Consider the following 52448-nt stretch of genomic DNA (forward strand, 5'->3'; position numbering starts at 1 on the left):
AAAGCCCATGCTACAAGGGTAAGGGGGAACACATATCTTGTAGGCGGGTGCTTTAGCTCCGCGCAATTAGATTAACCTGAATGAAATGAATCTATGGGCTAAAGCCTATGCTGCAAGGGGAGGGGGGAACATATATCTTGTAGGCGGGTGCTTTAGCCCCGCAAACGACTCCCATTGGCTTTTTCATGACGCACTTCGTTGATAATAAATAACAACTCTGCGGCTGCTTGAGCATCTGATAAGGCTCTGTGATGTCGAGTCATATCAATACCAAAATGCCGGGTTAAGTTGGCTAATGAATAAGACGGAAGGCCTGGAACCGCTTTGCGCATTTCTCTTACCGTACATAACTTGGGCATGCGAAAACTTTGTTCAAGACGTTCAAATTCGGCGCGGATAAAACCATAATCAAAATTGACATTGTGAGCGACAAAAACACAATCAGATAAGTAACTTCGTAAGTTTTCAGCGATTTCCACAAATAAGGGAGCATCACTCACCATTTCATCATCAATACCCGTTAATTGTGTGATTTTTTGCGGAATGTGCCGTTGAGGATTGATTAGCGTTTGCCACGTATCGATCACTTTCCCGTTTACAACCTTGGCGATACCTATTTCGGTTATACGATGTTGATTTGCACGACCGCCCGTGGTTTCGATATCGACGACTGCATAGGGTTGTAAGGGATCTAAAAACCATTCAACTTGAGTGACTGCGACCTTAAAGCCTGATTTTCTTAGTAGCTTTATGGTTAACAATTGGTTTTTACGCAATTGGTCTCCAGGGGCTTTTATTTCTTCAAATCTCAGTCCGGTGTTATCGACTACCATGATATCCGGATAACCGTCAGCGTAGTTTTTAAAGTCCTTTGCCATCATTCTCAAATGCTCTTTGAGACCTTCAATGTCAACATGATCAAAAAATACCGCTAAAACTTCGAGTAAGGATTTGTGCCAACGAAAAATTCCATTGGGGCGACCGTACTTTTCAAGCATAACTTTAGATACTTGTTTGAATGTGATTTGCGCACTGGTCATTCGGTATAGGCGAGTTTCAATATCTTGTTCGTACAGATTATAAAAGTTGTTTTGATTGATAGCCTGGGGTTTGTAATCGAATTCAGTGACTAACGCATTGCTATCCATTTCAAAAAGTTCATGCCAAAAAACTAAACCGAACAATGCTCGCCACAATCGGTTTTCAGTGCGAAAGGCCTGTTTTTTTTGTTTCTGATAAAACAATTTTACGCCATGTTCCACCGAATCCATGTACATTTCATCAATAAGTACTGTTGTTGATTGTTCTCGTAACATGTCGGTGAGCGTACTGGTGCGTTTTTGCTGAAATTTACGGGCCAAAAAGTCTTCGGCAAACGATAATAGTACTTCAGAATCTGGTTCCTCAATAATCATTTCTAAACGGTTTTTCACCCACTCTTTTTCACCTAACTTGTACTTTTCACGGATCACTTTTTCTTGTGCTAAAGGCTCCGAAGATGCGGCTAATAATTTTATGCCAAGAGACTGGTCGTGGGGGAGTATGGCTTTGCCTAATCTTAATAGAAAACGGTCACAATGTTCATTGGCTAAGGTACCTTGTGGAGTTGGAAATGATGGGAACTGTTGGGCAAGTGCAATTTGTTGCTCTGGTAATAAAGACATGACTTCACGCCGTTGATGAGCATAAAAAAACGCACTCTTAGCTTCGTCAATGAAATCGAATCGCGCATTGTCAGTACTGACCCCTCGTTGAGTTGGCATAATCCCCAGATCACGCATTGAAAACTTGGATAAGTTACTGTTCAGATCACCAAAAAATAAGAATAAAAAATAGTTTATGTGCTGATCTTGCCCTCGGTGCAACACAACAGTGGGATCTAGAAAGGCGCAGAAGTCTTCAAATTGACAAAACTCATTCACTAATTGTAAATAATCAGCTTTACTTTGGGAGCTTTTAAAACTGACATTCGCATTACGCAGCACCTGGGCCAATTCTGGTTTGGTTAGATTATGAGTTAATTCAGCAAGATGCTCTTTTTTTACTTCAGTGTAAAAGCCTTCTGTTATAAGCCTCTCTAGATGCAATTGGTGATCGTTAATCTCATCATAAAACAATGAGTTACGTCTGATTATTGGAGATTTTCTATTTAATCCACGGACATACAAACATTGTGCATCTTCACAAAGAGTATGAAATTTACCGATAAAAGCACTATCTTCAATAGAGAGTAAATGTGCACAGGGTCCGGAAACAAACGCGAGAAATTCATGAAAATGAGTTAAATAGTATTTACTGGGGAGTTCTTTCATCAATAGATTAAAAATTTTGCTGGGACACAAAGCCAGTGTATTTTAAAAACTACTGTATATCCAGTCAGTATTGGTTTGTTTTTCAAACTTTTTCGACGCCTTTTACGTAAACAAATTAATCTTTTACAACTCAAGGAGTAGCCATGAGCCTCACAGTAGCAAGTAAATTTGAGTGTCCATATTGTATGACTTACAACGATCTGGAGATAGATGAAGCCAACGACATCAATCAGCAGCAAATAGTAGATTGCCAAATATGTTGCCAACCCATTGAATTACAAGTAATTGATAATGGTTTCGGCATTGAGGTGATTGCAAAGCGGGATGACGAGTAAAGAGCAAGCGGGATGACGAGTAAAGAGCAAGCGGGATGACGAGTAAAGAGCAAGCGGGATGACGAGTAGAGAGCAAGCGGAATGGCGAGTAAAGAGTAAACCCGATCAAGAGTGAAGAGCGCAGGAGGCAAGAAAAAGAAGTCAGGATAATCAACGAGTAGCCTGAACAGCAGAGAACTTCCATGTCGAGCAATCTGCTGCCAACACACAAATGTACAAAGAGTGAGCAGATTACTTGACACTTAGCTGTAGAAGGATGCGTCCTTTATCGCGATATTATTCTTGTCCAAAGGCTTTTTCTGGTATACTCCGCGAAATTTTGAACCCTTAACTTCTTGGTACAATACATGACTGTTATGCGACAGCCTGTTCAGCGAATGAAAGCTGAAAGAGGGCTATTTTCCTATCCTAAATATTGGGCTGAATGTTTTGGCCCCGCTCCATTTTTGCCAATGTCTCGAAAGGAAATGGATCAGTTAGGCTGGGATAGCTGTGACATTATTATTGTGACCGGAGATGCTTACGTAGATCATCCTAGTTTTGGAATGGCTGTAATCGGTCGTGTACTCGAAGCTCAGGGCTTTAGAGTTGGAATTATTTCGCAACCAGACTGGACCAGCAAAAAAGATTTTATGCAGTTAGGTGAACCCAATTTATTTTTTGGGGTAACCGCTGGCAATATGGATTCTATGATCAACCGCTATACAGCGGATCGAAAATTACGCCACGATGACGCTTATACCCCCAATAATGAAGGTGGAAAGCGCCCTGACCGAGCCGTTACCGTTTATACTCAACGCTGTAAAGAAGCCTACAAAAAACCAGTCATCATTGGTGGTATTGAAGCCAGTTTAAGACGAATTGCCCACTACGATTATTGGTCAGACAAAGTAAAACGCTCTGTTTTATTTGACTCAAAAGCAGATATGTTGATGTTTGGTAACGCAGAACGTCCGTTACTGGAAATCGCCCATCGATTCGCCGCAGGTGAGACTATTGTTGACATGCAAGATGTCCGTGGTACTGCAGTAATTCGCAAAGAGCCATTACCTGAATGGCAAGGTGTGGATTCTACACACGTTGATGTAATTGGAAAAATTGATCCTATTCCCAGCCCCTATGAATACATTGAAGATAAGTGTGCGGTAGCTGAAGATGAACAAAACAAAGTTATCGATGACGCGCAAAAAGCGAAACCGGTCGTAGTTCAGCCATTTACTTCTAAATCTCAGCGCAGAAAGCCTTGGGAGAAGACGTACGTCATGCTACCTCCCTATGATGTGGTACGTGCAGAGAAAACACATTACGCCCATACATCACGGATCTTGCATCAAGAAACCAATCCAGGTTGTGCTCGTGCACTGGCCCAGCGCCACGGTGATCGCATTATTTGGATTAACCCGCCTGCTTTTCCATTGGAAACTGAAGAGATGGATGCGGTGTTTGATTTACCCTATGCTCGCGTACCTCATCCTAGTTATGGGAAAGCTAAAATTCCTGCTTACGATATGATTAAAACGTCGGTGAATATCATGCGGGGTTGTTTTGGTGGTTGCACTTTCTGTTCGATTACAGAGCATGAAGGCCGGGTTATTCAAAGTCGCTCAGAAGAGTCAATTATCCGTGAAATTGAACAAATTCGCGACAAAGTTCCCGGTTTTACCGGCGTGATCTCTGATCTAGGCGGTCCTACTGCGAATATGTATAAATTGCGATGTAAGAGCGCAAAGGCGGAACAAACATGTCGCCGTCTTTCATGCGTCTGGCCGGATATTTGTGGACATTTGGACACCGATCAAACACCTACCGTTGAGCTTTACAAAAAAGCTCGTAAAGTGGAAGGTGTTAAGAAGGTATTGATTGCTTCAGGTGTGCGATATGACTTGGCCATTGAAGATCCTAATTATGTTCGTGAATTAGTCACCCATCATGTGGGCGGCTACTTAAAAATCGCTCCAGAACATACTGAAAAAGCACCACTTGATAAGATGATGAAACCCGGCATGGGCACTTATGAACGTTTTAAAGAAATGTTCGATAAGTACACCAAAGAAGCGGGCAAAATTCAGTATCTTATTCCGTATTTTATTTCTGCTCACCCGGGCACGGAAGATATGGATATGGTGAGTTTGGCCATGTGGCTCAAAGAGCACAACTTTAAGTTGGATCAGGTGCAAAATTTCTATCCATCACCGATGGCCAACGCGACTACCATGTATCACACGGGTAAAAATCCGATTCATAAAGTCAATCACAAAAGTGAACAAGTTACAGTGCCCAAAGGTGAGATACACCGCCGCCTGCATCGTGCTTTTTTACGTTATCACGATCCAGCAAACTGGCCAGTAATCCGCAAAGCATTGAAAGAAATGGGTAAAGCGCATTTGATTGGCAACGGACCCAAGCACCTAGTGCCTCTAGAAAGCAAAGAGGAACTAAGTGGTAAGGCGCACAATGCATATGCAAAACGGTCTCGAAACAAGGCTTATGCCAAAGGCAAAGGAAATGCCAAAGCTCAGCAAGGATTGACGCGATTCAGTGATAACCAGCCCCACAACAAGGCGGCAGGCAAGTCCAACAAAAAACGTTAATTTAGTCCCCAACGCGGTGCTAAAGCACCCGCCTACAGGGTGTAGCACGGGATTTATCCCGTGGCTGTTTGATACATCGAGGCTAACGCGGGGCTAACTCATCCACCTACAAGATGTAGCACGGGATTTATCCCGTGGCTGTTTGATACATCGAAACTAACGCGGGGCTAACTCATCCACCTACAAGATGTAGCACGGGATTTATCCCGTGGCTGTTTGATACATCGAAACTAAACCGGGGCTAAAGCACCCACCTACAAGATGTAGCACGGGATTTATCCCGTGGCTGTTTGATACATCGAAACTAACGCGAGGCTAACTCATCCACCTACAAGATGTAGCACGGGATTTATCCCGTGGCTGTTTGATACATCGAAGCTAACGCGGTGCTAAAGCACCCACCTACAAGATGTAGCACGGGATTTATCCCGTGGCTGTTTGATACATCGATACTAACGCGGTGCTAAAGCATCCGCCTACAAGATGTAGCACGGGATTTATCCCGTGGCTGTTTGATACATCGAAACTAACGCGGGGCTAACTCATCCACCTACAAGATGTAGCACGGGATTTATCCCGTGGCTGTTTGATACATCGAGACTAACGCGGTGTTAACGCATCGCCAACAAGGTGTAGCACGGGATTTTTCCCGAGGCTAAGCCACAACTACACACGTTCATTGTTATCTAATGCCTTAAAAAATATATCGCTGTCTTGGCGAATATGTCTTAATTTGTCATCTTTCATCTTATTTAGCGTGGCGTATGGCATGCCTAACCTTGGGTTTGTGGCGAGCTTTTCTCGATTGCGATCTAAAAAGTCCCAATAAAGATAATTGAATGGGCAGGCCTGGGCACCAGTTTTCAGTTTGACGTTGTAATGGCAATGTTGGCAGTAATTCGACATTTTATTGATATAACTTCCGCTTGCAGCATAGGGTTTACTCGCGAGTAGTCCACCATCAGCATATAAAATCATGCCGCTAACATTGGGCATTTCCACCCATTCATAGGCATCGGCATACACAATCAAATACCACTCATTGACATCATCAGGGTGCACCCCAGCCAATAACAAAAAGTTACCCAATACCATTAAACGTTGAATATGATGGGCATAGGCGTTGTCTCGTGTTTCGCTGATGCATTGCTGCAAACAATTCATATCGGTTTCTGCATTCCAGAAAAAATCTGGTAATTTTCGCTGTGCATGCAACGCATTTTGCTTTTTGTAATCGGGCATTTTTAGCCAATAAATACCTCTGACATATTCTCGCCAGCCAATAACCTGACGAATAAAACCTTCGACGGAATTAAGCGGGGCTTCGCCATTACGATATGCATTCTCAGCAAGCTCAACGACCTCTTTGGGCAGCAGTAATCCACAGTTCAAATAAAAGCTGATATGGGAATGAAAAAGCCAAGGTTTACCTTGCACCATGGCATCTTGATATTGGCCAAAGTTTAGTAACCTTTGGCTGACAAAATCTTTCAACACCACTAAGGCTTGCTGACGTGTGGTGGCAAAGTGAAAATTGTCCAAATTGCCAAAATGCTCAGCAAATTCAGACTCAACCAGTTTCAATACATCTTGAGTGATGTGATCGGGGTCAAACTGAGTGTGCGCAGGAACCTCGACATCTTTATCCATAGCATTGCGGTTAGCGCTGTCATAATTCCATTTACCCCCGCTGGGTTGATCAGCTTCCATCAAGGTCATACTCGACTGACGGATTTGTCGATAAAAAAACTCCATTCGCAGTTGTTTTTTATCTTTTGCCCAATCAGCAAAATCATCTATATGACTTAAAAAGCGGTCATCGTTCAAGATCTCCACGGGAATACCTAGCTTTTGTTGCCAACTTTGAAAATCTTTAAGTACACGGTACTCGCCGGGAAATGTCAGCGCGACTTTATCTATCTCTAGGTTTTGACAGGTCCGCTCCACTTCCTTAAAAAGGCTGCCTTGGTTATCAACATCTTCATATTTTATATAACGGACTTGATACCCTGAGTCCGTTAATTCTTTGGCAAAGTGACGCATGGCAGAAAATAAAAATGCGATTTTCTTTTTGTGATGTTTTACATAGCTGGCTTCTGTTTTTACTTCCGCCATCAAAATTAAATCACTGTTTTTGTCACAATCTCGCAGGCTTGCTACCGACATACTTAGCTGATCGGCGAGAATTAATCTTAAGGTGTTTGCCATGGCTTTCATTTCATCCTGTCATTTAGGCGTTTTTAACCGCTTCATAGGCATCTAAAGCTTGTTGGCGCGACTCTTTTAAATCCACCAATGGGTGAGGGTATTCATCACCAAGACGGATTCCTGCTGTTGCTAAGACTTCTTTAGGTGCGTCCCATGGTTTATGGATGTACTTGTTGGGAAGGTGTTTTAACTCAGGGCAGTAATGACGTACGTATTCACCTTCACTATCAAATTTTTCACCTTGCGTAACAGGATTGAAAATCCTAAAAAAGGGCGATGCATCGGCACCTGAGCCAGCTATCCATTGCCAGCTCGCACTATTGGCGGCCAAATCCGCATCCAATAAACAATCCCAAAACCAGCTCTCGCCATGATGCCAATGGGTGCGAAGGTTTTTCACCAGATATGAGCCAACGATCATGCGCACACGGTTGTGCATGTAACCGGTCTGCCACAGTTCACGCATTCCCGCATCAACAATGGGCACGCCTGTCTGACCTTGTTGCCACGCTTGCAAGTCATTATTGCGACCACGCCACTGATATTGATTGAATTTGGCATTGTAATTTTCACTGGGTAAGGTCGGAAAGTGATATAACAAGTAATAACTAAATTCACGCCAGCCAATTTCACTTAAAAAACAATCCATGTGCGGGTCTTCCATGCTGCCGTTAAATTTATGTAAGGTGGCATACCATATTTGGTTTGGAGATATCTCTCCAAAATGTAAATGCGGTGAAAGATGAGATGTGCCATTAAGGCTGGGTACGTCACGGGCTTGTTTGTAATCATTTATTGGCTCATTTAAAAACTCACTCAGTGAAACACCGGCTCCCTCTTCGCCTGGCTGCCACTGCTGTTGCATCTGTTTGTACCAGCTAATTTCCGGCAACAACTCAAGGCTATCTATTCCTTGATCCAGCTTATTTTGATAAATAAAATTAGCTTGTTTTGGGGCAGCCTCAACGGAACGAGGAGAAGGCGCTTTTAAACATCCTTTGCGGTAAAAAGGAGTGAACACTTTATAAGGCGAACCACTCTGGTTCATGATCGTCCAGGGTTCCCATAATAAAGAGCCATTAAAACTATTTACCTGCACGCCATCTTCTTGCAACTGCTGTTTTACTGCTTTATCGCGATGTATCTGCCAGGGTTCATAGCAGCGATTCCAGACAACTTGAGTCGCCCCAGTTTGTTGAATAATCTTTTGTAATACATCAATGGGATTGCCGCTAGCGATATGCAGCTTACCGTCTAGTGATTTGTTCAAGCTGTGTAGCGAGTGATGCAGCCACCATTTACTGGCTGCGCCTGGTGTGAAACTTTCGGCGTTGCAATTATCATAAATATAAACGGGGATAACATCGCCGTTGTTACAAGCCTCGCGCAGTGCAGGGTTATCCCGCAGGCGAAGGTCTTGTCGAAACCACATGAGGCTAACTGGATTACTCAAAGCCAAAGTCCTTATTTATTATATTAAATCTAAAGTGATTAATACCCAATTTAAGCAAATATGGATCTCATCAATTACGCATATTAATTTGTACAACTGTTGCTATTCCATTAACGTATTCATAATTGTGAAATAGATTGTTTGAGTCAATAAATGAACCAATTTTCCAAAGAATATCTCGTGGTTGCGCAAAACGCGTCTGGGCGGAATATGAACGTGCCTTTGTATCGTTTTAAAGGCAGTAAACCAGGTCCCAAGGTGTACCTACAAAGCTCGATTCATGGCGCTGAGGTGCAGGGCAATGTTGTGATTTATCACTTAATTCAATTGCTTAAAAATCTGGATATATGTGGTGAGATTACCTTAGTACCAAATTGTAATCCGGTGGGCACCAACATCAAAGCTGGTGAGTATACCTTGGGCCGATTTGATCCCATCAATGGCACCAATTGGAATCGGGGTTATTATTATGATCAAAACTTGGTGACTGAATTTGTAGATACGGTAGCCAATGATGAACCGCTGCAATCGATTAAATCCCGTTTTCGTCAGGCTATCAAACAGAAAATTGATGATGAGTTAACGGATACTTGGGGATTAGGGCTTGCGCAACAGCTTAACTTAAAATTACAACAATTAGCTTTTGATGCCGATATTGTGATTGATTTGCACAATGGGCCTGTCTCTACAAGGCATATCTATGTGCCTGAATATGCAAAAGCGTCAGCGTCTTTGTTTAATATTCCTCATGTTATTTTGATTCCCAATAAATTTGCTGGTGCTTTAGATGAAGCGACGTTTTGCCATTGGTGGAGTTTACAAGACTTATTAACTGAAAAAAGAGCTAATCCAATCCAGTTCGAAGTTGAAGCCTTTACCTTAGAGATGGGTTCTCAAGAAGTGATTAGTTTCGATGAAGGATTGTACGATGCACAAAGTATTCTGTCTTACTTGAATGCCAAAGGCTGTCTAGTGGATGCCCAATACACCCCAAAAGACATGCAGCGAGTGGCAGTAACACTAAACAATTACAAAATCCTTTATACCCACCAAGGTGGAATAGTCGATTATTTAGCAAAACCCGGTATGGAAATCAAAAAGGGTGAGCCCCTAGCTAAGGTACTTAATGTCGATGAACTAGAAAATGAACGGGGTACAGAAACGATTTGTGCACCATGTGACTTAATTCCGATTTTGCATTTTCCATCCGCTTCGGTGTTGAGCGGTACACAATTGTATAAATGTTTCACCAATTATTTCCAGTTAACCTAAGGTCTAATTAGACCCATTAAAATGCTGGATATCGAGTATGTTTATGGCATACTCAAACGAAGGCGAGTCTGTGCTCAGTTTGTTATGCCGTTAGTACAAGGAAGTTCATGTCGACAAATTATAATAATAATGAGAGTGTGTATAACGCTCCGGCTGCCGATTTGGGTGACTTAGAGCAGCATGATTTAATCGACAAAAACGCCTTTTTTGTGGTTTCCCGCACTAAATTAATTATCTTATCTTTTTGTACACTTAATCTTTATCTCATTTATTGGTTTTACCGTAATTGGAAATTGCAAAAAGACAATGCCGATTTTGATTGCACACCTATTGTCAGGGCTATTTTTAACATATTCTTTACCCATTCGTTGTTTGCGCAAGTTAACGATGCCTTGCAGTCTAAAGGTATTGCGTGCAGGGCATCAGGCTTAATGGCAACTTTTTATGTAATCACCATTGTAGTTTCTGCTTTAACTAATCGCTGGGAACCGAGCGTTGATCAACTCGCCTTATATGTAGTATTTTTTCTGGCAACGATCGCGCTGATATTGTTACCTATTTGGTACGTCCAAGATCGTATAAATCAGGTTTGTGATGATCCCCAAGGCGCACAGAACGCTGCACTGACGTTAACCAATTGGATATTTATCTTACTCGGCTTAATTTATTGGGGTTTTGTATTTATGGGTATATTTATATCTTTTATTGGGTAGTAAACAAGAGTTATACGGTTGAAAATAGATAATCAAATAAATTTAGAAACCCCAGAAGGCATTGATATCCAGCTCACGCCAGCAGGTATTGGCGTGCGCACTTTATCCTTTATTTATGATTTACTTATCCGTTTAGTCATTATGCTCGCAGCTGGTATAGCTTTGTCTTTTGCGGGTAATATGGGAATAGGGTTAATGCTCATAGCGGCTTTTTTGGTGGAATGGTTTTACCCAGTGATATTTGAAATAACAAAAGGTCAAACACCAGGTAAAAAATCCTTTGGCTTAACCGTCGTTTATGACAATGGTTTGCCAGTTACCCTTGCCGGTTCATTAATTCGAAACTTATTTAGAGCGGTTGATTTTTTGCCTTCGTTTTATCTGCTAGGGGGAATTTGCCTACTACTTTCTAAGCACAATAAACGGGTAGGGGATTATATTGGCGGCACTATGGTGGTGTATAACGAAGCACCACTTAGAATGAGTTATTTTAACTTTGAAAAGCAAAAAAATGTAGAGCTACAGCTAGATCCAGAAATGCAGAAATCGATTATAGCGTTTGCTGAGCGCAGTAAAACCTTAAGTGCTCAGCGGCAGCAAGAATTAGCCAATATTTTATCACCCATTCTCAATGTGCAAGGTCCTGAAGCCGTTAGCCAACTTAAGTCTATTGCGGCTAATTTGGTGGGTAAAGCATGAAGCAGCATGATTTTATACAATCACGTCAAAAACAGTGGTCAGATTTTGCTGAAGCGATAAAAGATCCCAATAAATTGCATGAATACGATATTGATCTTCCCCATGCATTTCGGCAGTTAACTCATGACTTGGCTGTGGCAAAAAGTCGCCTTTACAGCCCCGCATTAATTTCCCGCTTAAACGATCTTTTACTGCAGGGACAGCAGTGTTTATACAAACCGAGTAACCGGATTTGGGCGCCGTTTTGGCAGTTTGTTAAGTACGATTTTCCAGCTCAGTTATTGCTTATTCGCCGCTATGTGATTTGGGCGCATATATTATTTTATGGTTTAGCCATAATTACCTTTTCGGTCACTATGATAGAACCAGAATTTGTGCGAAATGTAATGCCCAATTCGCAAGTTACCCAATTAGAACAAATGTACGATCCGGCATCCCGCATCGATGAAACCACCGGAAACTATCGAAACGAAAGAGATTCTGATAGCGATTTTCTAATGTTTGGATTCTATATAAAAAATAATATATCCATTGCATTTCAGTGTTTTGTGGGAGGTTTTTTATTGGGGTTTGGAACACTCTATTACTTACTGTTTAACGCTATATTTTTTGGTGCGGTGAGTGCTCATATCGTGAATGTCGGATTTTCTAGTACATTTTTTTCTTTTGTTATTACCCATGGTTCATTTGAATTAACGGCCATTGTGTTGTCTGCGGCTGCTGGGGGCGTAGTAGGAATGCATATTATTCGACCGGGGCAATTGTCACGCACGGCGGCTTTGAAACAGGCCGGTAAAATTACATTTCCGATTATTTTTGGCGCATTTTTAATGTTGGTGGTTGCTGCGTTCATTGAAGCTTTTTGGTCGAGTAGCACACTACTTCCCAATGCAGTGAAATATGCAGTGGGCAGCGCCTGTTGGCTGTGGATTTTGCTCTACATTTTTCCTAGAAACCCTCGTTCTGGCGAGAAATCGTCGTGAATATTGATAACCTAACGTTGGAAATTCGTCCTCGTAATAGTTGGCGGTCCTTTGATTTAGGTTGCCGCATGGCCTTGCGTTGGTATCGATCATTAATCAGTTTTTGGCTGGTGGTTACCTTACCCATATTTGTATTGGCCTGTGCCATTGATATTGTTTGGGGTGTAGTCGCTTTTTGGTGGTTGAAGCCTCTGTATGAAAGAGGTTTGCTGCATATCTTGAGTCGTCAGGTGTTTGGCGAGACGGTCACCGCTAAAGATGCGATTAGAGCTTGGCCTCGATTATTGAAAAAACAATGGTTTGCTAGTATTACCTGGCGTCGGTTATCACCTACTCGCGGGTTTGATTTAGCCATTCAACAATTAGAAGGTCTAGATGGTGTTGCTCGCAGCAAGCGTTTATCTATCTTGCATCGAACGATTGATGATAATACCGCTTGGTGGACATTTATCTGTCTCGGCTGGGAGCTGATCATTATCTTTGGTTTAGTGGCCCTTATTAGTTATGTGGTGCCGGCGGGAGTGGAGTTTGATTATTGGCTGGTGATCACGAGCGATAATTGGGGTACCGAACTGACATTTAACCTATTTACTTACCTCGCTTATTTACTTATTGCGCCTATTTATATTGCAGGTAGTTTCGCAGCCTATCTAAACCGGCGAGTTATCTTAGAAGCGTGGGACATAGAAATTGGCTTCAAACGAGCCATTAATAAAGTTACCAAACCAGCATTAGGGGCGGTGGCAAGTTGCATTTTAGCAGTGATGTTATGTTTTTCACCGGTATCTGAAAGTTGGGCAGAAGATAGCTCAGCAAAAATTGAATTACCGCAGTTTGAAGATAATCAATATTCAGAGCTTAAAGATACAGATCCCGCAAACCAACAAAATATTGAGTTTGAAAGTGAAGCAAAGATTCAAGCAATACTTGATGTGCCGCCTTTCAATGGTCAGCAAACTGAAACTGATTATCGCTGGGTGGGCTGGGGGTCAGACGACGAAGCTGAAAGTGACAGTGAGAAAACAAGCTCTGATTTACCGTCTTGGTTAGTCAATGGCTTGATGTTTTTTGCAAATTTTTCTGAAGTACTAATGTGGCTGGCGTTTGGCGTTACCTTGTTATTGTTGGTTTATCTGTCAAAAGACAATATTAAAGGTTTTTTTAATCAATCGCCTAAGCAACCCGCAACAGATGAATTAGAAATGCCTTTGTTTAGTCAGGCTTATCAAGGCGATGCCATGCCTGATGATGTCGTGTCAGAAATAGATTTACTGTTCGACGCTAAAGCCTATCGCAAATTGATGTCATTAATGTTGATAACCAGCTTACTGGAAATCAGTAAAGAGCAGGCTCTACCTTTGACCAAATCAATGACCGAACGGGAATGCCTTGAAGTGATTAAAACCTCGGTTGTCGGTGAACGAAGTGAGTTTATGCAACGCCTAGTCGACACTTGGGTGCACTTAGCCTGGGCACATAAATGGCCAGAAAAAACAACTATGCAACTGTTATGTGAACAGTGGAAAACCCTGTTTGCAGATGCAGAGGTTGGAAGATGAGAAACGCAACATGAGTACCTCAAATTTACAGCCTGTGGAAGCAAAGCAAACCTGGACAGTACGGGTATTAATGGCGCTGATAATATTGGTTGCTGGCGTGTTTTTGTATAATGGATTTGAGTCTTATGAAAAAGTAACCGACATAGGTTTTAATGACGAAGCCCGCGAACAACCGTTTTTAGCGGCTAAATTGTTCCTTGAGGCGGAAGGTACTGAAGTACAATTACTGGAAGATTACCGTTTGTTGTATGCCAACAATGAATCTGCCATTTTTCCCACCACAGACGACACCATCGTTTTATCCGAAGGCGAAATTGCGTTATCTAAGGCTATAGCGAAGCAACTGATTGACTGGGTAAAATCTGGTGGTCACCTGATTATGGCCCTTAATGCTAGCCAAGACGCAGATGTTTTTCGCGCCAATGCACTTATTCAAGAATTAAACCTCGCTGTTAATTGGTTGCCAGAAGACACCGAGAACGTGTTTACTCCAACTGAAATAATCAACCCAGATGACCAGCCCCTAATGGTTAATTTAGAAAACCGTTATCGTTTAGTTTTACCTGCAGATCCAAGTGTTTTTTATACTGCAGGGGATTTATACGGGCCCACATTTGCGCAAATGGAGATGGGCGATGGATTGGTTACTATGTTAACCGATGTTTATATTTGGAATAATTATCAAATAGCTTACGAAGATAATGTGGAGCTATTAGATCAATTAGTGGGCAACTCATCGAAAGTGTACGTTTTTTCGACCCAGGAACTGCCTCATTGGTTTAGTTTATTGTACGATTTTGCGCCTTATTTTATCTGGTTCGGTAGCGTATTGCTTGCCCTAAGTATGTGGCACTGGGCGATGCGTTTTGGTCCTATTTTGCGTATCGATGAACATAATTACACGCCTTTTTCATTGCATATTAAAGCCGCTGGTGAGTTTTATTGGCGGCAAAAACAGCAGCGGGAATTAATCGACGAAATTCGTCATTCTATTATTGTCGCTTTACACAAAAAGCGCCCCGCCACTAAGAGTGCAGACAAACAACAAATGCTTGAACAATTGTCACAGATAAGTCATTGGCCAATCGAAACCATCAACACACTTATGTTTAGTCAAGCTCAAGTTAATGAAACCCAATTTACCCAAAGTATAGCGAGTCTCCAGACTCTCAGGAAAATGTTATGAATGACGCTGAATTAGATCCCAATCCAACGCCCGAGATACCTGTGCAAGAAGATAGTGTTGAAGGCCAAGTAGAATCGTTAATTGATGGTCAAACCCTTGAAAAAGCATGTGCGCAAATTAATGCTCTGAAAAGCAATGTTCAGCGCCTGTTAATTGGTCAAAATGATGTTGTAGAACAAGTGATTATTGCTTTCTTAGCTGGCGGCCATGTGTTACTTGAAGGGGTGCCAGGTTTAGGCAAAACCTTGTTAATACGCGCGTTGGCAAAGAGCATCGACTTAGATTATAAACGGGTGCAATTTACACCTGATTTGATGCCTGCCGATGTAACAGGTCACTCGATGTTAGACATGGCAACTGGTAAATTCGCGTTGCGCAAGGGGCCGGCTTTTACGCATTTATTACTGGCAGATGAGATTAACCGAGCGCCGGCAAAAACTCAGGCTGCGTTATTAGAAGTGATGCAGGAATATCAAATCACCATTGATGGGCAGAGTATGCCGCTAGAAACCCCATTTATGGTGTTGGCAACCCAAAACCCCATCGACAATGAAGGCACTTACCCGTTACCAGAGGCTGAACTCGACCGCTTTATGTTGAAGGTGCTCGTGAGTTACCCAGAGCATCAGGATGAAATCACCTTAACCAAACTGAATACTGAAAATCAAACAGGTATAGTCAATGCCTCGATTCAAAGTGTACTGAGCAAGCAAGATGCATTATCACTTAAAGCCTTGGTAAGTAAGGTGCTTATAGACGATAAGGTTGTGGACTATGCGGTAGGCTTAGTGCGTGCAACCCGTGAGTGGGATGGGATTGTGCATGGTGCAGGGATCCGCGCAAGTATAGCGCTAGTGCAAGCGGCGAAAGTGAAAGCCCTATGTGAAGGTCAAGGCTTTGTGACTCCTGACCACATTAAAGCCATGCTCTTACCTGTTTTGCGACATCGTATTATTTTGTCTGCAGAGCGGGAAATATCCGGTTCTTCGGCAGAGCAAGTGCTATCAGAAATAATTCAACAGGCGGCTTCTCCAAGGCAATGAAACGTATTAGGTTAGCTCCTTCAAAGCGATTACTTAAATGCTTTGCTGTGCTGTGCATAGTGGGTTTGGCATTGCCAATTGTTATTCATTTTAATGGCTTAACGCAATTGTCTGGTTTACCCATGGGACTGGCGCTAATTGCTATTGCATTGGCTGGGTACGATTTAATTATCAGTCGCCACCCACCGCAAGTGGCAGTTAAAAGAGAAGTGCCGAGCAATTTATCCGTGCATGTGGAACAAAAGGTTAGCATTGCTATGGCTAATCGTGGGTATTATACCTTGAGCCTCCAGTGCAGTGAGATAATCCCTGAGCACTGGCATTGTTCTAACAACTTTCACGGTTGTCGATTAGAACCCGGACAAATCGCAGAGTTTGACTATCAAGTTACGCCAAGTCGAAGGGGGCCTTCGCAAATTTCGGCTACTGAAATTAAAGTCGAATCGAAGTTTGGCTTTTGGGATTATGTGTATTGGATTGAACACGTTAGCGAACATAAAGTATTCCCTAATTTTACTGCCATTTCAGATTTAGCTGGTTTGCAAGGTAGCGTTAACTTAACCCAAGCAGGCTTAAAAAAGTTTAATAAACGTGGCAGTGGCATGGATTTTCTGCAGTTACGTGACTATCGTGAAGGCGAAAGTATTAAACAAATTGACTGGCGAGCAACTAGCCGGTTTAACAAACTCATTTCAAGAGAGTATCAGGAAGAAAAAAATCAGCATGTCATCATAATGTTAGACTCAGGCCGACGTATGCGTGTGCAGGACGACGATCTGAGCTATTTTGATCACGCACTTAACTCATTGATCATGCTGTCTTACACCGCTTTGAAAAATGGCGACAACCTTAGTTTGCAAAGCTTTGGAAGTGAGTCTCGCTGGTTAAGTCATGTTCGAGGGGCCCAAAATGTCAGTAAAGTCATGCAGCATTTTTATGATCTGTATCCGCAAAAAATAGCCAGTGATTATTTAAGTGCAGCCCAAGAGTTGTTGGTCAAGCAACCGAAACGAGCGTTAATTTTGCTAGTCACTTGTCTTCGTGATGAAGATTTTGAAGATTTGCTCAAAGCGGTACAATTACTTAAAGCTAAGCATTTGGTGGCCGTAATTAGTATCGAAGAGCCTATTTACAAGCGTATTGACGACGAGCCAGTAGAAACGTTCGAACAAGCAATTATGTATGCCTCAGCCCATAAAATTAAAAAATCCATAGATCGTAATGTACAACGCTTAAAACAAAAGGGCGTAATTTGCATCAATGCGCCAGCTTCTCACCTCACTCCAAATGTATTAAATACCTATTTGAGTATTAAAAAGGCTGGCTTACTGTAGCGTTCAAATGTGAGCCTAAGCTGTTTAAATGACGGTTGAGTATCTATGTATATGTTGATTTTTAATATACCCGTCAAAGCTCATACAAATATTTCTTATCAGCAATCTAGCTTTGTTTTTGACCTTAATTTGCAATGCATCCACTTCCACAAGATTGTCGTCTACAAAAGGTTGTAACGAACGCAGACTTTGCTGGAAATAGCTGTCGAAATTAATGTCGTATAGGTTTTCAACTTGGGATTTGTCGACTTGAAAATTACACATTAATTGGCTAATGACAAAGCCCCTTATTTGGTCATCGAGATTTAATTTAACCCCCTTGTGAACCGCGTTATCTGATTCATTTAAAGCTTGGTAATAGTCGGCTAACTGTTTGTAATTCTGACTATAACAGTCACCAATATTACTAATAGCCGATACGCCAAACCCTAATAAATCACAGTTTGCATGGGTGGTGTAGCCTTGGAAGTTTCGGTGTAATTGGTGGCGCTTTTGAGCCAAGGCAAGTTCGTCATTAGGTTTGGCAAAATGATCCATACCGATCATCATGTAGCCTGCATCTAGGAATCGTTCAATTGCCAATTTCATCAATGCCAGTTTTTGCGCAGCATTGGGGAGCCATTCATCACGCAATTTGCGCTGCGCTGGAAAGCGTTCAGGTAAATGCGCATAGCTAAACAGCGATATCCGTTGCACACCCATTTGAATCACTTTGTCCAAAGTGCGTTCAAATCGGTCGGGTGTCTGATGGGGCAAACCATAGATAAGATCTAAATTAACGGATCTGAATCCAATCTTATTCGCTTGGTTAACGATTTGCTCGATCAATTCAGTGGACTGAACTCTATTTATCGCTTTTTGCACCTGCGGATCGATATCTTGAACGCCGATACTGAGTCGATTAAAACCGATGTTAGCAAGGTGATCGATATAGTCTAAAGTTAAGTTTCTGGGATCTATCTCTATGCCAATTTCAACATCTTGGCTGAGAACGAAATGGTTTTTTAACACGGCCATTAAATTCGAAAGTTGTTGTTTACTGAGAAAACTGGGCGTACCTCCGCCTAAGTGAATTTGCCGAACAACATGCTTTTTAAAGAGCTTTTGGCGCTGGGTAATTTCACCTATTAAATAGAACATATAGTCGTCCGATTTTTCAGGGTGACGAGTAACTATTTTGTTGCAGCCACAGTAATAACAAAGGCTATGACAGAACGGAATATGTATATAAAGAGACAGATCTGTATTAGGTGAGGTTTTTACTGCTTTGATCAAATCATCATTGTAGAAAGACTCGTTAAAGGATAATGCCGTAGGGTAGGAGGTATAACGTGGCCCATTAGTATTATACTTTTCAAGTAATTGAGGATCGAAAAAGCGTTTTGAGTTCATGTTGTTTTCGCAATAATCATTTAGTCATTGCAGTTTAATTGGTTAGCGAAATCCTTTATTGATCTTGCGCAATATTTTGCTGATTTTAGAAATGTATTAATAAAAGCTGAATTGGAAGTAAAAAAAATGGCAGATAATCTGCCATTTTTTAGGTGTGAATACGTACTGCCGTCGTTAGCGTTCTCGATAACCAAAAAACTTATTTGCTATGATTTCTTCAGCAACACTTTGTGGAACCGCATTTTCCCATTCTCCGCGACCTGAGGAGAGTTGTTTCAATAAGTCTCGGGAGTAAATCGAAAATAATTCGTTATCACTGCACTCAATACCAGCAAGGTAGCCATTTTCCAATAAATGTCGATATAAGAAGCGTAGATGTTCTGGCACTTTAACTAGGGTGAAATCGTTAAGTTGGCCATTCTCGTCTATCTCAGGGTAAATATACATTCGGGTATTGTCTGGAAATAGTTTACCAAAACCTTCCATTATTCCGCCTTCAACCCCTTTATAGCTGTCTTCATCAAAAATCTGTTTGATGTTAACCATGCCCACTACAATGCCAATTTGCATTTTTGTGTATTGGCGGAAGTAAGCCCGCAACGAGAAATAACGGGTATAGTCTGAAACCATTACGTTATAACCCAACGAATTAAGCAATTGCACTCGCGCTACTATGTCTTTTTCGGGCATTTGCGCGTCATTCCCTTTCATATCATTTAATGATATTTCAGCAATAACCGCGGTATTCGATTTACTCACATCTTTTAGTTCATAAAACGAGGTTTGCCCTTGTTCTATCATATCTACATTGAGTTTAGTGACTGGTCTGAACGAGCCGCGAATGGTTAGGATATTCTTTTTGTACAACAATTCAGCCGGGATCGCCACGCTGCCATCGGGTTTGAACATAACTGCACGGGTCTTCCAACTGCGGATTAAGTGCAGATTCTTCGCGCGATTGTCTACATCAAGGAAGTAAGGACCTTTGAAGTCGATAAAATCAATTTCAACACGGTTAGGTTTTATATTATCGGTTAATGAATCGATAATCATTTTAGGATCTTCAAAATAGAAATAAGCAGCGTATATTAAGTTCACACCAATTACGCCTAATGCTTGCTGCTGAGCTTCAGCATTGTCGTCAAACATGCGCACATGTACTTTGATATCAGAAGGCTCTGCACCAGGGTACATTTGAATACGAATACCAATCCAAGCGTGACATTCGTTTTTGCGGCCAAAGCTCTTAGCAGCTACTGTTGCGGCATAGGCAAAATAACGAGAACTTTTAGAGCGAATATTGCCAACTCGATCTACGACTAAATCGAATTCTTGTTCCATCATTGCTTGAACGCGAGCTTGGCTCACATAACGTCCGTCTTGTTGCACACCATAAATAGCATCTGAAAAAACCATGTCATAGGCAGACATTGTTTTAGCTATGGTTCCGGCTGCCGCGCCGGCTATGAAAAATTGTCTGGCAACCTCTTGTCCTGCGCCTATTTCAACAATAGTCCCGTATTTTTTTTCGTCGAGATTGATTCGTAATGCTTTTTGACTTGTTGATCTAGAACTGACTTGTTTATCCATTAATTTCCCCAACTGATGTGCCACGGTGGAATAGTAGAATATCCTAAAAAAGAGTTACAGAGAAAATTTGTATTAAATAACTGAAACTTACGTGACTACATCAGATGGAATGCTGTTAAAGCTAGTTTAAAAATAGCAAATTTAGAATTCTGACTTAAACTTAGGGTGGTTTATTTATGGAGGCCACCATTATGAAAATGCTTAAAATGCTATTAGTAATGAGTTTGTCTTTTGCCTTAATTGCATGCAGTCCACAACAGGCAACGTTGTCAAGTCAAACATCTGAAGAACAGCCCTTGAAAGACTCTCAACTGTCAACTGATAACGAAGTTGAATCCCCCCCTTGCTCATATAGTTTAGGTTTTGATATCTGGGAACCTTACCAATACATCAACGTTGATGGTGAGGTGAGTGGCGTCGATATTCAAATTATCACTGGTGTTATTAATGAAATGGGATGCACGGTTTCTTATGTCCAAGGTACCTGGGTTTCGCTTTTAGAAGACTTACGCTTAGGTAACGTCGATATGCTCATTGGCGCATCAAAAACCCCAGCGCGAGAAGAGTTCGCGTATTTTAGTGCACCTTACCGCACTGAGCAGTTCTCATTGTACATACGCAATGATGATAAAAAGCGTGCCGCCTATAATGATATAGATGAGTTTATCGCTAATGGTAGCAAAATAGGCGTCGTAGGTGACTACTATTACGGGCCTCAAATTACCATTTTGCAAGATAGCAAAGCGTCCTCTAATAACTTTGTGAGTGGTATTATGGGGGAATTAAATATTGCCCGATTATTAGATATGGATATTGACGGTTTTTTAGAAGATAGCTTTGTGGGAGCGTCAATACTGCGCAGAAAAGGATTAGATAACTACATTGTTGAACATGGCTTTACAGTTACTACTGGAGATATTTACGTCATGTTCAGCCAGTCAAGTGTAGCTGAAGCAGATGTTCAAAAATTTAATTCGGCGTTAGATGACTACATGCAAATGGATAGCTACAAACATACGCTGCAAAAATACAGTAGATAATGTCAAAGATGTTTGCATTGACTAAGCGTTGCGCGGTTTTTTAGGTGTCATTGTCAAGAGTTCTGTACATTTCCACTATTCATTTGGTATAAGAGCATCACAAATCAAATGATGGGGAAGTAATGGAACTTAATTTAAATGAATCTGCTGTTGAACTGATTCAATTGTCACTGGCACCGGTGTTTTTAATTGTTGGTATGGGTCAAATGATGAACGTCATGACCGGCCGTTTAGCGAGGATCATTGATCGGGCTCGTTACTTTGAAAGAATTGGTGATGTTGACCCATCTAAGATTACCGAAAAAGCTAAAAATGAATTAAAAGCCCTACGCCGCAGAATGCGCTTTGCCAACTGGGCTGTTACGTTTTTAACAGCAGCAGCTGTGACCGTGTGTCTGGATGTTATTTTATTGCTGATGAATGGATTGACTGTGGTGAATTTGGATACGACTATTATTTCGATGTTTATTCTGGGAATGGTGCTTATCACCGGTGGATTGATTTCGTTTTTCTTAGAAGTCAGTGTGGCTAACGCTTCCCTTAAAATTCCATCATACAAAGACTATTAAAAAAGCCATGTTAACATCAGTTAACATGGCCAATGAACTAAAAACAGATATAATAGATTAATGTCCTTGCGGCGTTTCCGCTAAGGATTCTAGCCCCTCTGCACGTACTACCGGATAACCTAAATTCATCCAGCCAAAAATCCCTTCATACAACACAGCGGTATTGGCATAACCTGCTTGGTTAAACTGATCCATAACGTACTCTGCCGCCGCTCGAGGGCAAGAGCAATATCCCACGATTAATACATCTTTTGGCATTTCTCCAACGCGCTTTTCGATATCAGAATAGTAAGGAAATGGTACTGAGCCAGCTAAATGCGCCCGTTGCCACACAGAAGTGACCCGCGTATCAATCAGCACCATACGCTTTTTAGCCTGCATGGCCCTATACAGCGCTTTAGAGGAAACATATTTGCCTTGATCTAAGTTAAATGAAGGATCTTCACCTTGCGGATTAATAACGTACTGATCAGGTGAAGGGATTTCTTTTAGTGGCACTTTAGTGATTTTTGCATCACTGGCTTTACTGCGAATAAAGGCAGTGAGATTATCAATATCAGTTTCTGATAATTTGTCGGAAAAGGATAGCATGGGCGTATCTTCGCGACCTTTTTCGATGGCGTAACGAATAAATTCATCTTTATTGTGAGCTAAAAAAGAGGGGTTAAAAAGCGCCGGAGCGGTAACACCTTCGCCGTTTTCACCGTGGCAAGTGGTACAATTTTGCTGATAAATAGTCTCTCCTTTAACTATATCGCCATTCACAGGGTTTTCACTCAGTTTTACTCTCTGCGCCCCAGACTGCCAGAATAACCAATACGTTAGATCCCAAGTTTCATCCAACGTCATGGGGCCGCCCACTTCATCTAAGTAACCCCCCATGGCAGTGCCGTGGCGACCATAAGACATAGGACGTAATATTGAGTGTGGAACGCCCGATTCAAATAAACTTTTGCTACGTAACGAAGGTGCGTGGTCGTTTTTATGACCTTCGCGATCATCACCATGACACAATGAACAGTACTTCTTATAATTACTGGCGGCCAATGTTGCTTGCTCGGCCGTCAGCTCACGGGGAGGTTCTTGCTTTTCATAAACACGTTCAGCGTTTGCCGAAAAAGAAATACTAAAGCTAACTAACAATATCCATATTAATCCAGTCACTCTTTTCACGACAACGTCTCTATGTTTAGGTTTGAAAGATTATTTAACGCTTAAATTGGCTTTTTATCAATCAAATATCTGCCTTGAACACAATCAATACTTTCTAGATAAGAGGCAATAGCATCCTAGGCCATTAATTTAGGTTGTCATGCTTGTTCTAACGCTGCCATCAGTCGTGATTGTCTATTTTCCTTTTATTTTGATTGTGGTTTGGTTTTTTTACCCAATTCGTTGTTATCGTGTTGTTAATTAAGTAACTGATTGACTTAATCTTTATCGATAAGAGACAATCAGGTTTAAGACATTCTAAAAACGATAAATATAGGTCACTAGGGAAAAATGATGTGGGAATTCACTAAAACGCTTGTTGTACTAACCTGTCTAACATTATGTGCTTGTTCGTCACCTTATACTGTCATCACCACCGAGCAGGTCATTGATAAAGACGACGAGGTTATGCTTTTGAAGGGGTATAAAACAGCCTATTTAATAGCATCAGCCGAAAATGCACTTAATGATTTTTCCGGCACTAATAGTCGGTACATAGATAATAGTACCACCCTTGAAATCGTTAAGAATGAAGGCGTAACTATCTTTGATGCTCCACTAAACATTACGGAAGTTCGTGATTGTTATAAAATCGACTATGCTCCATCAAGCAACTCAAATCAGAACTCTGGTAAAGATGAAACCTATTTTATTAAAATTAGCAAAAGCAGTGTAGCCAACTTATACATATTGAACCTGCTTGAATCTTGCACTTTAAATGATATGCAGATGGACAAATTTACTTATATGCCGGTGATTTTAGAAAATAACATTGCCACGTTTTTTACCTTTTCTGATAAAGAGCTAAAGAAGTTAACTTGGGATTGGTATAATGACTTAAATTTTGTGAAACGTTATTGGTTAGGTGTCAGTGAAAACGATTCAAATGATGAAGACGAAAAAAAGAGTATGCCTATCATATTTGAAAATGCCCGTGGACTCGTCGCCGTAATGGAATATGTTTATTATCATAAGCATTCGAGCACGCCGGTGCGGGTGCAATTAGGTGAAAGCACTGATGAGCAAAGAGCATTGTTTAACCAATATTCTCGTGCCACGGCAAGGAAGGCGGCAAATCAATAATTTAAGTTAAAATACCGATAACAAAAAAATGCCTCAAGAGAGGCATTTTTTATGCTGATTTGGATTGCTTAATTGCATCAAATAATGATCGTTTGATCACCTACATTATTGATCGCTTCACTACCATCAGCCGTTATTAAGGTTAGATCTTCTAAGTGCGCAGACCCACCAATTCCAGCTTCTAGTAATGGACAATCGACACTAAGAATCATACCTTTTTCTAACACAAGATTCTCATACTTTGCGCCTGGCATTTTACCCACATGATCTGTGTGAAAAAGACCGACACTATGCGGTGAAAAAGACACTCTGTAATTGCCACCTAACTTTTTCAGAGTAGATTGGCCTAAAGCTGTGATATCTGAGAATTTCATCCCAGGTTTCATTGAATGCCTTACTTCGTCCCACGCCATGCCAATCGTCTTAGTGATTTTGGCCAGTTCTTTATTTGGTTCACCAATAAAGACTGTACGTCCATAATCACCATGGTAACCATCTGCATGGCTCACCGCGTCAATTAAGAACGATTGACCATCTCTAAACGGTGCGTCAAATAAATCTGCACTCACACGGTCTATCACCATAAATTCGCCGGTATTGCCACGTTTAGCTGCCTCTGCATAATAAATGCGTCTAAGGTCACGATAAGTGGCACCAGCTCGAATTGATTTCACCGCCGCAATGGCCGCTTCAGCGTTCGCTGGCGCTGCACGACGCATCAATTCAATTTCTACATCTGATTTATAGGGACGAATACGTCGTAATGCGTCATCTGCGTCAACAATCGAAACATTAGGTAGAGCTGTTGATATTAACTCCCAAGATGCGGCGTTATCTGTTGCTATTCTCGCATTGGTTAGACCTAAATCGCTAAATGCCTTTTTAAATGCAGCTCGAGAACCAACAAAAGCGCCGTATTCTTTGGCTGTCTCCCGAGTACGATTCTCACGATTACTCTCAATCTCATCTAAACTGGTTAAATGACGATCTGGGAATATCATTAAATTGGCAGTTTGATCTGCAGATGGATCATCCTTATCAGTACCTCTATGCCCACTATACATATAAGTCGAGAAGTCATCTGGAGCAATTACATCTGCTAACTGGTAGTAGTATGTAAACGAAGGCATAACCAAACCATTTGGCATATTGTCTTGACGGGTAATAATCGAAAATGAATTAGGACCATGCCCCATCGTTAAGGTAATTGGTCGATGCCCAGTTGAATAGTAAAAATTGACGCCTTGCCCGAGTACTAGGGCGTCAATATTCAACATGTCCATAACTTTATAAGCTCTGGCTAAGTTGATGCGTGGACCTGATAGCGGGGGAGCAACAATAAAGTCATCAGTAAATGAACTGCTTTTTGCGCTGTCTGCGCTGCTAGCAGAGCTAGCAGCACATCCTACTAATGGTAGGGCGGTAGCCATACCGACACCGGCCATGAACTCACGTCTATTTAACTTCATTTTTCCCTCTGATTTAGAGTTTTTGAACATTCTTTAGCCTCATTCAAAGTTAATGTTTAAAACGCTAGTGATAACACAACGCCTAGCTCTCTTGGCTGCATAGCAGAAACGTGCACAGCTCGGAGCGTATTTAATGTTGAAATTTTAACAGGTACTTCACCGAAGAATGCTAAACCTGCGCCTGTTACCCAACCATCTTCATCTAGTAAATTATCGGCATATAGCTCAATTGAAAGATCATCACGTGTGAAACCAACTTTTAAGTTCACTTTTTGATATGCGTCTACCCAAGTTAGGTTATATGAATCAGTATAGGTTTTACCGTTGTATAAAATATCTACACGTGTATACCAATCCCAGTCTGTGGCTAACTCTAAAGTATTGGTATAAGTACCAGACAGGCTACCACTCCATTTTGGAAAACGAGGAAGGGTATTACCATCAACTTTAAATCCATCTGCTGTGGTTAAATTAAATAGAGGTGTAAGACCGGTTAATGAATAGTCTTCATATTTAGCATCGGTATAATTCGCTGTAAGAGATATATCAAAGTTGTTGCTGACTACATAGCCGCCTTCAAACTCCACCCCTTTAATTTTTGACTCTCCAGATACAAATCCACTTTGAAAGCCAGTAGCGCCAGGCGGTAAAAAGGATATGCTTGATTTCATATTTTCCCAAATCATCGAATACAAAGCGGTTGAATAGCTTAGTTTGCCTTCCATTAATGATTGTTTAACCCCAATTTCGTAACTATCTAGATATTCAGGTGGTACCTCGTCTTGTAAACCCGGATTTTCAGCTTGCACTATGGCTTTATCTTCAGGATCTAAGGCAACAAAGGAACTGTTGAACTGACCCGGTAAGGTACCTTTTGAATAACTTGCATAGGTCATCATGTTGTCAGTTGGATTCCATTTGAAAATTGCACGAGGTAGGAATTCTTTAGATGTTAGTTTTCCGGTCGCAATTGGTTCGCCAAATGTGCCACCAAAGCGAGTAACTTCATCGTTCTGCCAACGTCCTTCAAGGGTTAAACCTAAGTTTTCGGTAAAGTAGTAATCAAATGAACCAAAAATACCTAGGGTCTTGATTTCATCATCGTTAGGAGTTGAGTTTTGTGCACCAACTATTCGAACTTCAAATGGGGTGGCAGCAGTATCGAACAGAATTGAATTGGTTGCCTCAACACCATTTGAAAAAGCGGCGTGGATTTCTTGTTTATAATAATTAATACCCATCAAGGCTCTAAACTTGCCGCCAGCATCGTAGCTTAAGCGTATTTCACTTGAAAAGTCTTCGAAGAACGATGGCGTGCCGATATACACTGATTGTCCATCAGAGTTGTCACCGTCGCGAATACCCATTAAATCTTGATCGTTATAAGAAATGTTACCATCCAAATCAAACTCGTCATTTATGACATATTCGAAGCTAGCGGCAAGTCTTGTCATTTGGCGACGTAATCCAAAATGGTCAAGGTAAGGGGCATCTTCAATATCTTGTACACTACGACTATTCCCTACCATTAAGTCTCGAATGTCTACCTCTGGCAAAAAGGCTCCACCATCTTCGAATATCGGAAAGGTGGTGTTACGAGAAACAACCACACCGTCAGAAATCTCAGGTAAAGCGCCACACCACAAGTTTCCACCTAAGGTCGTTTCAGTGGCAATACCGTCTCCGTTAAGAACCGTTACAGGAGTACCTGCTTCGCAGTTACTAAATTCACTAAATTGAATAGCTGTGGCGGCGGGGGCGGTATCTTCATCTTCTACATAGGATGCTCGAAATTTAATTTTTAAATCTTCTGTTGGAGTATATAAAAGAGATAAATGCGCAGCGTTTGTGGTTTGTTCACCTAATGTACCACCGTCATTTGCCGTGTAAGCCGATCCATTTTTAAATCCTGAACCGGTTAAGCTTGCGGCTAACACATCCTCTATTAAGGAACCATGTACAGAAAATGAAATATTGCTAGAACCAAAGTTAGGGCTATATGCAGCATTGAATTTTCCACCAAACTCTCCAGATGGATCTTTGGTAATATAGTTGATCGCTCCACCAAATGTTGAACGGCCAAAGTGGGCTGATTGTGGGCCGCGAATAACCTCCACTCGCTCAATATCTTCAAAGCCTATTGATTGTGCGCCACCAAGCACATATACACCATCTACAAACAGTGATCCAACTTGGTTTGATGGTAATGAACTTTCTGAGGTAAGGCCTCGAAAGCGTATTGCCGGTAATAATCGTCCAGCAAAGTTGCCACCTTGATCTTTGAAATCCAATCCTGGCGCAAACAAGGTTAAATCTTCTAAATTACCAATACCGGCCTTTTCAATATCTTCTGCAGAAAATGATTGGACAGCTAGTGGTACGTCGAGGATCCACTCATCGCGTTTTCGAGAAGATACAACGTCTATCCGTTCTATATCTTCTTTTTCGTTTACATTTGTTTTCTCTTGGGCATAGGCAGCAGAAAAAAAGTTATTTTCTGATACGCCTGTCCCGCTCATATTCATCAAAACAAAGACACTTAATAGTTTTTTGTTCATGGTTATCCTTTGATGTAATTAGTCTATTGATTGGCTGTGATGTTTCCACAAACAATATGTAGGATAAGCTGAATTTAGGTCTACTATGTTTTCGTAAAAGGTGGCTTTATTTCGTGAATACCATTCGCGCTTCGCGAATTGCAGACCAACTTTTTGTGTTAGTTGTGTGAAAAATGCAAACAATAATGTTATAAAGATATGATGATGGGTTTTATATTGCAAGGCTATTGTGCGTGATTGAGAAATCTGAGGTATTGCATCAAGGGATAAAATAGTTTCAGTAATAGGTAGTTATCAGTTAATCAAACTCGCATGAAACTAGGGAATTTACACTAGGGAATTAACAACATATTATTTTTCAAAGTGAACATAAATTGTTCACTATGAAATATTGAGACTGAGCGGATATCGAATATTATTATTAACTTTTTGATTTTTAATTGATTTAAATAATTTTGGATTTTGGCATGAACAGTGCTTTGTTTGTTGTAGTAAATAAATTTACGAGATATTTGCGACAACTTACCTTCCTCTTGAAAAATGTAAATAGGGAAATTTTAGGCAATTTATCTTTAAACACGAATGTCCATATTGTCGATATTTTTCAGTTAGATAATAGTTTTACATTGAAAACAAAATGAGAAAAAGTGGCATTAGATTGTGCCAATTAATCAGCACTTATTCCGTGAGTGCTATTCGCGCAGCGCAAGTTGTTGCATTCAATTGTTTGTTTTATACATATTATAAAACGATGAATCTAGCTGTTTTATAATGATAAGGGCGCTGGGTACTAATGATGTTTAAAAAAGTATGGCAATCTATTTCCTTGGCAATACAAGATCGAACAATTCTTTCGTTTTATATTGGTATTCCTTTGGGGTTAGGTTTGTTTTTTGCACTATCTCAATCTGGTACTGAACCCCTTGTTGGCATTGAAGGCCACTTAGTTTACTGGCTAGTTTCAACCCTTTTGTCATGGCAGTTTTTAGCGATAGGTAGCAAATTGGTGGCTTTATTTTTAAAACCATTAGGAGCTCCCTTCTTAGCTGTTCTCATACTTGGATTTGCCATTGGTATTGCTCTTTGGATTCCAGCTAGTCATTTTAGAGATTTTCTAGTGGGCGATTTTGTTCAAGAAGGACATGTTCTAAAAAGCACTTCTCGATATTTGGATATAGTCGTCACGATCTCCAATTGGTTACTTGGAGTTAGCTTATGGGTTGCTGCTAATTATTTTTATTTATTTGTACTGGGTGTCAGCAGATTTAATTATTCCGCGGACAGCTCGAAGGTAAAACGCTTTCGAAATTGGCTACTGAACACCGTTAATGATGAGCAAACTGATTTCATTATGGTCGATCAATTGCCCCGACTGCAAAGTCGACTGCCAGCCCCCCATCAGCAAAGAATTTTAGCCTTGATAGCAGAGGATCACTACACACGGGTGGTTCTGGGTTCAAAAGAAGAGCTAATTTATATTCGTTTTAAAGACGCAATTGGCGAAATGTTTGGGCAAGACGGATTTCAAACTCATCGCTCGTATTGGATTAGTTCTGACGCAGCAAGTAGCTATCGAGAACAAGGGCACAGCGCTTCGATAAAACTGTCTAACGGCAGAGTTATACCCGTTAGTCGATCATTCAGACATGCAGTTAAAGCAAGATTTGATACATCAGGGCACGCGCAATTTATTTGATAGACAATATTTTACTCAACGCTGCTTGCTTATAGCCGCTAATCAGGAGAGTACATTTTGATCACTCATATTCATCATATAAATTTTGTTGTCGCAGATTTAGACAAATCGGTTAGCTACTTCCAAACATTGTTAACTCAATCAGCGACGATTGAAGAATTACCTCAAAGGCTGGTTAAAACAGCTCGCTTTAAGGTCGGTGAAAGCCTGTTGGTTTTGGTACAGCCTTTGAGCAACGAAGGGGTAGTGGCGGATATATTGACAAACAAAGGTGAAGGTATTTTTTTGCTTTCATTTGCCACAGAATCAATTGATGAGTCACTACAAAAACTCGAATTGAACAATCTGGAAAAAAGAATGGGTCTGCAACAATGGTCAATCTGCGATCTTGCAGATCACGATAAATTCGGGGCTATTTTACAATTGACTGAAACACCGAAAAGTTGAATTTCAAAATGAATGATTTTATTTCAAAGTGATATTTTTTATTTCAATTTGAAATTTTCAACCTGAAAGTGAAATTGGGTTTTAAATTAAAGTGTTGATATTTAAGGTTTTTTAAATTTCATTGTTTTTGGCATGAACCGTGCTATGTTAATTTGCTAACAATTTTTACTTTCAGGTTGCAACAAATTGATAAAGCAAAGTCAAAAAATTCGCATTCTAATCTTTGGCCATAAAGAATTTAGCCAGTTGGTTAGTAGTGTATTAGAAGAGTTTGAAGAGCATGCCGAATGCAAAGTCGTAGATGCGATTATTGGCACTATTCATGAAGCTAACACTCATATTCATGTTTTCAAACCTGACTTAGTTATAAGTGCAGGCAGCAATTCGGCTTACTTAAAAACAACCTTAGATGTACCTGTCTTGTCTATCCCCGTGACAGAGTCAGATATCGTTAGTGCTGTTTTAAAAGCATCAAAGGTGAGTAAAGATATCCATCTTATTACCTACGATGACTACAGCAGTTTAGTTAGCCTGTTAAACACAAGCACTTCAATAAACATCACTCGTCATCAATACGAAACAGCTGAAGATGCTAAACAAATGTATCAATTGGCACATTTAACCTCCGATAATGTGGTGGTGGGTGCCAGTTTGGTATGTGGTTTGGCGTTATTAGACAACATTAAGTCATTCTTAATTTATTCTAAAGAATCCTGTCGTGCAGTCTTGAAAGAGGCGGTTATCCTTGGCCGCAAGCAACGGGATTCAATGCATGCAAAAGTTATTTATAAATGGTTAAGTGAAGACTCCAAAACCCCGATTTTAGTGGTGGATAACTATACTGATGTTTTGACGTCCAATGCCATTGCAAAAACAGAATTTGCAATTGACTCGAATAACAAACAAGAGATTTCAGATTTGTTGCATAGCAGTCAATTTGCTGATGTGTCGGACGGTAAGTGTCGGTTAAATGAAACTGATTGGTGGTTTCATAAAGACACCATCATGATGACCAATAGTCAGTTTGATATCTACCAATTTTATGCCCAAACACCGCAAATACTGTCACCTAAGAAAAACCAATCCCTTGAGCAACCGCTGATTTACAAATCCAAAGTGATGACGGATTTGATTGAACGAACTGACCTGTATGCGAATTCTCCCAGTCATGTGTTGATTATTGGAGAGTCCGGTACTGGTAAGGAAATGATAGCTAAGCGTATTCACCAGAAAAGTCAGTTTGCCGATGGACGTTTTGTCGCAATTAACTGCGCAGCAATGCCCAGTGAGTTGTTTGAAGGTGAGCTTTTTGGCTACGTGGAAGGCGCATTTACCGGTTCTAAGCGCGGCGGCAAACACGGTTTGCTATATGAAGCGGAAAATGGCGTGTTATTTTTAGATGAGGTGGGTGAGTTAACCTTACCTCAACAAGCCAAATTACTGCGCGTTATTCAAGAAAAAACCTATCGGCCCATTGGCTCTCAAAAAGAATTTAAAGTTAACCTCAAAGTCATTGCTGCCACCAACCGACCTTTGGCCACACAAGTGAAACAAGGCTTATTCAGAGACGATTTATATTATCGCCTAAATGTTTTAAGCATCAATGTTCCCTCTTTAAAAGAACGTCGGGATGATATTGAAAATATCACCAAAAATAAACTGACAACTCTTAATTTTGGTAGCTTGAGCGATGATGTTATTCAGCGCTTAACCCAGCAATTAACGCCCATCTTTACCACTTATGATTGGCCAGGAAATATCCGAGAACTGGAAAATATTGTTGAGCGCTTATTAGTTTATTGCTCAGCATTTCAAGATGTGACCAGTAAGCGAGTGTCGCAATTATTGATTGAGCTAGCTCCCGAGCTATTTGAGCTAAGTGGGACCGAACAAACTGGCGCAATCGCAAAAAATGAGCAGGAATTGCTAAACCAGGCAATGATGAAATTTAACGGGAATAAGGAACTGGTTGCTCAGTACTTAGGAATTAGCCAAACCACCTTGTGGCGAAGATTGAAACGCAATAATAAAAATAACCAAGAGGGAACACAACATGCTTAGATTTACCCGAAATAAGTTAGGTAATGCTATAGCGATATCAATGTTAGCAAGTTCAACTACTTTTGCCGGTGGTGCCCTTGCGCAAGATAGCCAAGCTGAAGAAGAGACTATTGAGTTAATCAGTATCTCGCGAAAACGTCCAGAGAGCTTACAACAAGTACCTATCGCTGTGAGTGCATTATCCGCCAGAGATATCGAAACTGCGGGGATCGAGCGTCCCGGTGATTTTATCTCGCTTGTGCCCAACGTGAATATTGTCGACACGGCAAACGTAGGTGACACACAGGTTAATATCCGCGGTATTGTCTCCACTCGAGATGCTGAATCAACCTTTGCTTACGTGGTAGATGGGGTGTTGATGACCAATCCAAACGGCTTTAACGGAGAGCTGCTTGATATTGCCCAAATCGAAATTTTGAAAGGCCCACAAGGGGCATTGTATGGACGTAATGCGGTTGCTGGTGCGATTCTAGTCACCACCACTTTGCCTAGCGATGAGCTTGAAGGTAGCGTTAAAGTGGCGGTTGGTAATGCTGGCGCCCAGCGTATAAATGGTATTATTAGCGGTGGTCTAAGTGAAACAGTCAGAGGACGAATTACCGCCAGTTATAATACCATTGATGGCCATTACGAGAACATCTTCACCGGTGAAGACTCGGTAGATTTTCTAGAAGATACCACCCTTAAAGGGCGCTTAATGTGGGATGTGAGTGACGATCTTACTCTTGATATGAGAGCCGGCGTTTCTAGTGTTAAAGGTGGTGCTATTAACTTTAATGCAGTGTTCGCTTTACCTTCATTTGTTGAGGCATTTAATCAGCCCGCCTACAATGCCGACGTTAATGATCATGACTTCATTTTTGCCTTCAACGTACCAGGTGAAAACGAGCAAGACAGCACTGAACTTTCGATTAAAGCTGATTGGGATTTAGACGGTTACGATGTTACCGGTGTGTTGTCGTATAACGATCTTGAAGAAACATTATTATCAGATGGCACCAGCGCTTCCTTTTATGGCTATGAGTTAACACCTCAGTGTCAAACTGATCGTGCCACCCTGAATAACACGCCAACTGCGTTAGGTGGTGCTGATAGAACCGATTTGTTTGGTGAATTTTTCGCACCCTTCGGCATCTTTCCTCCCGGCGTCGAGTTTACCGGAGTTTACGGTCCATATACTCCAACCTCGTGTGACGGATATCAGTATCAAGAGCGCAGTCAATCCGATTTCAGTGGTGAGTTAAGAGTTACCTCTGATGACGACAGTGCTGATTTACGCTGGATTGCCGGTCTGTATTTCGCTGAAATTGACCGTGATGTAGTGGTCGCCTATGGTGCTGATCAAGGCCAAGGGTTCTTGCGTCAATCCTATGTGCCTGCATCTGGGCCTAATCCGACCGATTTATTGTTCGATGATACTTATGACACATCGGTCTTGTCTGCGTTTGGTCAAGTGGAATATGACGTTTCCGAAAAACTAGAAGTATCTGTTGCCTTGCGTTACGACCATGAAGACAGAACAGTATCTAACAACGTGCCATATGTGACCGCGTCTGGCCTTAACATTAATACTATTGTTGATGGCGAAGTTGGACTAATTAACCCTGGACTTGCTGGTAACCCAGATGGTATTCCAGACCGCAGTCGCTCATTTGCCCAATTCCAACCCAAAGTTACTTTAAGTTATGAATTATCCGATAACGTTAATTCGTATGCCAGTTACGGGGTCGGCTTCAGAAGTGGTGGTTTTAATTCACTGGGTACCCAAGCCACTTTAGATTTTTGGTTCAACAGCTCAGGTACTGGTAATCCTGGTGATGCAGTGGATGCACAATTATTGGTAACGGATGATTACGATAAAGAAGTTACCACTAATATAGAGTTGGGCATCAAATCTAAATTGCTGGATAACAAGGTTCGCTTGAATGCAGCGGTGTTCAAAACCAACGTTGAAGACAATCAGTTTTTCGAGTTTTTCGCCGGACCTTTTGGTTTGTTGCGTGCTGTGAGTACTATTGATGAGCTTGAAATTCAAGGTTTTGAACTTGATGTAACCGCGGATATTACCGAGAGCTTTAAAGTGTTTGCAGGGCTTGGTTTACTTGATTCAGAAATCAAAGAAAACCGCAGTCGTCCAATCACTGTTGGCAACAAAGCGCCGCAGTCACCTGATACAACCTACACATTAGGCTTTAGCTATGAGAAGCCTATCAACGATGAGTTTTGGGTAACCACTCGAGTGGATTATCAATACACCGGTGAAACCTATTTCCACACCTTACAAGGTGAAGAAACGCCTACAATTTGGGACTTTTTCGGCACCTTAGGTGGCGGTGTTCCACCGGGCCCTCATTCACAAAACTTCAATAATGCTAAACGTGATTCATTTTTTACCGTCAATGCACGCATTGCTCTAGAGGCGGATAACTGGACGTTAGCGATTTACGGCAAAAACATCACCGACGAAGAATATTTACAAGAAGTCATTCCTGCACCTGAATTTGGCGGATCTTTTATCCACCCTTCTGCGCTTGCTGAGTATGGCGTTGAATTCGCTTATAACTTTTAAGCACATTTTAAGTGACGGGTGATGGCACCCTACAGTGCCGTGACTCGTCTACTTTCAGGACACAAAAATACATTGGAGAAAAGAATGAACAAGCCGCTTTCTGGTATACGTGTAATCGATCTAACACATATGTTATCAGGGCCGTATTGCGCTATGTTATTGGCTGATTTAGGTGCAGAAACGATTAAGGTCGAACCTCTACAAGGGGAAGGAACTCGCAAGCTATTAGCCAGCGATCCGAAAAATTCGTTAGATGGAATGGGGGCTTACTACATTACATTAAATCGCAATAAACAAAGTATTTGTATCGATTTGAAAAGTGAAGAAGGCAAACAAGTCTTTTATGAATTAGTGAAAGAGTCAGATGTTGTGGTGAACAACTTTGGCGCTGGCGTTCCTGACCGCCTGGGTATTGATTACAACACACTAAGTAAAATTAATCCTCGCATTATCACTTGCAGTATTACTGGCTTTGGTAGCAGCGGCCCTAAATTTAAACGTCCTGCTTTTGACCAAGTTGCTCAAGCTATGGGTGGCGGTATGTCAATCACTGGCACCGATCAGACAAACCCGGTAAGAGCTGGTATACCCATTGGCGACTTAGGCGGTGGCATGTTTGCGGTAATGGGAATTCAATCAGCCATTATTGAACGGGCAACTAGCGGCAAAGGGCAAGATGTGGATATTTCCATGCTGGATTGCCAAATTTCAATGCTTAATTACATGGCCACCATGCACTTTTTATCTGGTGAGAACCCATACCCAATTGGAAATTCGCATTTTGTTCATGTTCCTTACAATACCTTTCAAACCTCTGATGGTTTCGTGGTTATTGCAGTGATCACTGACAATTTCTGGAAAAACCTAAATGAAGTGGTTAAGTGCCCTGAGTTTGACGACAGCAAATATGACGGACAGCCAGGTCGATGGGCAGACAGAGACTTCATCAATGCAAAATTAAACGAGATTTTAAGTCAAAATACCTCGGCTTATTGGATTGAACAGTTGGAAGCCAAGCGTATTCCTTGTGCGCCAGTGAATAACTTGTCGCAAGCATTAAGCGATGAGCAAGTATTGCATCGCAACATGGTCGTTGAGTTAAAACATCCTGATGGAAAAAGTACTAAAGGGCCGGGTAACCCTATCAAATTCTCACGTACTGATGAGGAGTCTTTTTCGCCTGCCCCTGTTCTTGGTCAAGATACCCAGTCGGTTTTGACAGAGTTGCTGCATATGTCTCAAGAACGCATCGATTCACTTGTTCAAAGTGGTGCAATTAAAGGGGCTGGTAATGAGTAATCGAGTCTACATTAACGATGTTGGCCCTCGTGATGGCATTCAAAACCAAGCCAAGGTGCTAACTCCGCAACAACGCTTGCAACTTATACAGGTTCTTACAGATGCGCGCCTAGATGGTGTTGAAGTGGGGGCGTTTGTATCGCCAAAAGCCGTACCAGCTATGGCTGGAACCGATGAAATCTGTCAACAACTGCCAAAAGCAGATTGTCACTTTTCTGCGCTAATTCCCAATATGAAAGGGTTTGAGCTGGCGCAAAAAAATCAGATCAAATTGGCGTCCTTAGTAATGGCTGCTTCGAACACCATGAACGAAAAAAATATTCGTATGGATAACCAGCAAACTCTGAGCATGATTGAGCAAGTTATCGAAGCAGGTAAAGGCACTGATGTTGAATTACAGGTTTATTTAGCAACTGCTTGGGAATGTCCTTTTGAAGGCATTATTCCTGTTGAGCAAGTTATCGACTTAGCTGAAAAGTTAATCAATATGGGCGCGTCGCGCTTGGTTATTGCTGACACTATAGGTGCAGCGGATCCTCAAGGCGTTGTTGAATTGATGCTGCCACTTATTGAAAAGTTTGGTGAGGACAAAATAGCTTGCCATTTTCATGATACTCGCGCGATGGGCTTAGCTAATGTATACGCCGCTTTAACCGCAGGCGTAAGAAGATTTGACGCTTCAATTGCTGGTTTAGGTGGTTGTCCATTCGCCCCCGGCGCCAGTGGTAATGTGGCAACAGAAGATGTGGTAATGATGTGCGAGCAAATGGGCTATGAGACAGGTATTGATATGCCAACCTTATTAGCTGCTTCAGATCTAGCCGTAGAGTTAACGGAAACCGCTAAAGGCGGTAATGCAAAGACGTGGTTGCGTAAAAAGCATCCTGCATAAAAATAATAATAAAACCTTAAATAAAAATATTTAAAACAAGAATTTGAAAAAGGAAAACGTTATGAGTTATCGATTAGGTGTTGATGTAGGAGGTACTTTTACAGACCTTTTGCTAATCAACGAAAGCAACGGTGAAACTCACACTGCGAAAGTTCCCTCTACACCACATGATTCATCAGTTGGCGTATTAAACGGTATCGCTCGAATTTGTGAAGAATCCGGTATTGATCCTAAACAAATAAACCGTGTTATGCACGGTACTACGGTTGCAACCAATGCCGTTCTTACCGGTAAAGGTGCCAAAGTAGGTCTAGTCACAACCCGCGGATACAAGCAGGTATTGCAAGTTGCTCGATCTTTTTGTCCTGGCGGATTAGGTGGTTGGGTAAGCTTTGTTAAAAAACCATTATTAGCACCGTTAGAGCTGACTATTGAAGCAAATGAAAGGATGGATGCTGATGGTTCAACTTCTGTTGAGTTGGATGAAAATGCATTACTTGAAGATTTACGTAAACTAAAAGCTACTGGTGAAGTTGAAGCGCTTACCATTTGTTTTATTAACGCATACGTAAATGGTGACCACGAAAAACGCGCTAAAGAAATAGCCGCTACCGTGTTTACTGATGTTCCTATTAGTATTTCCAGTGATATCGTGCCAGAAATGCAAGAATATGAGCGTACAGAAACCACGGTCGTGAATTCTTACGTTAGACCTGAAGTGGCTCGATATGTTGATAATTTGCAAGCTTCATTGCATAAAACCATGGGTGAAGATCTGCATTTATCGATTCTTCGTTCAGATGGTGGATTGGCCTCGGCTAACGCTGCTGCGGATAACCCAGTAAATCTATTGATGAGTGGCCCCGCTGGTGGTGTTTCAGGTGCTATTCACTTTGCCTCTGCAGCAGGTTACGACAACATTCTGACCTTTGATATGGGCGGAACTTCAACGGATGTCGCGCTAATTCAAAACTCCAAAGCTCGAATTAGACGGGAAACACGAGTAGGTGATGTGGTTGTAAGAGCTCCTTCGGTTGATGTGCGTACGGTTGGTGCTGGGGGCGGCTCTTTAGCCTTTGTTCCTGAATTAACCAAAGCATTACGTGTAGGTCCAGAGTCTGCCGGTGCTAAACCAGGCCCTGCTGCTTATATGAAAGGCGGTGTGGAGCCAACAGTGTGTGATGCCAACGTAGTGCTGGGGTATTTGCCTTCTGACGTGCAACTTGGCGGAAAAATGGCAATTGATAAGTCCGCGGCTGTTGCAGCGGTTAAAAAAGTGGCTGATGCAATGGAGATATCTGTTGAAGAAGCCGCTGAAGGTATCATCCGCATTGCCAACGAAGCCATGTTCGGTGCGTTACGTTTAGTTTCGGTCGAGCAAGGTTTTGATCCAAGAGATTTCGCGCTAGTTGGCTTTGGTGGTGCCGGTCCCCTTCATGCTAACGCACTGGGCATTCTAACCGATTCTTGGCCAACCATTATTCCTCCTGGTCCAGGTGTATTATGTGCTTACGGTGATGCCACCACAGTGGTAAAAGATGAAGCGTCAAAAACCTTTGTTACGCTAATTAAAGATACCGATAAGGCGTCATTAACCACACTATTTGAAGAGCTAACCGATAAAGCTGCATCAACTCTGATTGCTGACGGTATTAGTAAAGACGATTTAGACGTGACCCTTCAAGCTGATGTGCGCTATACCGGTCAAGCTTTCCAATTATCTATTGAATGTTCAAAAGCAGACTTTGAAGCCAAAGGGTTGGATCTATTGATCGACCGATTTGATGAAGAACATACACAGTTGTTTACTTTCGCCTTAGATGAAGGTCATGAAATTGTGATGGTGCGAGCTATCGTTTCCGCTTCTTCAACAGCATTGCCTCAAAACAAACAAATCACTCAAAAATCTAGTTTAGCGGATTGTAAAATTGCCGATTCAAAAATTTATTTTGAAGGGCAATATCATCAAGCTGCGATTTATGAGCGAGGCAAAATGGGGATTGGCTTAGAAGTGCCAGGACCATGTATTGTAGGTGAAATGGATTCGACAACTGTCATTTTACCGGGTTATGTGGCGACAGTAGATTCTGTGGGTAACTTATTAATCAACCCTGTTAACGCCAGCAATAAGTAGTAGGAGAATAGAATGAATAAAATTATTGAAACTAATAGCACTCCTCTTAAACGTGTTGATGCAGATACGGTCACCGTCGATATTATTGAAAATGCATTAAAAAATGCCCGTGAAGAAATGGATGCCGTGCTGTTTAGAACCGCAATGAGCCCAGGTATCCGTGAACAAGGCGACTGTTTCCCAATGATCGCTAATCGCGACGGTAAAATGGTGGTTGGTCAGTTTGGCTCGTTTATCCATGGGTTTATGGAAGCATTTACCGGTCAAATGGAAGAGGGCGATGTGTTACTCACTAACGACCCTTACATGTGTAACGCTGCGGTGTCTCACTTACCCGACTGGTTAGTACTTGTGCCTATTTTCCGTGAAGGACGCCACATTGCATGGTCTGCCATGTTTGGTCACATGTCTGATAATGGTGGTATGGTGCCAGGTTCAATCCCAATTAAAGCCGAGTCTATTTTCCAAGAAGGGATACGTATTCCGCCAACCAAGCTGTATAAAAAAGGCGTATTGCAAACCGATATACTTGAACTCATTTTGCATAACGTGCGTACCCCGCAGTGGAACCGGTTTGATTTAAATGCGTTGGTAGCTGCCTGTAACACAGCATCAAAACGAGTGATTGAAATTGCCGACCGTTTTGGCGATGACGTGTTTTATTCCACGATGGAAGTGATGTTAGAGCGTAACCATACTGCCATGTCTGCCATCATTAATATGTTGGTACCTGAAGAACCTCGGGTGTTTGAAGATTACCTATGTGATGACGGCGTGGGTAAAGGGCCATATAAAATTCGTTGTAAAATGTGGCGTGAAGGTGACAAGGCTATATTTGATTTTGACGGTACTGATCCGCAAGCAAAAAGCTCGATTAACTTCTACCTCAACGAAGATATGTTCAAAATGTTCTTCGGATCTTTCACCATTAACTTAGTGGATCCGCAGATTCTATTTAACGATGGTTTTTATGACCTAGTTGATGTGCGTATTCCTCAAGGCAGCCTATTAAAACCTAATTATCCGGCAGCATTGTCGGGAAGAACCCATGCATTGGGCAGAATTTTTGATGTCATGGGCGGTTTGTTAGGACAGGGGGCTCCTGAAGCGATGAATGCCGCAGGCTTCTCAGACTCTCCCCATTTGTTTTATTCTGGATATGATGATAAAGGCGAGTGGTTCCAACTGTTTCAAATTGGTTTTGGTGGTATTCCTGGACGCCCTGCTGGAGATGGTCCTGATGGACACTCATTGTGGCCAGGATTCACCAACGTGCCGAATGAGTTCATTGAAGCCTATTTCCCATTGCGGGTAGAAGCATACGAAACCATACCTGATTCGGGTGGCGTAGGTTTGCATCGCGGTGGTAATGGCTTGTCAGTGGGTTATCGTTTCCTAAATGATGGCCAAATTGCAATTCATGACGATCGTTGGTTAACCTATCCATGGGGTGTTAATGGCGGTGCGCCTGGAATGCGTTCCACTAAACTCCTGCAACGAGCTGATGGTAGCGAAGAAACCTTGCCAGCAAAATGTGAAGGTATTGAAGTGAAAAAAGGAGATATCCTTTACTTCAATACGTGGGGCGGTGGCGGATGGGGAGACCCACTTCTTCGTGAACCTCAATTAGTGCTAGACGATATAAATCGTTCGCTAGTCACTATTCAAGGTGCGTTGGGATATGGCGTTGTAATCAACGACGATCTGACTATTAATGTTGAGGCTACAGCGGATTTACGCGCTAAAATGGCTGCTGAACGTGGCGATGTTAGTCTGTTTGATTTCGGTGGCGATATTGCTGATATTAAAGCTCGCAGTATGCAAGAAACTAACTTGCCTGCACCACAACCTCCAGAGTTTTAAACAGACCCAAATTAACCCATAACAGCGAGTTTTGGGTTCTTTGAAATTGCCTAAGTGTGGTCGGTATACTAACCGACCACACTTATTTTTGCAGATCCTAGCTAAGGAGAAATTTAACTTTTTACTATTAACAAAGCTAACGATCACAACCACTTTTAACCTTCATTTATCGTCCAAAAATCACTGCATAGCTAATATGAAAATGTTCGTAATTCACAGCGGAATTTATGTTGTTATGAGTTTATAATACGGCCTCAATTTTAAGGGTAGTAAATATATTATGTCTTTTTTAGTCAATTTCGTTCGCAATTTTCTGGGCTGCATCATTGCCCTGGTTGACATTATCACTCGTCCACAAAAACAAAAGCGCAGCGCGCAAGCTCAGCAACAAGTAGAACAAGAAATTCAGTCTATGGCTTTGTACCAGTTTTTTGCTTGTCCTTTTTGCATTAAAACCCGCCGAGCATTGCATCGCTTGAATTTGCCTATTGAAACGCGCAATGCCAGCAAAGGGAGTGAATTTCGAACTGAACTTGAACAACAAGGTGGTAAAACCAAAGTACCTTGTTTGCGTATTTCACAAGACGATAAAGATACTTGGATGTATGAAAGCAACGATATTATTGGTTACTTAGAGCAACGCTTTGGTGCGGTTAGTTAACCTTAACGATTAAGGCTTTCATAAATTGAAAGCCTTGTTCTAACGTATTCCTCGTTCGGTTTCTAAGTAAGTCGCGAAACTCCCTAGCCAGTGACTCCCCATGTAATGCATGTCGTGTATGACTGAGTCGATACCTGATTTTTTATGGGCTTTTGCTGCATTTAGAATAGACGCTCTGCGAGGATCATCAACGTTTAAAGCAGATGCTATACCTTCTAACATCCATGCTCTGCTTAAATTCAAACCATCTAGGTGAGCGAGTTTGCCATCACTTTTATCCACCACTGTGGCTACATCTAACCATTTCGCATTGCCATTGTTGGGGATGATGGGCAAAAACGCCGATAACCATTTTGCATATTGCTCAGAGGGTAACACCCGTCGCATTAAGTCTGCCTCAGCAATGCATGGGGAGAGAAAATCTTGTCCTGATGGTTCATACGCTAGGGGACAATTGACATCATTGATGTATAAACGGGTAATGTTCGCCTTCAATAACTCACTAAACTCATTATTTTTGGCCGTCGCGCTCCAGTCCAACATGAGCCCGAACGCAAATGCAGTTTGGCTATGCTCGCCAACACGGATAGGAAATGAGAGCTTAGGCAACCAATCGCTTACGTTGGCCACTATTTTGTTTTCTAGAGGAGTTAATATATTTAACCAGTGTTTGGCTTTTGGATTATCCCATTCACGCAATTCGGTGGTTAGCTGCAAAAACCAAGCAAGTCCATAGGGGCGCTCAAAACTGGTGCCCGTATCCGCACGATTGAAATACGCCAACTCCGCTGCTAAATTTTGTTGGGTGAAACTTTGATCCAGGCTTGCCATTATACTTTGGTAATGAGTTGAGTCTGGGTATTGGCTAGCAATACGGGTCAGTAACCAGTGCCCATGTACTGAGGAATGCCAATCAAAACAACCATAAAATGCCGGATAAAGTCGCTTGGGTGTTTTTACATCTTCATCACTGGTCATCATATGTTTGATGATATTAGGATATTCTTTATGTACACACTCGAGGGCAAGTTCGGCAAACCGGTCAATAACTTCGTCTTTGCTTGGCTCGATGGTATTTGTACTCGGTGCGCTTACCGCAGCACTGCAATAAATGCCAAACAAAAAATATATCGCTTTGATTTTCATAGTTAATTTTCATTAATTGAAATGGTAGCAGGAAGCTTGAGTCTAACTGCTATGAGTATTCTCTGCAACGGGATAGTGCTGTATTGGTTTTTTGACCTTATTTGCGGAAGTTGAGCAGTCCAACTCTATTTATTCCCTATCTTAGACTACACTTAATGCTGCAAGAAATTGCAAACGCAACTTTAGTCAATGCTGATGTCGGCTTACTTCAAACCAAAGAGGTTTTTTCATTTTCGTAAGTGCGTACTACTTTTTATTCATGGAGCAGAAAAGTTATGATTACAGATGACGTAAATAAATTAGTATCCAACAATATTTTCAATCAAACCGCAATTAAATTAAAACCTAAGCAGTGCAATAAACACAGGATTGTGAATCTGTCAGTCACATCAGATAGTGTTGTCGGCAGAGCCGTTATCGTAACTGATCGGCAAACTCATCACATAGAAGTTGAATGGGGTGATGGACAGACAAGTCGTCTCAACGTGGGTTACGCTAGCCATTTCGAAATCTCTGCATTTGATGGAGATAATGGCTTGCAAGCAGGAACTTACGAGTTTTTTCATAGATATGATGTTACCTATGTGGAACATATGTACGCTGAAGGGCTCTTGGTGCCAGCGCCCACGGACTATGTAGTGGTTGTTAAAACCATTGATTTCAACGGTCTGCTCGATTCCACCGCGGCAGATATAAGAATTGAACCGAGTTATCAACTCAATTATTACCAACTCACCGTAGGTCTTAAAAATAAATGCGACGGTGGTGGGGTTAATGAATTTACCATCAGCCAGTTCGAAGGTGGTGAGCTTTTAAAAGAGTGGGAATGGCATCCGTCCGATGATTTCATCTTCGCGATACCAACCTATCGAGTTCCCGATAGTCAAATAAGCCAAGTGTTTACCGTAACTGAACCTGAAAACCCGCATAGAACAACGACTCCGCAAATTCGCTTTTATTTTGTTGAGTTCGACCGATGGTACAATGATAGAGGAAGTTTGGGTTATCGGAATGGTCTCACAGACTATTTAAGTGGTGAACAGGAAAAAGCTTCAGGTACGTTGGAGGGGGAGATTATTATCGAAGATGAAAATCCACTATGGGACAGCAGTTGTGATTTGATGTTTAAGGTTGATTGGGAAATAAATTTGTTAGTTCCAATGCCGGTTAGTCAGCCATTATCATTTTCGCCCAACTGATTATAAAGACTCTGTTCAAAAATGACTTTCATGCCAACTTAATTAGGTTGGCTTTTTACTTGTTTATAGCATCTAATCGAAAGAAAATAATATCCTCAACCTTTACTCTTCTATAATTCCTCTTCTGATAGATTGAAATTACCGAAAACGGCCTCACTTTTAGGACTCGCAAGTAGAATAATTATGGAGTAACCGATGTCGAATTTGGTAGAAAAGTTAAATTGGCGTTATGCAACAAAAAAGATGGACGCGAGCAAAGCGGTCGCCGAAGATAAAGTAGAACGGATTCTTGAAGCTATACGTTTAACGGCGACCTCAAGTGGTCTGCAACCCTATGAAGTCATTGTCGTAAAAAATCAAGATTTGCGTGATCAAATTGTACCCCACGCTTTTAACCAGACACAAATCTCTGACTGTTCACACCTTTTAGTGTTTGCGGCCTGGGACAATTATACCGAAGAGCGCATTAATCATATGTTCGATTTAGTCAATGAAGAACGTGGCATTATCAATGAAGGCTGGGAAAACTACCGTAAAATGATTTTGGCTACTTATCCGCCAAGAGATCCAGAGATCAATTTTCAACACGCAGCTCGCCAAGCATATATCGGTCTTGGTACAGCTTTAGTTGCTGCCGCTGAAGAGGGAGTTGATAGTACTCCTATGGAAGGTTTTGTACCTGAAAAAGTGGATAAAATTTTAGGTTTGACTGAACGCGGATTGCGCTCGGTAGTATTATTGCCTTTGGGTTATCGTGCAGAAGAGGGCGACTGGCTTAAAAACCTGAAGAAAATTCGTCGGCCTAAGCAGGATTTCGTCACTGAAATTGACTAATTACCTTAAACTTTTTTAAGTGCTACAAAGTGCAGAGTTATTTAATAGATAATTCTGCATTTTTTTTGATTATCTGAAAGTCGTTCGCGCAGCGCGAATAGTTTTCACGAAAAAGATAACTGTTGGCGAAAATACGATAGACTTTTTCTCTCTTAAAAGATGATATAACCTCGGGTAAGTTGTTATATCAAGTGCAATTTAAGTTGCACGTCAAACCAATGAAGCCCTTCTAATACTTCACGTAATGAGCAACAAATCAATAATTGCGAATTTCATTTTATTTTTATAGAGGCTTAACATGTTACAAAATACAATAACGTCATGGGGGAGCGTTTCAAAATCATTACATTGGGTAGTGTTGCTGCTAATCATTGTTGAAGTTGCTTCAGGTTTTTTGATGTCAGCAACTTATGGGTTTGCTTTGAAATACCCAGACGTGAATTCTTTTCATGACGTCATCGCACAAATTCATCATACCAATGGTTTTGTTTTATTGTTATTGGTCTTTTTTAGATTAGCTTGGCGGTTGATGGGGGTTGTTCCACAGCTTCCTTCCGGTTTTAGTCGTTTCAAACAGTGCTCAGCAAAACTAACACACGGACTACTTTATGCGCTTTTGTTATTGGTGCCGCTATCTGGATGGGCAGCGCTATCAGTATTAGCGGATTCTGCTGAATACGGCGTAACACATATATGGTTCTTTACAACGGATGGGGTAATTCCTCCTATTCTTCCTATCCAAGACATAAACAGTATGTTCGGTTACTCCTTTTTTGGAAAAACCCACCGATATTTGCTTGTTGCAGGCGGCGTGATTCTGGTCATTCATGTCTTTGCGAGCCTATGGCACCACTTGGTTGAAAAGGAGCAAATCTTACTTCGAATGTGGCCGGGTGGCCGCTGAAATGAAAAGAGTTAGAGTCACTTAATTTTATCGCTTTTAATAGAATAATTGATTCTGGCTGTTTATTGCTTTTTGAGTAAAATAGTGTCTAAGTCTATTGTCAAAAGCCAAGTTCAAATTCTCGCTGAGTTTCAGCCAGAAACTGTCTCGCCTCTTTACATCTAACCGAGTTACCATTCCACCTTATCTCACATGTTTGGCCTGCATTACTGCTACCTGTAGCCACTTTAGATAGGTGCGTATCTCTTAATTTGTCTAACTGTTTACTAAAAAATAAGTGTAAATCTTGGGTAGAACCGACGATAGGTTAAATATCTTCTTTACTGCCTTGAAAGCTCTTTGTTTAAATCCTAAATTTTAAACAAGGATTAGACGATCTTGCTGGAAGATTGAAGGCTTTTAAGTAACAGCTTTAATGTTCCAGCATCTAATTCATTATTGAGTTTATTAACATCCAGATGTAACAAAATCATAAGTTGGGAGTTCGTTTGCGCCCGCTGGTGGAATATAGGTGAGGTAACAATTCGGGCTTCTAAGGGGGATGTTATTATTAGTAATCCCACTGAACCCAACAATTCTTGAAGGGGAAACGAAGAATTGTCCACCGCCAAAGGTGTCACCATAAGCCCATTCATCATTTAACTGAAGTGCGTTAGCAATGCCGGTTGTTCGGTTTGCACTTGGAAATCCATAAACTGTAGAAATATCGTCCACGCCGTCACCGTCAAGATCTACATTGCCCTCGGCGTCGTTAACAACACCTTGGATTATTGCTTTAGCATAAACCAAGTTTACCGCTCCGCTTGCTGTTCCTGCCATACCTTCTAAAACAGCTTTGTTCGCATCCGAACTCAAATTGATAAATTTGGGAGCTGCCACCACAGACAAAATTCCAAGAATCACTATTACAATAATCAACTCTATTAGGGTAAACCCCTTAGCTTTTTCTAATTTCACTACAACTTAACCTTTCCTGTACATCAATGGGGGGTATTTTAACCCACCAAATATTGACCATCTATTATACTTTGGATTATTCACTTTTGTTTTAACTGTGTGCCGTTGCTACTTGGATCAAGTAGGTTGCTAGCATGGTGAGAAGAATTGATCCGTTTCCAATGGACTTGCTTACAAACGAATAAAGGAAAATAGATGAATTTGCTAATTACAGGTGGCAGCGGACTGATAGGTTCAAAGCTCGTAAAACATATCAAGGCTGAAAATCAGCTTACGATATTAACAAGAAATCCCAAGATTTCTGAAGAAAAACTTGGAAGTGGGCTAACGTATATTTCGAGTTTAGAGCACTTGTCTAATTTGAACGACTTCGATGGCGTGATTAACTTAGCTGGCGAACCTATTGTAAATAAACGTTGGAGCTGCGAACAAAAAACGATTTTAGAAAACAGTCGCTGGGAAATGACTAAAAAGTTAGGGTCATTGTGTGTGGCAAGTCAAACTCCTCCTAAATTCTTCATTAGCGGATCAGCTATTGGCTTTTATGGTCGTCAAGACGTACAAATTATTGACGAAAATTTTGATAAACCCAATAAGGAATATAGTCATAGTTTGTGTGCTACTTGGGAGAAACTTGCCTTAGACATTGAAACTGAAGAAACTCGGGTATGTGTGCTGCGAACAGGTATTGTTTTGGCTAGAGATGGCGGCGCTTTAGAAAAAATGCAACTACCATTCAAATTGGGTTTAGGTGGACCAATAGGGGCAGGGGACCATTACATGTCATGGATTCATATCGACGATATGGTAAGGGGCATAGTGCACCTAATTGATAATGCCGGCTGCACAGGAATTTACAATTTTACTGCCCCTGAGCCCGTTACCAACAAACAGTTCTCAAAGGCATTCGCCAGTGCATTGCATCGCCCTTGCATATTATTTACTCCAAAGCTTGCACTAAAACTCGCAATGGGCGAAATGGCTGATTTACTGATATATGGTCAAAGAGTTATTCCAATGCGATTGCAAGAAAGCGGATTCCAGTTCAAATGTGCCAAAATAGAAGATGCATTCACTGACTTGTATAAGGATTGAATTAATTCGTTTGGATTCCTTATACCACGGTTTCAGTTCGTATGGTCGGTCAGCGTTATCTAGATAGTATTACAATATGTGTCTGGACAGTCTTCTAAAGGCATAACAACGTTGTTAATAGCAGAACAAACAAAAACAGGGAGTTTTCCTTTCAGCATGTGTATCGATTCATGCAGTTGGTGGGGAGTATACCAAGACTTTATGTTTGATTGGCAATTAGCATTACAACAGAAATGAATAATTTTACGTGGTTCGTGATGGGGTAACGGCAAAGTCAGCACATACAGGTTAAGGCTGACTTTGCTAAACCCGACTTATTAAGTATCGAATTTGTACATATGGTTATCTACGCCACTATTGCGGCTGGAATGACTTCACTCAAAGAATAGCAATAAAGTAATGCTTAGTTGGCTGCTAGGTTTTTGAGATCATGCCCGCTTTTTGTTGTTTTTATCATTGATTTACTGGCCCTGAAAAGTATTAATAATGCAAAGGTTACCCAGCTAATAACACCGCCACCTCCACCATCAGATATTGTGGGAGTAGTGGTTGTTGGAGGTGTCGATTGATTTTCATCACCTTGAATTTTTAGTGAAAACTGATTGGTTTTCACTGTTTCTTCACCATCAGAGATAACCACCTCCATCTCATAATCTTCGGTATTTGCATTACTAGGTACGGAACCGGTGATATCGCCACTTTGACTGTCAATAGTTAACCATTGAGGTGCGCCCACTAAGGAATACTCTAGTTTATCTCCGTCTAAATCTGTCGCTCGGGTGGGAATATAAATATATTTATTGGCAACGGCTTCTACATCGTGGGTAATATAAGACTCTGGTAAATTGTTAGCAAAACCATTTGTGCACTGGTTATTATTAAATATGGCCAACTGCTCAAGACAAGTAGATGAAAGGATTAATAACTCATTGCCAATCAAGTGTGTTTGATAATCAATATAATGGTAGCCATTGAGGTATTCCCAATCACCGTTATGATCTATACCAATCTGTGCATACTCTGACTCTGAAACTGGTGCATTAGCGAACAAATCTAAATCTACAATTTTGTTGTGTTCTGGCATATAAATGAAAAGCTTAGTATTCGTACTGCCAGATAGCTCCGTTCCCATAAAGAAAAGCCAACCTTTTTCATCCTTGGAATGCGTTTTAATAAATCTAATTTCTTTTGGATACCTTTGCACTTCAGTTAAGGTGTTATTAATCATTTTGAAAATAACAGTTTCGTTAGATTCTGAATTAAATTCACTGTAGTAAACCCCCGTACTATTAATATGTAGTCGATCAAAGCTCCCATCGTATTTGCCTATATAATCTATATCTCTATTTTGTGAATTGTATCTATATAGTTCATGACCGTATGGCGTTGAAATAGTACTTTGGAAATATAAGTCGTTATTTACTTCAAGGGAACTACTGGGAGATATTCTAGGTATTTCTCTACCTGCAGTTGTTTTGTCTAAAGGAGTAAAACGTTCCGTATTACAATCATATATTTGTGGATTAGTTGAATGAGGCATAAGCACTAATCCTAATTCATAGAAAATATAAGAAGAGGTGGGATCTGCTATTTTATTTATATCACTCGAAGATAAAACTTCGAATATTTGCTCAGTCCGTCTATTTATATATAAAAATTTATTTGCACAACTGAACATATAAAATGATTCAGGTGTTTCAAGTAAATTTACTTGTGAGTCGTTGATATTAACTAAGCCTGCTTTTCGACTTTTTGTTTCCACATACAGAGTATTGTCTTTAAAACCAATGACGCGATTAATTTTATTGTCATCATCGTCGGATTGAATTGTCGAATGTAGTTTAGTTAGTTGTTGACTAGTTAAGTTATACTTAAAGGTATTCCTATCTTTCAATTCAGAACCAACAGAGAAAAAAAGATTGTCGTCAATTACTAAATCAATCGTTATATCATAGGTAATTTCAATGCCGTCACTTAACGATTGATTCATCACCGGAGTCATTGATAGTTCCTCATTCATCAGCCAATAGTTGTAGTTAGGATCTGAAGATTGGTTATTGCCGAAGCTACCGCTGCCGGATACAAAGCTATCGAAAGCTTTCAAGTCTCTATTGTCACGGGAACCACTGTTCGTTAACCCTTTGTGTATCGTAAAAGCATAATCGATATCTTCACTAAGTGAGTTATAAACATAGTAGCCTGCGTGCATAGTTGCTGATTCTGTATCGTGAGCAAGATAGAGTTCGTTATTGTGCATGAATGTTGTTGTTCTGTCTGGAGCGGTAGTCAGTTCTTTATTGGTTATTGTATTATTTTCGGAATCATAAATAGTGATAAGCGCGCCTTGAAGGGCATTAAAACGAGGAAACAGATAGACCTTACTTTCTGATTTACCTAAAAAAACATTTCCAGATTGATTGTAATTAGTAGGTATATTGACGTTTTCAACCGTCGTTAAATCATCAGTTTTTTTCGATAAACTAAAATACTCATTAATTGAATCGATACTTACTTTGTTGATAAAAATATGATTATTCGTGTTATAAATTTTTAACTCTTTAGGCGTTTTTAGTTGGTCATCATAAAGCTGAGTAAGGCTGTATTTTTGTGTATCAAATTTATATAAATCAAGAAGCGGCCAGGCTCCTTCGCCTTCCTGTTGAATTCGCATTGCTATAAAATAAAGTGATTGTTCTCCTTCTATAACGCCAAAATGTTGTTTTAGACTAATCCAAGGCCCCTCATAAACAGTGGTAAATTCTTCAGTAAGTAGGTCAAACTCATATAGTAAAAATGCATCATCAGTGGCTTCGTAAAAATAAAACGCATTTTTAGTTTTATATAAAAGGTTTTTAATTTTATCTAAAGAAATAAACTCAAGTTGTTTAAACCCCTGACGTGTCCCATCCGATATGTAAACGTGTTCATCACTAAGCACTATGACTTTATCTTCGCTAATAATTGCCTCTCTAGCCCGCTCGGAAAAAGGAAAAAATGTCTTTGAAACTTCATAAAACTCTTTTTCAGCTGAATCGTAAAATGCCACTTCGAATGGATCGCTATCAAAAACGAAATTACCATTGGATAGTTGTTTAATATCCTGAAAACTTATTATTAAATTTTCCTTATTTATGGTTTCGTTCAATGCCCAAATTTTAGTTCCCTCTTTAGTGCCATCGGTAATATAGTAAGTTGAATCACTACCCAGTATAAATACAACTTCATTCTCATTGATTTTATATAATTTACTATGTGGCTGGTTACCGCAACTACTAAAGGTTTTAGTGTTTTCCCATAGTGGAGTTGGTGTACGTTTTCCCTTTGATAGTACCCAAGGGTTTAAGCCTGTTTCATCGCAACCAAAAAAAATACTTCCTTTTTCGATTTCTACTATTTTTGTCTCATCTAAAGGAAAACCATTGCTGCTTTGAGCATTCGACATAAATAGACGTTGTGAATTGTATTTATTAAAATCCTTAAAAGTAATTGCTTCTTTGTAGTAAGTGGCTTGAGCGGCGAAGGGAAGTAGAGTCGACAAAAAAACGATTAACAACCGAAACATTTTATTTCCATATAAATTACTGATTTCTAAGATGCCAATATTTTCAGATTTACAGATTTCAATCAAGTGTTAATGTGTTGTTAATCAGGTTTGTTGGGTTAAAGTGGCGCTTTTAAATTTAAGGTAACTTCAAATACGCAGTCCAATAACGAAAGATAAATGTTAGAAAAGCTAGGCCAGAATTATTTATCTAGCCTGAGCAGAGCACTATGTAGGTATGGTTATCTACGCCACTATTGCGGTTGGAATCACTTCTCCAAATAAATAAAAATAAATAGACAGTCATCAAAAATAAATAGACAGTCATCAAAAATAAATAGACAGTCATCAACAAAAAATAAAATAAATAGACAGTCATTACTAGTCATCTATTGATTTGGCGAGTTTCATTAAGCTTTGGAACAATTAAAAATAAATAGACAGTCATTACAAAATAAATAGACAGTCATTACTAGTCACCTACCGATTTGACGAGATAAATTAACCCTTAGGAGCAATTTAATGGGTGCGAAAATTAGAATTTTTGAT

The 52448-nt window shown here is 40.9% G+C and carries 37 protein-coding genes; 26 read left to right on the forward strand and 11 right to left on the reverse strand.

The window, feature by feature from the left end:
- Nucleotides 1-152: 152 nt before the first annotated feature.
- The gene (locus ABWV72_RS19145) at nt 153-2312 is read right to left on the reverse strand and encodes an exonuclease domain-containing protein (RefSeq protein WP_353372482.1); all 2160 of its coding nucleotides are present in this window, start codon (nt 2310-2312) and stop codon (nt 153-155) included.
- Nucleotides 2313-2455: 143 nt separating this feature from the next.
- Between ABWV72_RS19145 and ABWV72_RS19150 the strand changes: the two genes are divergently transcribed.
- Nucleotides 2456-2647, forward strand: a complete 192-nt coding sequence (locus ABWV72_RS19150) for a zinc ribbon domain-containing protein (RefSeq protein ID WP_216046345.1) — start codon at nt 2456-2458, stop codon at nt 2645-2647.
- Nucleotides 2648-2994: 347 nt separating this feature from the next.
- A complete protein-coding gene (locus ABWV72_RS19155) occupies nt 2995-5238 on the forward strand; it encodes a YgiQ family radical SAM protein (protein ID WP_353372436.1) in 2244 nt (747 codons plus the stop codon).
- Between the two features lie 666 nt (nt 5239-5904).
- On the opposite strand, the gene ABWV72_RS19160 is transcribed toward ABWV72_RS19155, so the two are convergent.
- Both ABWV72_RS19160 and ABWV72_RS19165 read right to left on the reverse strand, forming a co-directional pair.
- Nucleotides 5905-7446, reverse strand: coding sequence for a cryptochrome/photolyase family protein (locus tag ABWV72_RS19160; protein ID WP_353372484.1), 1542 nt, complete (start codon nt 7444-7446; stop codon nt 5905-5907).
- Between the two features lie 22 nt (nt 7447-7468).
- Nucleotides 7469-8899, reverse strand: a complete 1431-nt coding sequence (locus ABWV72_RS19165; protein ID WP_353372438.1) for a cryptochrome/photolyase family protein — start codon at nt 8897-8899, stop codon at nt 7469-7471.
- A gap of 153 nt (nt 8900-9052) precedes the next feature.
- On the opposite strand from ABWV72_RS19165, the gene ABWV72_RS19170 reads away from it, so the two are divergent.
- The 8 genes from ABWV72_RS19170 (at nt 9053) to ABWV72_RS19205 (ending at nt 17688) form a co-directional block, all read left to right on the forward strand.
- On the forward strand, nt 9053-10171 hold the full coding sequence (locus tag ABWV72_RS19170; protein ID WP_353372440.1) for a M14 family metallopeptidase: 1119 nt from the start codon (nt 9053-9055) through the stop codon (nt 10169-10171).
- A 107-nt stretch (nt 10172-10278) separates the two neighbouring features.
- Nucleotides 10279-10884, forward strand: coding sequence for a hypothetical protein (locus tag ABWV72_RS19175; RefSeq protein ID WP_353372442.1), 606 nt, complete (start codon nt 10279-10281; stop codon nt 10882-10884).
- An 18-nt stretch (nt 10885-10902) separates the two neighbouring features.
- Complete coding sequence (locus tag ABWV72_RS19180) at nt 10903-11583, forward strand: RDD family protein (protein WP_216046352.1); 681 nt, start codon at nt 10903-10905, stop codon at nt 11581-11583.
- The gene (locus tag ABWV72_RS19185; RefSeq protein ID WP_342804889.1) at nt 11580-12566 is read left to right on the forward strand and encodes a stage II sporulation protein M; all 987 of its coding nucleotides are present in this window, start codon (nt 11580-11582) and stop codon (nt 12564-12566) included. Before ABWV72_RS19180 ends, ABWV72_RS19185 begins: the two co-directional genes overlap by 4 nt.
- Nucleotides 12563-14125: a hypothetical protein gene (locus tag ABWV72_RS19190; RefSeq protein ID WP_216046354.1), complete on the forward strand. Its 1563-nt coding sequence runs from the start codon at nt 12563-12565 to the stop codon at nt 14123-14125. The genes ABWV72_RS19185 and ABWV72_RS19190 overlap by 4 nt, the downstream gene beginning before the upstream one ends.
- Before the next feature lie 10 nt (nt 14126-14135).
- Nucleotides 14136-15311 (forward strand): DUF4350 domain-containing protein, encoded by a 1176-nt coding sequence (locus ABWV72_RS19195; RefSeq protein WP_353372445.1) that lies wholly within the window; start codon nt 14136-14138, stop codon nt 15309-15311.
- A complete protein-coding gene (locus tag ABWV72_RS19200; protein ID WP_216046356.1) occupies nt 15308-16354 on the forward strand; it encodes an AAA family ATPase in 1047 nt (348 codons plus the stop codon). Before ABWV72_RS19195 ends, ABWV72_RS19200 begins: the two co-directional genes overlap by 4 nt.
- Nucleotides 16351-17688, forward strand: coding sequence for a DUF58 domain-containing protein (locus ABWV72_RS19205; protein WP_216046357.1), 1338 nt, complete (start codon nt 16351-16353; stop codon nt 17686-17688). The genes ABWV72_RS19200 and ABWV72_RS19205 overlap by 4 nt, the downstream gene beginning before the upstream one ends.
- 24 nt (nt 17689-17712) lie before the next feature.
- On the opposite strand, the gene hemN is transcribed toward ABWV72_RS19205, so the two are convergent.
- Together hemN and ABWV72_RS19215 are read right to left on the reverse strand one after the other, a co-directional pair.
- Nucleotides 17713-19080, reverse strand: a complete 1368-nt coding sequence (gene hemN, locus ABWV72_RS19210) for an oxygen-independent coproporphyrinogen III oxidase (RefSeq protein WP_353372448.1) — start codon at nt 19078-19080, stop codon at nt 17713-17715.
- A 174-nt stretch (nt 19081-19254) separates the two neighbouring features.
- Nucleotides 19255-20670, reverse strand: a complete 1416-nt coding sequence (locus ABWV72_RS19215; protein ID WP_216046359.1) for a TonB-dependent receptor — start codon at nt 20668-20670, stop codon at nt 19255-19257.
- 191 nt (nt 20671-20861) lie between these two features.
- Here ABWV72_RS19215 and ABWV72_RS19220 point away from each other — a divergent pair, with 191 nt between their 5' ends.
- Nucleotides 20862-21710, forward strand: a complete 849-nt coding sequence (locus ABWV72_RS19220; RefSeq protein ID WP_353372450.1) for a substrate-binding periplasmic protein — start codon at nt 20862-20864, stop codon at nt 21708-21710.
- A gap of 122 nt (nt 21711-21832) precedes the next feature.
- The gene (locus ABWV72_RS19225) at nt 21833-22279 is read left to right on the forward strand and encodes a DUF2721 domain-containing protein (RefSeq protein WP_216046361.1); all 447 of its coding nucleotides are present in this window, start codon (nt 21833-21835) and stop codon (nt 22277-22279) included.
- 57 nt (nt 22280-22336) lie between these two features.
- Here the strand turns inward: ABWV72_RS19225 and ABWV72_RS19230 are convergent, their stop codons facing one another.
- Nucleotides 22337-23452: a c-type cytochrome gene (locus ABWV72_RS19230; RefSeq protein ID WP_342804885.1), complete on the reverse strand. Its 1116-nt coding sequence runs from the start codon at nt 23450-23452 to the stop codon at nt 22337-22339.
- Nucleotides 23453-23782: 330 nt separating this feature from the next.
- Between ABWV72_RS19230 and ABWV72_RS19235 the strand changes: the two genes are divergently transcribed.
- Nucleotides 23783-24574: a hypothetical protein gene (locus tag ABWV72_RS19235; RefSeq protein WP_353372453.1), complete on the forward strand. Its 792-nt coding sequence runs from the start codon at nt 23783-23785 to the stop codon at nt 24572-24574.
- A gap of 77 nt (nt 24575-24651) precedes the next feature.
- Here ABWV72_RS19235 and ABWV72_RS19240 read toward each other — a convergent pair whose 3' ends face one another.
- Complete coding sequence (locus ABWV72_RS19240; protein WP_353372455.1) at nt 24652-26043, reverse strand: M24 family metallopeptidase; 1392 nt, start codon at nt 26041-26043, stop codon at nt 24652-24654.
- Between the two features lie 56 nt (nt 26044-26099).
- Nucleotides 26100-28601 (reverse strand): TonB-dependent receptor, encoded by a 2502-nt coding sequence (locus ABWV72_RS19245; protein WP_353372457.1) that lies wholly within the window; start codon nt 28599-28601, stop codon nt 26100-26102.
- Nucleotides 28602-29394: 793 nt separating this feature from the next.
- On the opposite strand from ABWV72_RS19245, the gene ABWV72_RS19250 reads away from it, so the two are divergent.
- The 9 genes from ABWV72_RS19250 (at nt 29395) to ABWV72_RS19290 (ending at nt 42223) form a co-directional block, all read left to right on the forward strand.
- Nucleotides 29395-30297 carry a LytTR family DNA-binding domain-containing protein gene (locus tag ABWV72_RS19250; RefSeq protein ID WP_303571379.1) on the forward strand — a complete coding sequence of 301 codons (903 nt, stop codon included), beginning with the start codon at nt 29395-29397 and terminating at the stop codon, nt 30295-30297.
- A gap of 57 nt (nt 30298-30354) precedes the next feature.
- Nucleotides 30355-30744 (forward strand): VOC family protein, encoded by a 390-nt coding sequence (locus ABWV72_RS19255; protein ID WP_353372459.1) that lies wholly within the window; start codon nt 30355-30357, stop codon nt 30742-30744.
- A 186-nt stretch (nt 30745-30930) separates the two neighbouring features.
- Complete coding sequence (locus ABWV72_RS19260) at nt 30931-32805, forward strand: sigma 54-interacting transcriptional regulator (RefSeq protein ID WP_252728674.1); 1875 nt, start codon at nt 30931-30933, stop codon at nt 32803-32805.
- Nucleotides 32798-35374, forward strand: a complete 2577-nt coding sequence (locus ABWV72_RS19265) for a TonB-dependent receptor (protein WP_353372462.1) — start codon at nt 32798-32800, stop codon at nt 35372-35374. Before ABWV72_RS19260 ends, ABWV72_RS19265 begins: the two co-directional genes overlap by 8 nt.
- 84 nt (nt 35375-35458) lie before the next feature.
- The gene (locus tag ABWV72_RS19270) at nt 35459-36673 is read left to right on the forward strand and encodes a CaiB/BaiF CoA transferase family protein (RefSeq protein ID WP_216046369.1); all 1215 of its coding nucleotides are present in this window, start codon (nt 35459-35461) and stop codon (nt 36671-36673) included.
- Complete coding sequence (locus ABWV72_RS19275) at nt 36666-37565, forward strand: hydroxymethylglutaryl-CoA lyase (protein ID WP_216046370.1); 900 nt, start codon at nt 36666-36668, stop codon at nt 37563-37565. Before ABWV72_RS19270 ends, ABWV72_RS19275 begins: the two co-directional genes overlap by 8 nt.
- A gap of 61 nt (nt 37566-37626) precedes the next feature.
- Nucleotides 37627-39699: a hydantoinase/oxoprolinase family protein gene (locus ABWV72_RS19280; protein WP_353372464.1), complete on the forward strand. Its 2073-nt coding sequence runs from the start codon at nt 37627-37629 to the stop codon at nt 39697-39699.
- A gap of 12 nt (nt 39700-39711) precedes the next feature.
- Nucleotides 39712-41562 (forward strand): hydantoinase B/oxoprolinase family protein, encoded by a 1851-nt coding sequence (locus ABWV72_RS19285; RefSeq protein ID WP_353372466.1) that lies wholly within the window; start codon nt 39712-39714, stop codon nt 41560-41562.
- Nucleotides 41563-41842: 280 nt separating this feature from the next.
- Complete coding sequence (locus ABWV72_RS19290) at nt 41843-42223, forward strand: glutathione S-transferase N-terminal domain-containing protein (protein WP_353372468.1); 381 nt, start codon at nt 41843-41845, stop codon at nt 42221-42223.
- A gap of 39 nt (nt 42224-42262) precedes the next feature.
- On the opposite strand, the gene ABWV72_RS19295 is transcribed toward ABWV72_RS19290, so the two are convergent.
- The gene (locus tag ABWV72_RS19295) at nt 42263-43369 is read right to left on the reverse strand and encodes a DUF2891 domain-containing protein (RefSeq protein WP_353372470.1); all 1107 of its coding nucleotides are present in this window, start codon (nt 43367-43369) and stop codon (nt 42263-42265) included.
- 275 nt (nt 43370-43644) lie between these two features.
- Here ABWV72_RS19295 and ABWV72_RS19300 point away from each other — a divergent pair, with 275 nt between their 5' ends.
- The 3 genes from ABWV72_RS19300 (at nt 43645) to ABWV72_RS19310 (ending at nt 46306) form a co-directional block, all read left to right on the forward strand.
- Nucleotides 43645-44568, forward strand: a complete 924-nt coding sequence (locus ABWV72_RS19300) for a hypothetical protein (RefSeq protein WP_353372472.1) — start codon at nt 43645-43647, stop codon at nt 44566-44568.
- Between the two features lie 195 nt (nt 44569-44763).
- Complete coding sequence (locus ABWV72_RS19305; RefSeq protein WP_353372474.1) at nt 44764-45402, forward strand: NAD(P)H-dependent oxidoreductase; 639 nt, start codon at nt 44764-44766, stop codon at nt 45400-45402.
- Nucleotides 45403-45700: 298 nt separating this feature from the next.
- Nucleotides 45701-46306 carry a cytochrome b gene (locus tag ABWV72_RS19310; protein WP_353372476.1) on the forward strand — a complete coding sequence of 202 codons (606 nt, stop codon included), beginning with the start codon at nt 45701-45703 and terminating at the stop codon, nt 46304-46306.
- A 447-nt stretch (nt 46307-46753) separates the two neighbouring features.
- Here ABWV72_RS19310 and ABWV72_RS19315 read toward each other — a convergent pair whose 3' ends face one another.
- Entirely contained in the window at nt 46754-47263 is a 510-nt protein-coding gene (locus tag ABWV72_RS19315) for a prepilin-type N-terminal cleavage/methylation domain-containing protein (protein WP_216046378.1), read from the reverse strand.
- Nucleotides 47264-47458: 195 nt separating this feature from the next.
- Between ABWV72_RS19315 and ABWV72_RS19320 the strand changes: the two genes are divergently transcribed.
- A complete protein-coding gene (locus ABWV72_RS19320; protein WP_353372478.1) occupies nt 47459-48358 on the forward strand; it encodes a TIGR01777 family oxidoreductase in 900 nt (299 codons plus the stop codon).
- 403 nt (nt 48359-48761) lie between these two features.
- On the opposite strand, the gene ABWV72_RS19325 is transcribed toward ABWV72_RS19320, so the two are convergent.
- A complete protein-coding gene (locus ABWV72_RS19325; RefSeq protein WP_353372480.1) occupies nt 48762-51920 on the reverse strand; it encodes a putative Ig domain-containing protein in 3159 nt (1052 codons plus the stop codon).
- Nucleotides 51921-52448 lie beyond the last annotated feature (528 nt).

The organism is Aliiglaciecola sp. NS0011-25 (assembly GCF_040370605.1).
In the GTDB taxonomy this organism is placed as follows: Bacteria; Pseudomonadota; Gammaproteobacteria; order Enterobacterales; family Alteromonadaceae; genus Aliiglaciecola; species Aliiglaciecola lipolytica_A.

Coding starts and splice junctions, on each gene's coding strand:
- ABWV72_RS19145 (WP_353372482.1), bottom strand. CDS start 2,312: ATGAAAGAACTCCCCAGTAAATACTATTTAACTCATTTTCATGAATTT.
- ABWV72_RS19150 (WP_216046345.1), top strand. CDS start 2,456: ATGAGCCTCACAGTAGCAAGTAAATTTGAGTGTCCATATTGTATGACT.
- ABWV72_RS19155 (WP_353372436.1), top strand. CDS start 2,995: ATGACTGTTATGCGACAGCCTGTTCAGCGAATGAAAGCTGAAAGAGGG.
- ABWV72_RS19160 (WP_353372484.1), bottom strand. CDS start 7,446: ATGGCAAACACCTTAAGATTAATTCTCGCCGATCAGCTAAGTATGTCG.
- ABWV72_RS19170 (WP_353372440.1), top strand. CDS start 9,053: ATGAACCAATTTTCCAAAGAATATCTCGTGGTTGCGCAAAACGCGTCT.
- ABWV72_RS19175 (WP_353372442.1), top strand. CDS start 10,279: ATGTCGACAAATTATAATAATAATGAGAGTGTGTATAACGCTCCGGCT.
- ABWV72_RS19185 (WP_342804889.1), top strand. CDS start 11,580: ATGAAGCAGCATGATTTTATACAATCACGTCAAAAACAGTGGTCAGAT.
- ABWV72_RS19195 (WP_353372445.1), top strand. CDS start 14,136: ATGAGTACCTCAAATTTACAGCCTGTGGAAGCAAAGCAAACCTGGACA.
- ABWV72_RS19200 (WP_216046356.1), top strand. CDS start 15,308: ATGAATGACGCTGAATTAGATCCCAATCCAACGCCCGAGATACCTGTG.
- ABWV72_RS19205 (WP_216046357.1), top strand. CDS start 16,351: ATGAAACGTATTAGGTTAGCTCCTTCAAAGCGATTACTTAAATGCTTT.
- hemN (WP_353372448.1), bottom strand. CDS start 19,080: ATGAACTCAAAACGCTTTTTCGATCCTCAATTACTTGAAAAGTATAAT.
- ABWV72_RS19215 (WP_216046359.1), bottom strand. CDS start 20,670: ATGGATAAACAAGTCAGTTCTAGATCAACAAGTCAAAAAGCATTACGA.
- ABWV72_RS19220 (WP_353372450.1), top strand. CDS start 20,862: ATGAAAATGCTTAAAATGCTATTAGTAATGAGTTTGTCTTTTGCCTTA.
- ABWV72_RS19225 (WP_216046361.1), top strand. CDS start 21,833: ATGGAACTTAATTTAAATGAATCTGCTGTTGAACTGATTCAATTGTCA.
- ABWV72_RS19235 (WP_353372453.1), top strand. CDS start 23,783: ATGATGTGGGAATTCACTAAAACGCTTGTTGTACTAACCTGTCTAACA.
- ABWV72_RS19240 (WP_353372455.1), bottom strand. CDS start 26,043: ATGAAGTTAAATAGACGTGAGTTCATGGCCGGTGTCGGTATGGCTACC.
- ABWV72_RS19245 (WP_353372457.1), bottom strand. CDS start 28,601: ATGAACAAAAAACTATTAAGTGTCTTTGTTTTGATGAATATGAGCGGG.
- ABWV72_RS19250 (WP_303571379.1), top strand. CDS start 29,395: ATGATGTTTAAAAAAGTATGGCAATCTATTTCCTTGGCAATACAAGAT.
- ABWV72_RS19265 (WP_353372462.1), top strand. CDS start 32,798: ATGCTTAGATTTACCCGAAATAAGTTAGGTAATGCTATAGCGATATCA.
- ABWV72_RS19270 (WP_216046369.1), top strand. CDS start 35,459: ATGAACAAGCCGCTTTCTGGTATACGTGTAATCGATCTAACACATATG.
- ABWV72_RS19275 (WP_216046370.1), top strand. CDS start 36,666: ATGAGTAATCGAGTCTACATTAACGATGTTGGCCCTCGTGATGGCATT.
- ABWV72_RS19280 (WP_353372464.1), top strand. CDS start 37,627: ATGAGTTATCGATTAGGTGTTGATGTAGGAGGTACTTTTACAGACCTT.
- ABWV72_RS19285 (WP_353372466.1), top strand. CDS start 39,712: ATGAATAAAATTATTGAAACTAATAGCACTCCTCTTAAACGTGTTGAT.
- ABWV72_RS19290 (WP_353372468.1), top strand. CDS start 41,843: ATGTCTTTTTTAGTCAATTTCGTTCGCAATTTTCTGGGCTGCATCATT.
- ABWV72_RS19295 (WP_353372470.1), bottom strand. CDS start 43,369: ATGAAAATCAAAGCGATATATTTTTTGTTTGGCATTTATTGCAGTGCT.
- ABWV72_RS19300 (WP_353372472.1), top strand. CDS start 43,645: ATGATTACAGATGACGTAAATAAATTAGTATCCAACAATATTTTCAAT.
- ABWV72_RS19305 (WP_353372474.1), top strand. CDS start 44,764: ATGTCGAATTTGGTAGAAAAGTTAAATTGGCGTTATGCAACAAAAAAG.
- ABWV72_RS19310 (WP_353372476.1), top strand. CDS start 45,701: ATGTTACAAAATACAATAACGTCATGGGGGAGCGTTTCAAAATCATTA.
- ABWV72_RS19320 (WP_353372478.1), top strand. CDS start 47,459: ATGAATTTGCTAATTACAGGTGGCAGCGGACTGATAGGTTCAAAGCTC.
- ABWV72_RS19325 (WP_353372480.1), bottom strand. CDS start 51,920: ATGTTTCGGTTGTTAATCGTTTTTTTGTCGACTCTACTTCCCTTCGCC.